52 protein-coding genes (2 of these 52 cut by a window edge) are annotated in these 57,671 nt (G+C 55.6%); 16 read left to right on the top strand and 36 right to left on the bottom strand.

Annotated features, from left to right (window positions below):
- The 14 genes in view from LG198_RS08990 to LG198_RS08925 are tightly spaced (at most 51 nt apart) and all read right to left on the bottom strand, a layout consistent with a single transcriptional unit that may run on beyond the window.
- Positions 1 to 482: the 5' portion of a phosphoglycerate dehydrogenase gene (locus tag LG198_RS08990; protein WP_230342837.1), read on the bottom strand. 457 nt of this gene lie to the left of the window's left edge; the window shows 482 of its 939 coding nt (coding positions 1-482); it begins with the start codon at positions 480 to 482; its stop codon lies off the left edge, out of view.
- Positions 479 to 1,183, bottom strand: coding sequence for an acylneuraminate cytidylyltransferase family protein (locus LG198_RS08985; protein ID WP_230342836.1), 705 nt, complete (start codon positions 1,181 to 1,183; stop codon positions 479 to 481). Before LG198_RS08985 ends, LG198_RS08990 begins: the two co-directional genes overlap by 4 nt.
- A gap of 23 nt (positions 1,184 to 1,206) precedes the next feature.
- Complete coding sequence (locus LG198_RS08980) at positions 1,207 to 2,874, bottom strand: MBL fold metallo-hydrolase (protein ID WP_230342835.1); 1,668 nt, start codon at positions 2,872 to 2,874, stop codon at positions 1,207 to 1,209.
- 51 nt (positions 2,875 to 2,925) lie between these two features.
- Positions 2,926 to 5,157 carry a glycosyltransferase family protein gene (locus LG198_RS08975; RefSeq protein ID WP_230342834.1) on the bottom strand — a complete coding sequence of 744 codons (2,232 nt, stop codon included), beginning with the start codon at positions 5,155 to 5,157 and terminating at the stop codon, positions 2,926 to 2,928.
- A gap of 7 nt (positions 5,158 to 5,164) precedes the next feature.
- On the bottom strand, positions 5,165 to 6,346 hold the full coding sequence (locus LG198_RS08970; RefSeq protein WP_230342833.1) for an FkbM family methyltransferase: 1,182 nt from the start codon (positions 6,344 to 6,346) through the stop codon (positions 5,165 to 5,167).
- Between the two features lie 48 nt (positions 6,347 to 6,394).
- Positions 6,395 to 7,018 carry a DapH/DapD/GlmU-related protein gene (locus LG198_RS08965; protein ID WP_230342832.1) on the bottom strand — a complete coding sequence of 208 codons (624 nt, stop codon included), beginning with the start codon at positions 7,016 to 7,018 and terminating at the stop codon, positions 6,395 to 6,397.
- Positions 7,008 to 8,150, bottom strand: a complete 1,143-nt coding sequence (locus LG198_RS08960) for an aromatic ring-hydroxylating oxygenase subunit alpha (RefSeq protein ID WP_230342831.1) — start codon at positions 8,148 to 8,150, stop codon at positions 7,008 to 7,010. The genes LG198_RS08965 and LG198_RS08960 overlap by 11 nt, the downstream gene beginning before the upstream one ends.
- Before the next feature lie 26 nt (positions 8,151 to 8,176).
- Complete coding sequence (locus LG198_RS08955) at positions 8,177 to 8,818, bottom strand: acetyltransferase (protein WP_230342830.1); 642 nt, start codon at positions 8,816 to 8,818, stop codon at positions 8,177 to 8,179.
- A complete protein-coding gene (locus LG198_RS08950) occupies positions 8,818 to 9,558 on the bottom strand; it encodes an SDR family NAD(P)-dependent oxidoreductase (RefSeq protein ID WP_230342829.1) in 741 nt (246 codons plus the stop codon). The genes LG198_RS08955 and LG198_RS08950 overlap by 1 nt, the downstream gene beginning before the upstream one ends.
- Positions 9,555 to 10,319 (bottom strand): SDR family NAD(P)-dependent oxidoreductase, encoded by a 765-nt coding sequence (locus LG198_RS08945; protein ID WP_230342828.1) that lies wholly within the window; start codon positions 10,317 to 10,319, stop codon positions 9,555 to 9,557. Before LG198_RS08945 ends, LG198_RS08950 begins: the two co-directional genes overlap by 4 nt.
- Entirely contained in the window at positions 10,316 to 11,368 is a 1,053-nt protein-coding gene (locus tag LG198_RS08940) for a ketoacyl-ACP synthase III (RefSeq protein ID WP_230342827.1), read from the bottom strand. The genes LG198_RS08945 and LG198_RS08940 overlap by 4 nt, the downstream gene beginning before the upstream one ends.
- A gap of 8 nt (positions 11,369 to 11,376) precedes the next feature.
- Entirely contained in the window at positions 11,377 to 11,601 is a 225-nt protein-coding gene (locus tag LG198_RS08935; RefSeq protein WP_230342826.1) for an acyl carrier protein, read from the bottom strand.
- Positions 11,602 to 11,612: 11 nt separating this feature from the next.
- On the bottom strand, positions 11,613 to 12,773 hold the full coding sequence (locus LG198_RS08930; protein ID WP_230342825.1) for a DegT/DnrJ/EryC1/StrS family aminotransferase: 1,161 nt from the start codon (positions 12,771 to 12,773) through the stop codon (positions 11,613 to 11,615).
- Positions 12,770 to 14,428: an O-linked N-acetylglucosamine transferase, SPINDLY family protein gene (locus tag LG198_RS08925; RefSeq protein WP_230342824.1), complete on the bottom strand. Its 1,659-nt coding sequence runs from the start codon at positions 14,426 to 14,428 to the stop codon at positions 12,770 to 12,772. Before LG198_RS08925 ends, LG198_RS08930 begins: the two co-directional genes overlap by 4 nt.
- Positions 14,429 to 14,777: 349 nt before the next feature.
- On the opposite strand from LG198_RS08925, the gene thiS reads away from it, so the two are divergent.
- Genes thiS through mltA form a run of 4 tightly spaced genes read left to right on the top strand, consistent with a single transcriptional unit; the run spans position 14,778 to position 17,423 of the window.
- Positions 14,778 to 14,984, top strand: coding sequence for a sulfur carrier protein ThiS (gene thiS / locus LG198_RS08920; protein WP_230342823.1), 207 nt, complete (start codon positions 14,778 to 14,780; stop codon positions 14,982 to 14,984).
- Positions 14,985 to 15,764, top strand: a complete 780-nt coding sequence (locus LG198_RS08915; protein WP_230342822.1) for a thiazole synthase — start codon at positions 14,985 to 14,987, stop codon at positions 15,762 to 15,764.
- A gap of 9 nt (positions 15,765 to 15,773) precedes the next feature.
- Entirely contained in the window at positions 15,774 to 16,157 is a 384-nt protein-coding gene (apaG, locus tag LG198_RS08910; protein WP_230342821.1) for a Co2+/Mg2+ efflux protein ApaG, read from the top strand.
- Between the two features lie 3 nt (positions 16,158 to 16,160).
- Positions 16,161 to 17,423, top strand: coding sequence for a murein transglycosylase A (gene mltA, locus LG198_RS08905; protein ID WP_230342820.1), 1,263 nt, complete (start codon positions 16,161 to 16,163; stop codon positions 17,421 to 17,423).
- Positions 17,424 to 17,452: 29 nt separating this feature from the next.
- On the opposite strand, the gene LG198_RS08900 is transcribed toward mltA, so the two are convergent.
- Entirely contained in the window at positions 17,453 to 18,220 is a 768-nt protein-coding gene (locus LG198_RS08900) for a DODA-type extradiol aromatic ring-opening family dioxygenase (RefSeq protein WP_230342819.1), read from the bottom strand.
- A gap of 66 nt (positions 18,221 to 18,286) precedes the next feature.
- Positions 18,287 to 18,673, bottom strand: a complete 387-nt coding sequence (locus LG198_RS08895) for a DoxX family protein (RefSeq protein ID WP_230342818.1) — start codon at positions 18,671 to 18,673, stop codon at positions 18,287 to 18,289.
- Between the two features lie 109 nt (positions 18,674 to 18,782).
- Between LG198_RS08895 and LG198_RS08890 the strand changes: the two genes are divergently transcribed.
- Positions 18,783 to 19,658: a LysR family transcriptional regulator gene (locus tag LG198_RS08890; RefSeq protein ID WP_230342817.1), complete on the top strand. Its 876-nt coding sequence runs from the start codon at positions 18,783 to 18,785 to the stop codon at positions 19,656 to 19,658.
- Between the two features lie 67 nt (positions 19,659 to 19,725).
- On the opposite strand, the gene pqqA is transcribed toward LG198_RS08890, so the two are convergent.
- From pqqA to LG198_RS08865, 5 genes are all read right to left on the bottom strand, one after another.
- Positions 19,726 to 19,797, bottom strand: coding sequence for a pyrroloquinoline quinone precursor peptide PqqA (pqqA, locus tag LG198_RS08885; protein WP_081774944.1), 72 nt, complete (start codon positions 19,795 to 19,797; stop codon positions 19,726 to 19,728).
- A 150-nt stretch (positions 19,798 to 19,947) separates the two neighbouring features.
- The gene (locus LG198_RS08880) at positions 19,948 to 20,082 is read right to left on the bottom strand and encodes an entericidin A/B family lipoprotein (RefSeq protein WP_230342816.1); all 135 of its coding nucleotides are present in this window, start codon (positions 20,080 to 20,082) and stop codon (positions 19,948 to 19,950) included.
- 72 nt (positions 20,083 to 20,154) lie between these two features.
- Positions 20,155 to 21,372 carry a lysophospholipid transporter LplT gene (gene lplT, locus LG198_RS08875; RefSeq protein WP_230342815.1) on the bottom strand — a complete coding sequence of 406 codons (1,218 nt, stop codon included), beginning with the start codon at positions 21,370 to 21,372 and terminating at the stop codon, positions 20,155 to 20,157.
- Between the two features lie 2 nt (positions 21,373 to 21,374).
- Positions 21,375 to 23,498 (bottom strand): bifunctional acyl-ACP--phospholipid O-acyltransferase/long-chain-fatty-acid--ACP ligase, encoded by a 2,124-nt coding sequence (gene aas / locus LG198_RS08870; RefSeq protein ID WP_230342814.1) that lies wholly within the window; start codon positions 23,496 to 23,498, stop codon positions 21,375 to 21,377.
- 16 nt (positions 23,499 to 23,514) lie between these two features.
- The gene (locus LG198_RS08865) at positions 23,515 to 23,820 is read right to left on the bottom strand and encodes an ArsR/SmtB family transcription factor (RefSeq protein WP_230342813.1); all 306 of its coding nucleotides are present in this window, start codon (positions 23,818 to 23,820) and stop codon (positions 23,515 to 23,517) included.
- 143 nt (positions 23,821 to 23,963) lie between these two features.
- On the opposite strand from LG198_RS08865, the gene LG198_RS08860 reads away from it, so the two are divergent.
- From LG198_RS08860 to LG198_RS08825, 8 genes are all read left to right on the top strand, one after another.
- The gene (locus tag LG198_RS08860) at positions 23,964 to 24,725 is read left to right on the top strand and encodes a 2OG-Fe dioxygenase family protein (protein ID WP_328485218.1); all 762 of its coding nucleotides are present in this window, start codon (positions 23,964 to 23,966) and stop codon (positions 24,723 to 24,725) included.
- An 87-nt stretch (positions 24,726 to 24,812) separates the two neighbouring features.
- Complete coding sequence (locus LG198_RS08855; protein ID WP_230342812.1) at positions 24,813 to 28,520, top strand: EAL domain-containing protein; 3,708 nt, start codon at positions 24,813 to 24,815, stop codon at positions 28,518 to 28,520.
- Between the two features lie 86 nt (positions 28,521 to 28,606).
- Positions 28,607 to 28,888 (top strand): DUF5666 domain-containing protein, encoded by a 282-nt coding sequence (locus LG198_RS08850; RefSeq protein ID WP_230342811.1) that lies wholly within the window; start codon positions 28,607 to 28,609, stop codon positions 28,886 to 28,888.
- 82 nt (positions 28,889 to 28,970) lie between these two features.
- On the top strand, positions 28,971 to 29,324 hold the full coding sequence (locus tag LG198_RS08845; RefSeq protein WP_230342810.1) for a DUF411 domain-containing protein: 354 nt from the start codon (positions 28,971 to 28,973) through the stop codon (positions 29,322 to 29,324).
- 115 nt (positions 29,325 to 29,439) lie between these two features.
- The gene (locus LG198_RS08840; protein WP_230342809.1) at positions 29,440 to 31,236 is read left to right on the top strand and encodes a GGDEF domain-containing protein; all 1,797 of its coding nucleotides are present in this window, start codon (positions 29,440 to 29,442) and stop codon (positions 31,234 to 31,236) included.
- Between the two features lie 2 nt (positions 31,237 to 31,238).
- Entirely contained in the window at positions 31,239 to 31,697 is a 459-nt protein-coding gene (locus tag LG198_RS08835) for a GNAT family N-acetyltransferase (protein WP_230342808.1), read from the top strand.
- A 54-nt stretch (positions 31,698 to 31,751) separates the two neighbouring features.
- Complete coding sequence (locus tag LG198_RS08830) at positions 31,752 to 32,153, top strand: VanZ family protein (RefSeq protein ID WP_230342807.1); 402 nt, start codon at positions 31,752 to 31,754, stop codon at positions 32,151 to 32,153.
- Between the two features lie 69 nt (positions 32,154 to 32,222).
- The gene (locus LG198_RS08825; protein ID WP_230342806.1) at positions 32,223 to 33,458 is read left to right on the top strand and encodes an MFS transporter; all 1,236 of its coding nucleotides are present in this window, start codon (positions 32,223 to 32,225) and stop codon (positions 33,456 to 33,458) included.
- 16 nt (positions 33,459 to 33,474) lie between these two features.
- Here the strand turns inward: LG198_RS08825 and LG198_RS08820 are convergent, their stop codons facing one another.
- Positions 33,475 to 34,389 carry a LysR family transcriptional regulator gene (locus tag LG198_RS08820; RefSeq protein ID WP_230342805.1) on the bottom strand — a complete coding sequence of 305 codons (915 nt, stop codon included), beginning with the start codon at positions 34,387 to 34,389 and terminating at the stop codon, positions 33,475 to 33,477.
- 176 nt (positions 34,390 to 34,565) lie between these two features.
- On the opposite strand from LG198_RS08820, the gene LG198_RS08815 reads away from it, so the two are divergent.
- Genes LG198_RS08815 through LG198_RS08805 form a run of 3 tightly spaced genes read left to right on the top strand, consistent with a single transcriptional unit; the run spans position 34,566 to position 38,334 of the window.
- A complete protein-coding gene (locus LG198_RS08815; protein ID WP_230342804.1) occupies positions 34,566 to 35,027 on the top strand; it encodes a (2Fe-2S)-binding protein in 462 nt (153 codons plus the stop codon).
- Positions 35,024 to 37,324, top strand: a complete 2,301-nt coding sequence (locus tag LG198_RS08810; RefSeq protein ID WP_230342803.1) for a xanthine dehydrogenase family protein molybdopterin-binding subunit — start codon at positions 35,024 to 35,026, stop codon at positions 37,322 to 37,324. Before LG198_RS08815 ends, LG198_RS08810 begins: the two co-directional genes overlap by 4 nt.
- Positions 37,325 to 37,329: 5 nt before the next feature.
- Positions 37,330 to 38,334, top strand: a complete 1,005-nt coding sequence (locus tag LG198_RS08805) for an XdhC family protein (RefSeq protein ID WP_230342802.1) — start codon at positions 37,330 to 37,332, stop codon at positions 38,332 to 38,334.
- A gap of 95 nt (positions 38,335 to 38,429) precedes the next feature.
- Here the strand turns inward: LG198_RS08805 and LG198_RS08800 are convergent, their stop codons facing one another.
- From LG198_RS08800 to LG198_RS08735, 14 genes are all read right to left on the bottom strand, one after another.
- Entirely contained in the window at positions 38,430 to 39,026 is a 597-nt protein-coding gene (locus LG198_RS08800) for a nucleotidyltransferase family protein (protein ID WP_230342801.1), read from the bottom strand.
- 34 nt (positions 39,027 to 39,060) lie between these two features.
- Complete coding sequence (locus tag LG198_RS08795) at positions 39,061 to 39,492, bottom strand: NUDIX hydrolase (protein WP_230342800.1); 432 nt, start codon at positions 39,490 to 39,492, stop codon at positions 39,061 to 39,063.
- A gap of 69 nt (positions 39,493 to 39,561) precedes the next feature.
- Positions 39,562 to 40,065 (bottom strand): ProQ/FinO family protein, encoded by a 504-nt coding sequence (locus LG198_RS08790; RefSeq protein ID WP_230342799.1) that lies wholly within the window; start codon positions 40,063 to 40,065, stop codon positions 39,562 to 39,564.
- Positions 40,066 to 40,146: 81 nt separating this feature from the next.
- On the bottom strand, positions 40,147 to 40,968 hold the full coding sequence (locus LG198_RS08785; protein ID WP_230342798.1) for a mechanosensitive ion channel family protein: 822 nt from the start codon (positions 40,966 to 40,968) through the stop codon (positions 40,147 to 40,149).
- Positions 40,969 to 40,992: 24 nt separating this feature from the next.
- The gene (locus tag LG198_RS08780) at positions 40,993 to 42,945 is read right to left on the bottom strand and encodes an amylosucrase (protein WP_230342797.1); all 1,953 of its coding nucleotides are present in this window, start codon (positions 42,943 to 42,945) and stop codon (positions 40,993 to 40,995) included.
- A 48-nt stretch (positions 42,946 to 42,993) separates the two neighbouring features.
- On the bottom strand, positions 42,994 to 45,171 hold the full coding sequence (locus tag LG198_RS08775) for an HAD-IIB family hydrolase (protein WP_230342796.1): 2,178 nt from the start codon (positions 45,169 to 45,171) through the stop codon (positions 42,994 to 42,996).
- Positions 45,168 to 46,103 (bottom strand): carbohydrate kinase family protein, encoded by a 936-nt coding sequence (locus LG198_RS08770; RefSeq protein WP_230342795.1) that lies wholly within the window; start codon positions 46,101 to 46,103, stop codon positions 45,168 to 45,170. Before LG198_RS08770 ends, LG198_RS08775 begins: the two co-directional genes overlap by 4 nt.
- 123 nt (positions 46,104 to 46,226) lie before the next feature.
- Positions 46,227 to 47,240, bottom strand: a complete 1,014-nt coding sequence (locus tag LG198_RS08765; protein ID WP_230342794.1) for a DUF2235 domain-containing protein — start codon at positions 47,238 to 47,240, stop codon at positions 46,227 to 46,229.
- Positions 47,241 to 47,330: 90 nt separating this feature from the next.
- Positions 47,331 to 50,483 carry a type I restriction endonuclease subunit R gene (locus LG198_RS08760; RefSeq protein ID WP_230342793.1) on the bottom strand — a complete coding sequence of 1,051 codons (3,153 nt, stop codon included), beginning with the start codon at positions 50,481 to 50,483 and terminating at the stop codon, positions 47,331 to 47,333.
- Between the two features lie 199 nt (positions 50,484 to 50,682).
- Positions 50,683 to 52,092 (bottom strand): ATP-binding protein, encoded by a 1,410-nt coding sequence (locus tag LG198_RS08755; RefSeq protein ID WP_230342792.1) that lies wholly within the window; start codon positions 52,090 to 52,092, stop codon positions 50,683 to 50,685.
- Entirely contained in the window at positions 52,089 to 52,361 is a 273-nt protein-coding gene (locus tag LG198_RS08750; RefSeq protein WP_230342791.1) for a type I restriction endonuclease, read from the bottom strand. The genes LG198_RS08755 and LG198_RS08750 overlap by 4 nt, the downstream gene beginning before the upstream one ends.
- A 145-nt stretch (positions 52,362 to 52,506) precedes the next feature.
- Positions 52,507 to 56,166: a YobI family P-loop NTPase gene (locus LG198_RS08745; protein ID WP_230342790.1), complete on the bottom strand. Its 3,660-nt coding sequence runs from the start codon at positions 56,164 to 56,166 to the stop codon at positions 52,507 to 52,509.
- Positions 56,163 to 57,518 carry a restriction endonuclease subunit S gene (locus tag LG198_RS08740; protein ID WP_230342789.1) on the bottom strand — a complete coding sequence of 452 codons (1,356 nt, stop codon included), beginning with the start codon at positions 57,516 to 57,518 and terminating at the stop codon, positions 56,163 to 56,165. Before LG198_RS08740 ends, LG198_RS08745 begins: the two co-directional genes overlap by 4 nt.
- Positions 57,508 to 57,671, bottom strand: partial view of a class I SAM-dependent DNA methyltransferase gene (locus tag LG198_RS08735; protein ID WP_230342788.1) — the 3' portion only. Its footprint extends 1,564 nt past the window's final position; only the last 164 of its 1,728 coding nucleotides appear in the window; its start codon lies off the right edge, out of view; the stop codon is at positions 57,508 to 57,510. Before LG198_RS08735 ends, LG198_RS08740 begins: the two co-directional genes overlap by 11 nt.

The following is a 57,671-nucleotide window of genomic DNA, read 5'->3' as shown; positions in this document are numbered from 1 at the left end:
GCCGTGTTCCTGCCGATATCGCCGAAACCGACCAAGGCCACGGTTTTTCCCGCCAACGATATGCCGCGCGGCTTGGGCCAGTCGCCCTGCCGGACGGCGGCATCGATCTGGAATGTTTCACGCGCAAGGGAAATTACATAGCCTACGGCGATGTCGGCCACTTCACCGCCGAACATATTGGGCGTGTTGGTAATGGGAATGTCCAGGTCTTTGCAGGCAGCAAAGTCTACGTTATCTACGCCTATGCCCCACTTGACCGCGGCCTTGAGCTTGCCAGCCTTGCCTGCCATGAATACTTCGCGCGTGGCCGGGTCGTCGCCTATAATCCAGCCGTCGTGCTGCGGCACGATGTCCTTCAACTCATCCACGGACAAGGTCTGCACTACCTTGGCCGCGGTCAGTTCCACGCCGTATTGCGCAAAACGCGGGCGGAAGGCGTCTATCATCCCCAGCATAGGCGGGCAGGTCACCAGAATCTTCATTGTTTACCTTTCTGGTTTTGCAGGTAGCTGGCCGTAATCACCGCGAAGTCCCAGTCGTCCTGATCGTCGATATCGATGGATTCGATGCGCGGCCCTTCGTACATCATCGGTTTTTTACCGATGCGTGCGTTGGTTTTGGCGAAGCTTTCGCGCGTGAACAGATAAAGATTGGAGTTTTCCTCAAACCAAGGTTCCAGGTCCTGGGTGCGCATCAGGTTGTCCGGGTCATGGTTGATGGCGCTGCCATCCGCACGATAAAAGCGCGTCTGGATCTTGTCCACGGTAAAGAGCGAGTCCGCCTCGCCTGTTGCCAGGCTTGCCTGATAGGCTGCAAGGGCCTTGCGTATCGTATCAGCTGACATCAAGGGGTTCGTGGTGTGCGTCATCAAGTAGATGTCTGCGGGTATATTGTCGATGTCGTCTGCCAGTATCAGGTTCATGCTGACCAAATCGCCGCAGATTTCCGGCTTGCGGTCGCGAATCCTGACTTTCCCGCCGTCCGTCAGGCCATTTTCGGCCAGGATATTGCGCGCGTCGGTGTTGATGATGATTTCGTCGATTTCATCGACCGATAGCAGGGTGTCCAGAATCCAGCGGAACAGCGGCTTGTCGCAAAAGGTGCGGAAGTTCTTGCCGGTGACGCGTACGCTGTTGGTCTTCATCGGCAGCAACGCGACGATGCGCGGCTTGGGGTTGCTCATTTTATTTTGCTTACCTGTCGGGTTCATTGGGGATAAAAATATTTTTCTTTTTCGGCACGGGACATACGTCTATGCTCATGGTTACCTTTGTACGCGCCCCAGTACTGGTTAAGCCTGTAGCGAAACACGTCCAGCATACTGACCTTGGTGCCGTCACGCCAGGCCTGCCGCATGTCCTTGAGAAAGCTGCTGAAAATATAGCGCAGGGTATCCACTAGGCTGACATGAAATTGCGGCATGATTCTTTGCAAGGCGATGGCTTCACGCTCGAACCGCCGTCGCACTTGCGACCAGTTTTCCTCATGATGGTGATATACCGCCGCCTCGGCGATATACCCCACTTTCCTGCCGTCCCGTACCAGCTTTTGTGCCAGGTCCATATCTTCCAATCCGGTCAAGTCTTCGTCGAAGCGGTATTGTTGCCAAGCCTTGCGCGATAGTGCCGCATTGGCGTTGTTGCAGAAGAATCCATCCTGCGGCACTGCGGAGGATGCGGGGAAATACTTGGCAAAAATACGTTTCTCGCTGAAATGGCTGTCCCTCCCTCCCAGCTGTCTTCCGTATACATAGTCGGCCTGCTGTTCAATGATGGGGAGGCACAGGTTCCGCAGCCAGTGCGGGTCGCTGGGTATGCAATGTCCACTGACCATGACCAGGATGTCGCCCATGGCGGCCTCGCAACCCTTGTTCAACGAACGCCCGAAAGAAAACTCTTCCCGCGAAATATGCAGAATGCGGCAGCTATGGCGTTCGGCTATTTGCAGGGTCTCATCCGTAGAGCCGGAGTCAACCAGCACCACCTCATGAGCCCAGCCACCGGTTTCCTGGCTGGCAATGCCCTGCAACACGGATTCCAGGTGGCGGCCCTCGTTAAGGGTGCGGATGATGATGCTGGCGCGAACCTTGCCAAGGTTGATGCTGGAGGGCTGAAGCAATAGATCGAATCCGAGTTTCAGTTTCTGGTGCACCAGGCGGATTTCATCCGGGTCGACCGAGTTGATCGCAAACATGTCCCAGTGCACAGCCACCACCTGCCGGACGCCGATTTCCTGGGCAAACTGGAAAGCCTCGCGGATGGACATATTGCCTATGATGCCGCGTCGGCCCCGGAAAAAATTGTGCTCGTTGACCGGTAGGAAAGCGGTATGCAGTGGCGCAAAATCAGCCAGGGCATTGATGATCTCCTGATTGGCCATGGTGTCGCCAGCGAGATATAGCCTTTGCCCGCCATATTCCAGCACATACCCTACAAAAGCTAGGTTGTCTTCGGCATCGCGCAACAGTTCCGGGTGTGCTGCCGGGATTGCATGTATGCGTAGCCCTTCCTGCTTCAAATGCTGCCAGGATTCCTTGGCAACCAGTAAACGATTGGCGGCAATACCCCACTCGGCAAGTAGTTTCAATACAGGAAGGGGGCCGATAAAACGGGCTTGCGGCGAGGCAACTGCCAGCTTGGGCAAAGTGTGCGGATCGCAGTGGTCGATGTGCTCATGCGTGATCAGCACCCAGTCGGCATCCTGGACATCTTCAGGCTGCATGGGGATGGGCAGCAAGCGATCCAGGTCAGGTCCATCCAGTTCCTGGACCGAATTCGACAGGTAAGGGTCGACATAGACTGTGCAGCCAGGAAACTCCAACCGGCAGCCAGACTGGCCCAGCATTTGCACCGGAATACGTAGTGAAGTGTTCATGGCAGCTTATGGAAAACGGCAATCATAGTTGTTCGATAAAAATAAAACCCGTTATACGTGCAAGATTTCAGCAATCATCCTACTCAGGTCATCCAGTATCCGTTGTGCGGTATCACTGGCCAGATCCCGATGTACCATGGCCTGCCACTGATAACGGAACAGCGGGTAGCCGATGGCTTCGAAACGATCGTGGTTGACCAACAAGTCGGCGATGTGGCCTCCTCCATGAGGGAAGCCATACAGTTCCCAAATGATAAAAAGATTGCGCTCGATGACTTCTGGTATCCGGGCCAGTTCTGCTGCCACATTGTCGAGATTACCATGCGTGATAGTGATTGTAATTGCGGAAAAAGGCGGGTATTTCCCCAGTTTCATCCAGGGGCTTGCCCCCAGGTTCATGAAAATGGTATGCATCACGTCGGCATTGCCGGGGCCACCCAGCCACGCAGTTTGCTTGTTCAATACCTGCAGATTCTGCAAACTGCCTGAATATGATGCGTGCTGGGTGTACTTGCGCAGCAATACGGCTGCGAAGGCCTGGATATTGTTCGCTAGGTCTTGCTGTCCGCGCTCGCCGGCATAGTCACGCAGCTTCTCGTCCATGTGCAGGGTGCGCACGGACAGGCATGGATTCCGGACTACATGGCCTTCCGTGCGCAGGATGGCCGCGATCGCCGTATCGCATCCGTAAGTGGCGATTGATACCGATGCCAATTCCTGTGGAACGGATATAGGGGTATCGAATATGTAGCAGTCGTAAGACAGGCAATGTTTCTCAAAATGGCTGCGCCCGGCAGGCGACCATTGCGGCCAGGGGGGATGCGGCTGCAGGCCTTGCAAGTATTCGCCTGTCGCTGTGCGGTTCCAGCGTGTCAGCGCATATATGGCATGACCATCGGCAGCGTGGCCAAGCACCATGTCATGAGCCGCCTGCGGAGGCAACACCATGTCGGCATTGACCACGGCAGCCGTCACGTTGCCCAGGGAGTTGGCGTAGCCGAACAGGTATTGGTAGTGAGGACGCGATGAAATTGGCGAAAACACTAATTTGCCAGAGGCTGCAAACCCGCGTAGCGCCGTGAGTTGCGAGTCTTGCAAGCCAGCTTCCAGGTTTGCGGCAGGCCCTTCCAGCAATGCATGTACTTGGTATATCCAGGGGTTGCTGCAATTTTCCAACAGGATTGCTGCGCAGTTTCTGACCTCTGCCGCATCCGCATCGGTACGAAAAGTCGTTATCAGCACAAAAGGGCGAGGGTCATTTTTGACCGCAACATCTGCTACAGGTACAAGTTCCCTATCTTCTTTTACCTTTTCTTGCGGATACGGCATACCCAAGCATTCGCAAACCGCCAGTAATATGGAAGGGGCCTTGTCCCGCAATTCCAGGGCAATGGCATCACGCAGCATCCTTGTCTTGACGTCTTGCTCCAATTGCTCTGGATGCGCTTGCAGGTTGGTTTGATACTGGCGGGCGACCTGCCTGTGGATTTCTTCCTTGATGGATACCACCAGCCAGGTATTCAGGAAGGCGACAAGACCGGCGTTTTCCAGCATGGATCGGCATATATTGGCGTGACCACTGACCAGGCACCAGATGAAAAAGGAGAAGTCGCGCAAGCGCCTGGCTGCCGTGAATGGCGGACTGGCCAAGCCTTGCATGTACTGCGGTGCGGTGCAGGCGTCTTGCGATGGTGCGTATATCCAGCCGAGCACATCCCGCAGCGCAGCGTCATGGCACTGTTGTTCCGACGCTAGCGAGGGTGTCTGCCGGACTCGGTGCCTGGCCCCGCCATTGGCGACAAATTGCGACACTGCCCCTGTGCGCAATGCCTGGGCAAAGGTCAGCCAGCCTGCATACCAGCCAGGCACTTCAACTTCCGTGAAAGCAAACTCGCGGAGCAAGGCTGTCTCAGCCATGACCCCACTCAGGTGAATGGGATTGACCGATGCGTCAAACGCCATTGCCTTGGGACGGGAGATCACTGCGCCAAGATCGTTACCATTTACGTCGATCAGTTTGACAGGGCTATGGACCAGCCGCGTTTCCGGATGACTTTCCAGGTAGTCCAGGCGTGCCCGCAAGGCACTTGCTTCAAATACACCGTCCGCTTCCAAAAAGACGATATATTTGCCTTTGGCCTGTTTTACGTCGCCATCGATGAGCAGTTCCAAACCTTCTATCCCTTGCGCGCGCACCGAGTCCATCGCTTGCGCAAGGAAATTTGCTTCCTTGGAGCTCGGAATGACAACGGAAACGAGAGGGCCAGGTGTCAGGAGGTGCATGTGAGTCTCAGTAAAAATACAAGCATGTATCCCACCGCAACGGTGTGTGATGCCGCAAACTCACTCGATAATCCGGATTCAACGACAATACGTAGTCAGTCAGATCCAGCAAATCCATGGATCGGTGGTAAGCCGATATCGCCAGCTTGGGTTTGTGTGCGGAAATAGTCCGGCGAGCACCCTTCAGGGCCGACAACTCCGATCCTTCGATGTCCATTTTGATGAAAGTAGGAACATCATCGACAATATCGTCTATTGGTTGTACTTCAACCATGTCGGTATTGCCTGCCATGCCGTTTGCGATCACCGCGCCACCATGACCGCCCTCGTGCTTGAAGTGGACGTGCATGGCCGTTTCGCCTGCGCCGCAGGGATGTAAACTGATCCGGTCCGCCAGCGCAGTGCCCTGATAGTGATTGATCAATGATTGCAGCACCCTCACATTGTTGCGATCAGGCTCTATCATCCAGCTACGCGCGAATTCGCCGTTGGTCACGTTGAGCAACCCCCGCAGCGATTCGCCTGTCGAGGCGCCGCAGTCCACCATTTTCTCCTGCTTGCCGAAATGCAGCAGTCCGGAGCGGAAGTAGAGGGCGGAATAAGGCAGTTGTACATCTCGAACATACGAGAGTTTACAACTCAGGTAATGGCTCAGCAATGCGTAAAGCGTTGCAACTGACGTGTCGTCTCCCAGGCGTTTTTCCAGGGTTTGATATCGCGCCGCGTTGCGTACAATGTCCGGCCCCCAGTCTTCGACGCGATAATCCAGTTTGCCATTCAGGCCAAGAGCGCGGATGGCCTGCTCGAAGTTGATGCAGGCAATATCATTGTCTCGGCAAACCTGGTTGAAAAATTGCTGGGGCGCTTGTTTGCTGCATGTGTTGATGGCGAGCAGGTTGCTGTGCTGTTTCGACATCGCGATAAACTGCGCAGTTGTTACCAGCGGCAGGTTTCTGTAAGTAGATTCCGACTTGCTGCGAGAGTCATCCACCACGGCGACAACATCGCAGTAACGTTCCGGAGCAGGCAAGTCGAGCAAATATGAGCCCAGGCCCCGGGTACCGAGGATAACGATCTTGGCTGCCTTGCCGGACTTGGCAATAATGGCACGCGCAGCCTCTGGCACCGTATGCAAGGGGTCTTGCGCTAATGCCTGCACCGCAGCAAGAAAAGTATCCTTGTGATGCATGTTATGCGTCCGCTAACCTACCATGCAGGTGTTTGTTTGATTGCATGATCAACTGCCGTAGACGTATATCGGCTCGTCATAGCGAATATCGTATACGGTCTTGTCCGTCACGTCGGTGCTGTAGAGCTGGGGCCAGCCCAGCTCTGCCCCTTTGCCCACTTTTATATTGCTGTGCACGATGGCGCCGGTACGGATAATGGCATGGGCGCCCACTTCGACCCTGGCGCCGATCTGTACTCCGGGTTCTACCCACACGGATGCGCGGAGGTGGCTGTTGGCACCCACATGCGCGCCAGCGTGGATGACGCTGTTGTATTCGATCTTGCAGCCGTGGCCAATGACCGCTTGCGGACCGATGAATACGTTTTTCCCCACTACAACATCTTGTGCTACATCGGCGCTGGCGCTGATTAAGGGCCCCAGAGAAAAGCCACGGGCCAGCGCGGCGCGAAACAGCTCCATGCGCTTGAAGTTGCCGAAGCGTTCGTCAAAGGCAATAAAAATATCGCCGGTCTCCGGGTTCAATTGATCGAAAACCGATAAATCAAATTCATAGTCCGCCCCTTGCGGCACTTCGATTTTCTGCACATCTTCGTCCTGACGCGCTTGTTTCCAGGCGTAATAGGCTAGGCCCAGCTGGTCTCCGCCGCCGACTATCCATCTAGATTTCATGCTCGATCTCCATCAAGGTGGTGTACCAGCGTTCGATCTGCCGGTTGGTGCTTTCGTATGCGCCCTGGTTGGGTATGGGGGCGTCGTCGTGTAATACGCTCTGTATCTGTTCCAGCATGCCTATGTCCTCATCGAGGATTTTCTTGCTGTAGTGCAAGTTGGAGAGCAGCACCTGGGACGATGCGGCATAAGGCTTTTTCTTTTTAGCCGTGACGAAATAGATTTCGATATCGGTTCGGTCCGGCGCGACGGGGATATGGTGTTCGATGGTGAAGGAATAGCCGCCGTTGCCGCAGGCGATATGCAGGTTCGGATAGGCGAGCCAGTTGAAATAGGCATCCTGCGTTCCCCAGCGCTCCACCATATCCAGCCAGGGGACATGCCGTATCGGGTCGACTTCGCCTTCGGGTCCGCCGAAACTGAACGGGCGCATGGCTTTGCGCAGCCCGGCCACGGAAGTGTCGGATAATGGTGTAAGTGCCAAGTCGACTTGGTTTGCTGCATGGAATGGAAAATCGGCTACAGCCGCCAGGCTTTTGGCATGCAGGAATTTGACATGGTTGAAGTCGCGCAGGTTTTCATAGACCAGTTTCCAGTTGAACTTGCCATGCCAGGTGGTCACCATCACTTCGGTGTCGAATGCATTTGCGGCGTTTTTCATCAATGCGACAAAGCCGGGATTGAACTGCTCCTCGAACGGCATGGGCTCACTGCTCAGGTTGATGAATAGCAGGGAACCTAACTGTTTCAAGGCAAACTCACGCAGTTTCAGGGATTGCTTTTCCTCGTTGCTGAAGCGGTAGATAGTATCGCAGTCGGGAATGCTCTTGACCATGCCTGTGGCATCGTAGCTCCAGGCATGGTAAGGACAAACCAGGGCGCGGCGGCCATAAAACCCTTGCTGTAAAGGCGCGCTGCGGTGTAGGCAGACGTTTTCAAAAGCCTTGATTTCGCCTTTGAAGTTCTGGATCACGACCGGGATGCCCGCGATCTTGCGTGTAATGAAGGAGTTGTTCTCGGGCAAGAGCGAAGCCAGCCCTGCGAACAACCAGACCTTGCGGAAAATCTTTACCTGCTCACGGTCGAAAATATCCTGCGACAAATAGTATTTGGGATGCATGCGTGATTGCATGGATGCTTCCTGAATGATCTGCGCCGTTAAAAGATGACTTTGGCCGGGTTGCCGAATACGGTGACACCGGGTGGCACATCCTTAATAACCACAGCTCCTGCGCCTACCGTGGCGCCATCGCCTATTTTGATGCCAGGGGTGATGGTGGCATGAGGGTAGACGATGGCGTGGTTGCCAATCTGCGCGCCGCCGCCGATGAACACCATGGCGCCAATCTGCGCATAGTCGCCGATGCGCACGTCATGGCTGATGATGGTGCCGCTGTGGATATTGGCAAAATCCCCTATCCAGACGTCTGGGCTGATCTGCACCCGTGCGGCCCAGAAACAGCCTGTGCCGGTGTGGACGCGCACGCTGACATAACCATGGGTGTTGTAGGGTGTGCGGATATGGATAAACTGCGCGCCTTTGTCGAGCAGGGGCTTGGCGTATTGTTCGCGCCCCCGTGGCAGCCCTATGGCGCAGACAAAGACCTCGTCGTCATTAGGTATGTGTGTCAAGGGGTCGCCCACGATATGGGCGCCGCAGTCTATGCCATCAAGCATGTGCGGACGGGTGTCCAGGAAGCCGGCAATCTCCCATGCCTTGCCGCAGGACAAGTCATCGTGCATTTGCACCAGGACTTCGCGCCCCCAGCCACCGGCACCGATGATATAGGCTTTTTTCATCAAATGACTGCTCCGCCATCCATGACCAAGCTGGTGCCCGTGACCCAGCGGCTGGCGTCCGAGAGCAGGTAAATCGCGCCATTGGCGACATCGTCAGGCGTCCCCAGCCCTAATGGATGCCTGGCTTTTTGCTCTTCCAGCAGCTGTTGGTGCACATCCCACATCGGGGTAGCAATCGCCGACGGCGAAATACCATTGACGCGAATCTTGCGTTTGGCCTGCTCCAGCGCCAGGCACTTGATGATGCCGATCAGCCCCGACTTCATGGCTGAATACGGTCCCAGGCCACGGGTGCCGATGTGCGCCGCGGTAGACAGCATGAAAAGAATGGAACCTTGCTGCGCGATGGCATTGGCCTGTAACAGGCTTTGCGTCAGCATGACAGGCGCCAGGAAATTGACACGATAAATGTCGTTCATGAGCTGTTCAGACAGTTGGCGCACCGGGCAATGCTTTTGCATGCCAGCGCAGTGCACCAACCCATCCAGCGCATTGACCGACTGGACCAGGAGGTCGCGATCCTCGGCCATGGTGAGGTCTGCCTGAACCTGTACATGGCTCTCACCCTGCAACTGGTCGTAGGTTGCCTGCAAACGGGCCTTATCGCGTCCGGTAATCACTAGGCGTGCGCCGCGCTGGGCGCAGCGAATGGCAATATGCTGGCCCAATCCAGACGAGGCGCCCGTTACCAGGATCGTTTTTCCCTGGAGCGAAAAGGGATTGATCACGGGCGCGTTCATGCGTAGATGTCCATGGGGGTACTCAGGCCCCCATCTAGGATGAAGTAATTGCGCGTGACCCAGCGGCTGGCATCCGACAGATAAAATACGGATGCATAAGCCACATCTTCCGGATCGCCCATGCCTAGCGGCGTGAGGTCAAACAGGGCATCCATATTGCCGCCCCCCTGTCCCAGGCCATCCAGCATGGGGGTGCGTACATAACCGGGCGCAATGCAGTTGGCGCGCATGCCCTGTTTGGCGACCTCCAGGGCCAGTGAGCGCATGGCGCCCAGCAGCGCGGACTTGCTGGCTGCATAAGCCGATGTGGCCATTGCACCGCTATGGGATGATAGGGCAGAGATAAAAAGTATGGAGCCATTGGACGCAATGCGTTTTCTGGCAAGCAGCCCTTTGGTCAATAGCAGGGGTGCATAGGTATTACTGTCGAAAATTTCGTCCAGGTGGCTTTTACTGATCAGCCGGAACGGGACCAGCTTGGAAATACCTGCGGCATGCACTACGCCATTCAGCGCTCCGGCCTGGTCGGCGAGCAGGTCCAATCCTTGCTGCTGTGACAGGTCTGCGGGTATGGCGGTGTGGCCCTCTCCGTGAAGTGCCGTGGCAGTTGCCTCTAGGCGTTCGGTATTGCGGCCGGTAATGACCAGTTGCGCTCCCATTTGTGAGCAGGTAATGGCAATCTGTCTGCCGATGCCCGATGATGCGCCTGTGACCAGCACACGCTTGCCGCTGAGCGAAAACGGATCCTGCGCTACGCTCATGAAATAATCAGTTCGGGGAAGACGGCACCTTCCACATCCACAATGGCACCACCCCATGACAAGCCCACACCAAAGCCGCACAGCAGCAGGCGCTTTTTACCCTGTGCCAGCGCCTCGCGCAGGCGCGCGGTGACAGTCACGGGCAGGGACGCGCCGCTGGTGTTGCCGAAGTCGCGCAATGTCGAAGGTACTTTATCCTCCGGAAGTCCCAGTTTTTTACGGATGGTTTCATTGATCATCCGGTTGGCCTGGTGAAAGATGAAGTAGTCGACTTCATCCTTGGCAATGTCTGCATATCGGAGCAGGTTTTCCACGGTGGGCGGTACGCGCTGCGTGGAGAAACTGATCACGGCGGGGCCGTCGAGTATCAGGTCCAGGTCGGAACGCCAGAAGCCGTCCTCCCCCTTGCGGGCAATGCCGTGTTCAAGCTGGAACGGATTGCGATGCCCGCCCACGGGCACGATGATTGCCTTATAACCGCTGCCGTCACTGTTCAGGTCAAAGTACATGGGCGCTGCGCCTTCCTGGTACTCCAAGGCTGTGGCCGTACCCGCGTCGGAAAACAAAGGGTCTTTCAATGGATCCTTGTGCTTGTAGCTGGAACGGTCCCCCAGCAGCACCAATCCTTTTTTGATTGCCCCCGAAGCAATCATGCTGCCCAGTATCTGCAAGGCAAACGGGTAGGCGGAGCAGCCCAGGTTGACGTCAAAGGCGATGGTGGTGTGAGCCAGGCCCAGGCGGTCTTGCATAATGATGGCCGTGGCCGGCACCAGGTAGTCAGGCGACTGGGTCACCACGATCAATGCACCGATCTCCTCGCGCGACCATTGCAGGTCATTCAGCAGTTTGTCGGCGGCATCGTATGCCAGATCGGAAAAACATTGCCAATCGGGGCAGACACGCCGGGTCTCGATACCGATGTTACGCACCAGCCGTTCGCGCTCGGAGCGCAGGTGCGGCGGCACGTCATGCACGTTATGGACGACATGTTTGGGCACGCAAGTCGCCATGCCGGCAAAGTGTACATTATTGAGCGTAGAGGTGGCCATGTTGCAACTCAGGCAAGTAGTTGATAAAGGTCTTGGACAGTGGCGGCCTTTTTCAAATGTTCACCGGTAATCGTCTTGCCATACTCCATGTCGAACATGACGATGACGCCCAGCGCCGCCAGAGAGTCCCATTCCGGTAAGTCTTCGAGCTTGGTTTCTGGCGTGATGGCTACTTGTTCCTGAAAGTCCACTGCGGCAATGAATTTTTCAATAAAGGCTTCGATGTTATCCATGGTCATTCTCACTAAGGTTGATGCGCTAAAATTGGGCTGGCAGTTGCCAGCCTGGTGGCCTCTACTACACGATTGATATCTTCATTGGTCATGAAGGGAGAAAACGGCAGGCCAATAAGTCCTGTGGCAATCGCTTCTGCAATAGGCGTTGGTTGTTTGATGATGGGGGCCACCTTAGCTGCGTGCTGGTGCAATAGCGGTTGGTACCAGCGGCGGGTGGAGATTTGCCGTTGCTGGCAGATTGTTTCCAGCCGGTCGCGCGCTTTTGCGGCCATACGCAGGCAGAAAATCGTCGGCGCGGCCAACGTGATGCCGGCCTGCCATTGCAGCAGATCCCCGCAGGCGTCTTCCAATGCCTGGCGATAAGCGCGGTAAATGTCCTGCCGGAGCCTGGCTTGTGCATCCCATTGGTCCAGGCTCGCATGGGCGACGGCAGCATGGTATTCGGACAGTTTGGCATTGCTGCCGACAAAGGAAAGGTGCCCGACCGGAAAGCCGGCATTTGCATCCAGGTTAATGCCGAAGTTGCTGAGCTGGCGCACAGTGGAGTTAACGGAGGGATTGCCGCTCACTACCAGCCCTCCCTCTCCTGCCGCAAGCGATTTTGTGGCATGCATGCTGTAGACCACTGGAATATCAGGAGCCTTGACCCATTGGCTGCCGAAAGCACCAGCCGCATCAATAACGACATTGATGCCCGATTGGCGCTGGAAAATACTCCAGCCCTGCGTATCCTGGGGCTGGCCGAATGCTGAAACGGCGAGCACGGCCTGGGCGCCGGTTTGTGCGGCAGCTTGCGTGGCAATTGCCGGGGTGAGCAGCCAGCTATGCGGGTCGATATCGGCAATCACCGGGATGTAACCAGCGCGGATGATAGCGGTCAGCGAGGCGACAAAGGTCAGTGCAGGCACAATGACTTTGCTGCCCGGGGGAAGATCAAGGCTGCTGAGTACCAACTCCAGCCCGAGCGTGGCGCTACTGGTGGTGGTGACATGGATGGGATCAGGGCTGTGTGCTTCAAATATTGCAGAAAGACGTTCTTCCAAAGCCCCGTTGAGCGGGCCGAAGTTTGAGTAGTGGCGGTTGTGATCCAGTTTGGCAAGATAAGGCGCGAGCGCATCCCGGTTCGGCAAGAGTGGCGTCAGCAGCGGGATGGCAGTATGGCGGTTCATATGGTGTGTTCCTGCTTTTGCTCATAGGTTGCACGTAGATGCTGCATATCGTCGGTGTAAGGCGTTTGTACAGTGAGAAATTTTGCTGCATCCAGCAGGTAGTTGAGCCAGAGCTGGCGATAACTGGTTTCAAGGTCGCGGCAACGGCCTGCGTAGTCCATCAGCGCCGATTGTTGCAGTAAATGGCGTGCCCGTGCGCGATGTTCGCTCAATATTTCCGGGTGGTCGAGCAAGTGCAGGACTTTTTCAATGTATTCTTCTTCGTTATTGGCCACCCATTGGCCCAGACCCAAGCCTTTCAGTGTGGTGGCAGTAGATGCGGAGACGGCTTCTGTTGCGTCCATCGCAATAATCGGCAGCCCCATCCATAGAGTATGCAGTGTTGTGGTGCCACCGGAAATCGGGAAACTGTCGAGCGCGATATCCACGATATTGCCGCGCGTCATGAACTCGTCCATCGGTACCATGGGTGAGACGATGATGCGGTACAACGGCAACCCAAGACTGACCAGCCGGGGTTCTATGGTATTGACCGCGTCGTCAATATTCATTTCCTGCACATGGATCAGCAACTGCACATCGGGCCTGGCTTCCAAGATGCGTTTCCAGACCAATAGCGCCTGGTCGCTCAGTTTGCGCGAGCTGTTGAGGGAAGCGATCGTGGGCGGATTGCCACGCAGCATGGGCGGTTCGAGTTCGAGCGGCGTGTTGGCGGGAGGTATGTAACTCGCCATGCAATGCAGCCGGAACAGTTTCTCCACATAGAATTGCTCATTCCCGGCAGGATCCATGCCCCAGTCGGTGAGGCGGTAGTCCATGGCCTTCATGCCGAGCGTACTGCCGACATAGCCCAGCCAGGTGACCTGAATCGGGGCGGCACGGCGCGCAAACACCAGCAGGCGATGGCCAAAGGTATGGCCGGATAGGTCAACCAAGATGTCGATCTTGTTTTGCTGGATCAGCTTATGTAGCGCATTGTCACTAAGCTTTGACACATCATGCCAATGTGGCGCCAATGCCTTGAGTTTCGCTGTCGTGGCGTCCTGCTCGCTGTTATTGGCAAACACGAATACTTCGACTTGTGCGGGATCATGGTGGGCAAATACCGGTTCCATGAAATAGGCCACTGCATGGTCACGCATGTCGCCGGAAACATAGCCGATGCGTAGAACGCGATCAGGAGAGCGGTCATGGTCAAAGGGGGCTGGATTCTTGCCCAGCGGGTCTGCAAAGCGTTCGCCCCATGCGCGATACAAGGCCAGTTTGCGTGCAGGGTCGGGACGGCTGATGGAATGAATGTTGGCGCGTTCCAGCAGGAATGTGGCATTGTCCGGCTGCATTTCGACCACGTGGTCGATAAAGGCACAGGATTCTTCCAGTTTGCCCAGGTAGAAATAGGCAATCGCCAGGCCATAAATTGCCTCGACGTTCTGCGGCTCCATGCCCAGTACGAATTCCATGGTTTCCGCGGCCTGTTGGTATTTCATGGTGCGCAGGAAGAGATTGCCGATCTTGAGCCAGGTAGATAGTTGTCCTCCGCCGGTTCCCAACGACGCGGTATATTTGGATAGGGCTTCCAGGTAATTGTGCTTGGCCTCGGCAGCGAGGCCGGCCTTGAACAATGCCTGTGAATGTGCGGATGACTGCTGTGACAATTTCTCTGCCTTGTCTTTATTCTCGTATGTTCGCCCTGTATATCCCGTTGAAGCCTATATGTCGCGGCATGTCCAGTCAAGCCAGGTATTTGCCGGGACAACGTACCGCATGAAATAATCATGAACAGGCTCTAAGCCCAGGATTTAATCTTAATATCGGTCAGATAGGAACAATGTTGAGATAAGCAGGGTAAATGCCTGGTTATTCAAATATTTCACTAGCCAAGCCATGACCTTGGTTTGCTAATTACCCATGAACCTACGTAAAATATCACCTTTGGCGGCAAGGCCCGCTCATCCCTGAATCGATCATTTCACTTTGCACGTAATTTCATTAGGGTAGTATCAATTGATTCATCTGACCATCAACGGAAATCCGCGGCAGTTCGATGTTGAGCGCCTGACGGTGGGCGAGCTGGTGGAAAAGCTCGGCCTGACCGGCAAGCGCCTGGCGATTGAGCGCAATGGCGAAATCGTCCCGCGCGGCAATTTTGCCGAAGCAGTGCTGAACAGTAATGACAAACTCGAAATCGTGGGCGCGGTAGGAGGCGGTTGAATGGATACATTGAATATTGCAGGCAAAAGCTACAATTCACGCTTGCTGGTGGGAACGGGCAAATACAAGGATTTTGAGCAGACCAAGGCCGCCATTGACGCCAGTGGCGCCGAGATTGTCACGGTGGCCATCCGCCGCACCAATATCGGCCAGAATGCAGGCGAGCCGTCATTGCTGGATTTCCTGCCGCCGGAAGAGTACACCTACCTACCGAATACGGCGGGCTGTTACAGCGCTGATGATGCCGTGCGCACCTTGCGCCTGGCGCGTGAGCTGCTGGATGGCCACAAGCTGGTCAAGCTGGAGGTCTTGGGCGACCCCAGGACGCTCTATCCCAATATGCTGGAGACGTTGAAGGCTGCGGAAACCCTGGTCAAGGATGGTTTTGATGTCATGGTCTACTGTTCCGATGACCCGATCATTGCCAAGCAGCTTGAAGAGTTGGGCTGTGCGGCCGTGATGCCCCTTGCCTCGCTGATCGGTTCCGGCATGGGGATTCTGAATCCCTGGAACCTGCAGATCATTATCGAGAACGCCAAGATTCCCGTGCTGGTGGATGCTGGCGTGGGAACCGCGTCCGATGCTGCCATTGCCATGGAACTGGGCTGTCAGGGCGTCCTGATGAATACGGCGATTGCTGCGGCTCAGGACCCTATCCTCATGGCGGGTGCGATGAAAAAAGCAATTGAAGCTGGTCGGGAGGCCTTCCTGGCCGGCCGTATGCCGAGAAAGCTTTACTCCGCTTCACCAAGTTCACCAACCAGCGGCCTGATCAGTTAAGGAAACCACATGTCCAAGGACAAGCGCTATGTATTTTCTGTGCAGGTGGAAACAGCGTTTGTGCCTGAGCAATCTGATGTAGAGCAAAACCGCTATGTGTTTTCCTATACGATCCATATCGAGAATACCGGCAACGTGGCGGCGCAATTGATCAGCCGCCACTGGATTATCACCGATGCCACCGGCAAGACGCAGGAAGTGCGAGGCCTGGGCGTCGTAGGCCAGCAGCCTTTGCTGCAGCCAGGCGAGCGCTTTCAATATACCAGCGGCACCATGTTGGCTACCCCTGTGGGGGAAATGCGCGGGTTCTATCACATCACGGCGGAAGACGGCACGCAGTTTGATAGCGAGATTGCGACTTTCACACTCAATATGCCGCGCGTGCTTCACTAGCTCATGACGATATTGGGATTCTCCGGCCTGCGCAGGCGGACATGGATATTGGCATTGCTGTTGACAGCGTGCGGCGGCCAACAGCACGTCAAGCTGGAGCAGCCTTGCCAGTGTCTGGAACTTCCAACACCTTCGCTACCGGTTCCGGAGCAACCCAGGCAGCCATCCACTAGCCAACCTGTAGCAGAAAAACCTCATATCCCGGACTATGGTTTGCTCAAGCCTGCGCGCTGGCAGGATCTTGCCGGGTTGGAGCAGGCGCAATTGGGCGAGGCCTGGCCGGCTTGGCTGCTTGGCTGTAATACCCTGAAAAACCGCCAGCCATGGCAGGTGGCATGCGAAGCGGCCAGCCGCTTGCCCCAGCGCCCGGCACACTCCGAAGTGCTTGCTTACTTCCAGCATTATTTCAATGTTTACCAGGCGACCAATCAGGATGGCGGCGATACCGGCCTGGTTACCGGCTACTACGAGCCCCTGCTCAAAGGCAGCCGCGTCAGGACGGCACAGTACCGCTATCCTTTGTATGCCCGCCCTGACGACCTGATTACCGTGGAGCTGGCCAGCCTGTTTCCCGAACTTGCCAATAAGCGCGTGCGTGGCCGTGTGGTCGGTAACAAGCTGGTGCCCTACTTCACCAGGGCCGAAATCGAAGACGGCCAGTCATCGGTCGCCGGCCGTGAATTGCTCTGGGTGAACGACCCGGTCGAGTTGTTTTTCCTGCAGGTGCAAGGCTCCGGCCTGGTGCAGTTGGAAAACGGCGAAGCCGTGCATGTGGGCTATGCTGACCAGAACGGCATGAGCTACCAGTCGATTGGGCGCACATTGGTCGAGCGCGGTGAACTGACGCTGGACAAGGCCTCCATGCAGGGTATCAAGCAATGGGGCCGCCAGAATCCTGCCAAGCTGCAAGAGCTATTGAATACCAATCCCAGCTATGTCTTCTTCCGCGAGCTGCCGCCCAACCTGCCCGGGCCATTGGGTGCCCTGGGGGTGCCTATCCTGGCAGAGCGTGTCGTGGCCGTGGACCCAAAATACATTCCCCTGGGCGCGCCGGTATTCCTGGCAACGACCTATCCCAACAGCAGCACTCCGCTTAACCGCATGATGATGGCGCAGGACACCGGCGGTGCAATCAAGGGCGGAGTGCGTGCCGATTTCTTCTGGGGCGCGGGTGACGCGGCCGGCCAGCAGGCCGGTGCGATGAAGCAGGAAGGCCGGCTCTGGGTTTTCCTACCCAAAGGCTTTCCGCTGCCCGGCACGAAGTAACTCGCACGTTGCTGCTGGCGAGTGTTGCGCTAGTGCCAGACATAGGTATCCATTGCGAGAATGCCATAGGTATTCTCGGGCTGATAGCGGATTGCCTGCCCTTGTGCGGCACCTAGGGCCACAAACAGGGGCATGAGATGGTCCTCATGCGGGTGGGCGCGCGTGCCTCCCGGCGCCTGTTGCCTGTAGTCCAGCAAAGCATCAACATCCCCTGCCGCAATTTTCTCCCCCATCCAGTCGCTGAATGCGGAGACATAGTCGAGTGCCTGGGCATCCCGGTCTGAGGTAAAGAAGTCATGCAGGTTATGCGTGATGGCACCTGAGCATAGCAGCATGACGTTGCCGGTTTTCAATCCTGCGAGCGCCTGCCCGAGCTGATAGTGGGCACGTGGCCCGGCCTGGCTTTGTATCGATAGCTGGGCCACGGGAATATCGGCATGCGGATACATCAGCATCAGCGGCACCCAGACACCATGGTCGAGGCCGCGCGATGTATCGATACCTGCGGCGATATCATGCGCAGCCAGTGTTTCTACGACAGTGCGTGCCAGCCCCGGCGCGCCGGGCGCCGGATATTGCATTGCATACATGGCCGGCGGGAATCCGCCAAAATCATGGATAGTGTCAGGCCGTGGGGTGGCACTGACACGCGGCTGCTGGGTATCCCAGTGCGCCGAGACTGCCAGGATCGCATCCGGACGCGGCAATGATGCAGCCAGTTCCGCCAACATTGTGCCTGTTTTACCAGGCTTGAGCACCAGGCTGGGTGCGCCATGCGAAATGAATAATGTGCTCATGATATTTGCCCTCGATCACTCATCAGCCAGGTGTTGCATGGCTGATAGGCTTCGCTTGTGTAACGGTTAGCGGCGATTGCCATCAAGGCTCAAGTTGCCGGCGCCATGCACGACGATTTGCAGCAGACCGCCTGTGATGGCGAGGTTCTTCAGGAACAGGATGGTCTGAAGCTGGTCATTCAGGTCGAAATGGAACATGAACGCTGTGACTAGCGTGAACAGTGCAATCGCCAACGCCACAATGCGGGCGCGATAACCGATCAACAAGGCGGTTGCCAAGCCCAGTTCGACAAACAATGCAATGGCATAGCCCAGCTCAGGCAAAGGCGCGCCAGTGCTGGTAATGAAGGCGATGGTGCCGGTCGGGTCTGCGAGTTTGCCAAAGCCGCTGATGATGAAAATCAATGCCAGCAGTGCGCGGCCAATCAGGGCGGTGAGGTTTGCGGCGTTCATGATGATGTCCTTTTATGAAGTGATGAAAGATGAATGCATTGTATTTTGTATTATATGGATTGATAATTAGCTATTAATTGGTAAAACTGTCCATAAATGGTTGACAATAATGAACCAGCTCGAACAAATGCGGATTTACGCCGAGGTGGTGAAAAGCGGCAATTTCACAACGGCCGCGGCTCGCCTGGGGATCAGCAAGCAACTGGTCAGCCGCCGGGTGATGGAGTTGGAGGAACGCCTTGGCGCGAGATTGCTGCATCGCACTACGCGTAAATTGTCGCCGACGGAGCTGGGCCGCGTATTTTTTGCACGGTGCCTGAATATCCTGCAGGAGGTTGACGAAGCCGAGCAGGAAATTTCCAGCAGCAGTGGCGAGTTGCGGGGCCTGCTCAGGATATCTGCCCCGGTCTCTTTTGCCAGCATGGTGTTGTCGCCTGCACTGAATCGCTTCATGCAATTGCATCCCAGGCTTGAAGTGGCGCTGGATGTGGATAATCGCATCGTGGATCTGATAGGTGAAGGCTATGACATGGCGATCCGCATCACCAAGCAACCCGACGAAGGCTTGGTGGCGCGCAAATTAACCGACTCGCCGTTGATCTATTGCTGCAGTCCGGATTACCTGGCCCGGTATGGTGCTCCACAATCGCCGACACAGCTGGGACAACACCGGTGCATAGCGACGCGGGCCGGCGAGTGGCTGTTTACGGATAACGGTGAGTTGCTGAAGTTGCAGGTGCATCCAGTGCTGCGTTCAAATCATGGAGAGGTGATGTGCGAAGCTGCGGCTGCCGGGCTGGGTATTGTCGGCCTGCCGGAGTTTTACGTCAGGAGCGCCATCCAGAAGGGGCAGGTAGTGCAGGTATTGCAGGAGTATACCGGCGACATTGGCGCCGTGTATGCGCTCTATCCGCAACATCGCCAAGCCTCGCTTATGGTGCGCAGTTTTGCCGATTTCCTGCAGCAATGGTTCCAGCCGGGATGATTTGCAAAGCCTGAAAAGACAAATGGGAGCATTAAGCTCCCATTTCGATTATTGACGCGAAGGTCAATTAGCGATTGCAAACATACATTGTTACTTCAAAGCCGAAACGCATCTCGGTAACTTCTGGCTTGGTCCACATAATATAGCTCCTTAGCAGGTGTTCAGAATGGGCGTGCTGCAAAGCTGCAGTACGTGAACCAAACTTTACTCGCACGCATCAAGCTTGACACGGGTGCTAGCCATTAAAACAGGCTCATGATTTTCATGAGCCTGGGCGGCTTACTGGAAGTTATTTGTTCTTGTCAGCAGCATTTTCAAGCTTTTCGCCACCGCGCTGGATATCTTGGCCAGCGCCCTTCATGGTGTTACAGCCGGTCAATGCGATAAATCCACACAACATCAAGAATGCGGTCAATTTTTTCATGGCGCTGCTCCTTCGCAGAATGATCATGTGCACTCAATATAGAGGCTTCAGCTCAGCAGCAAATTCAGGCATTCACTGAATCCTGTGTAGGATGTTTCCTACCCAATTACCTTTCCTGATGCGTGACCAGGCAAGACTCCCTGTCGCAATGAAAACCAGGCCTCCTATCGTCATCATAATGGGAATGATAGGAAGCTGTTGCTTGCTGAGCAGGATGTAGACGCCCATCAGCAACAGCATGCTGAGATTCTCGAACAGGTTCTGGATCGCGATGGCATGGCCTGAGCCTACGGATTGATGTCCGCGTTCCTGCAGCAATGCGTTGAGCGGCACCGCATAGAAGCCACCCAGCAGGCCAATCAGCAGCAAGCAGGCAATCGCCATATAAATGTTGCTGGTGTAGGCAAACGCCATGATGGCGAGGCCAATCAGTACCCCTGCCGGCAATGCGCGGTTGACGGTATGCAGCTCGACCCAGCGGGCAGCGGCAATCGCCCCGATGGCGATACCGATGGCGACTGCGCCACTAAGGTTGGCGGGCGTGCTCAAGTCCTGGATATGCAGTGCGACAGGCACCCATGCCACCAGCAGGAAACGCAGCGTGCTGCCTGCGCCCCAGAAAATACTGGTGCCGATAATGGAGAACCTTGCATCCGGGTCCCGCATCAGTTTGCGAGTTGCCTGGATGAAGTCCCGGCACATGGACAGTGGTGCAAATGTGGTCAATGGGTGTGCAGGCGGCAGGCGCGGGATCAGCAGGTTGATGGCTGCGGCGAGCAGATATGCGATTGCAACGGCATAAAGCGCGCCAGCCAGCCAATAGTCCGCCAGCCAGCCGCCGATTACCGCGCCCAGCAGGATGGCCACAATCGTGGAGCCTTCCATCAGGCTGTTGGCCTTGACCAGCTTATCGGTGGCGACCAGTTCGCTGAGGATGCCGTATTTTGCCGGGGAATAGGCGGCCGCACCCAACCCTACCATGCCATAGGCCAGCAGCGGGTTGAGGCCGCTCAGCATCGCGGCAGCGCCGAGGAATTTCATGCTATTGGCAATCAGCATGACGCGCCCTTTGGGCAGGGTGTCGGCAAACGGGCCTGCGAACGGCGCCAGCGCAATATAGGCAATCACGAAGAATTCCTGCAACAGGGGAATTTGCCATGCAGGGGCGCTTCCGGCTTGCAATAACGCGATGGCGGCAAACAGCAGCGCGTTATCCGCAAGCGCCGAGATGAACTGGGCCAGCATGACAGCCAGCATGCCGCGGCTGAGAAAAATTGATTGAACATTCATGCTTATCTTTCGGCTTCAGCCATTTGTTTGAGGGTGACGTAGTCAGTCTTGCCGGTACCTAGTTGCGGCAATGCCTTGACGACGATAATCTTGCGTGCAACCGCAAGCTCGCTACTGCCGGTTTTAAGTGCGGCCTGGGCCAGAGCTTCACGCGCCAGTGCTGCGTCTGTTGTGTAGAGGACGATATTCTCGCCGCGGTGTGTGTCAGTTTGTGTGGTGGCAGCGTGCTGGTGGTCAGGGGATGCCGTGCTCGCGAGCAGTTCCGCTGTTTCCAGCGAGACCATTTCACCTGCGATCTTGGCAAAGCGTTTTACCCGTCCCTGGATGGTGACAAACCCACGCGTGTCAATGCTCACGACATCACCAGTGTCATACCAGTCATTTTCTGGCGGCTGTAATTTGCCTGGTGCTTGAAACAGATAGTAACCCAGCATCACGTTCGGGCCCTTGACCCTGAGCAGGCCGCCATTGTCGATGCCAGGGACAGTGTCAAGCCGGTGCTGCAATCCGGGAAGCAGCATGCCGACACTGCCGGCCTTCTGCGCCATGGGGGTGTTGACCGCCAGCACCGGCGCGCATTCCGTTGCGCCGTAGCCTTCCAGGATACGGATGCCGAACTTGTCCATCCATAAATTGCGCACTTCGCTGCTGAGTTTTTCCGCGCCCGCGACGACGTAGCGCATTGTGTAGAAGTCATAGGGGTGGGCAAACCTGGCATAGTTGCCGAGGAAGGTGCTGGTGCCGAAGAGCGCGGTACAGCCACGCTCATAGATCACTTCGGGAATCACGCGGTAATGCAGCGGCGATGGGTAGATGAAGACTTTGCTGCCGCATACCAGCGGCATGATGCCGCCACAGGTGAAGCCGAACGCATGGAACAACGGTAAGGCCATCATGAATTTATCGCGGTGCGAGAAGTCAATAACGGCGCGAATCTGCGCAATATTGGCAAGAATGCTGCGGTGGCTGTGCACCACGCCTTTGGGCTTGCCCTCGGAGCCGGAGGTGAAGAGCACTACGGCAGGTGCGTCAGGGTTATTCATCTTTGCAATGCACCTGGGGAAGCGCAATGCATAGGCCATGAGCCAGAGCTTGTCCGCCAGGCCGAACTGGCTGCGCATGTCTTCCAGATAAACGATATTGAGGCCGGCCAGTTTGGATACCGTATCCTCCAGCTTGGCGGTTTCAAGGAATTTGCGCGAGGTGATGACGGTCTTGATCTGGGCGGCGGTGCATGCATTCTGCATACCGCTGGTGCCGGCGGTGTAGTTGAGCATCGCGGGGATGCGCCCCAGCGCGCTCATGCCGAACACCAGGCAAACAGTGTTAGTGACATTCGGCATCAATACGCCGATGGTTTCTCCCTCTCGACTTACCTTGCTGGCGATGCGCCCCAGCGCCAGGCTTTTCTTGAGCAATGCGCCATAGTCCTCCTCGACAAGCTGCATATCCTCCGCGATCTTACGCTTGCGGCCATAAGTGCCGATCGCATCGAGGAAAGCGCCATACAAAGTGTTGCTAGGTTCCGAGGCAAACATCATCTCCTGCATGATGTGCTGCATCTGCTCGCCCGCCAGGCGGCGTCTTTCCTTGGCGCGGGGAGCGTCAGGCATGGGAATGGAGGTCGATGGCAGGATAGTGAGGGTGATCTTGGGAAAGACCTGGCGCGGGAAGTCGCGGTCAAGGCGGCTGAACCAGCTTTTTGCCGCACCGCGGATACGCACCGGCAAGATAGTCGCCCCAGTGCGGGCCGCGGCAAAGGCCGGGCCGGTGTAGACCTTCATCAGGCTGCCAGTCAGCGTGATGCGCCCTTCCGGGAAAATCATCACGGATCCGCCTGCTTCCAGCAGGCGGATCACCTTCTTCATTGCCAACGGACTGTTCGTGTCCACGGCAAGATGCGGCACATGGCTCAGAATCCAGCGGAAGAACCGGTTGTCGAGCACGGTGGTGTGGACGACGAAGGTCGTGCGTATGGGGAGAAAAAGCCCGAGCAGAAAACCATCCAGAAAGGATTCGTGGTTGCTGATGACGAGCAGCTTTTCAGGTTGGGGAATATGTTCTCGGCCCCGTACTTCAATGCGGAACAGTAGTTTGGTAATCGCTCTGGTCAATGACAATAACATCGGCTTTTCTCTCTTGTCAGATTTCTTGCTGGATGTAACGCAGGACGTTTTCGAGCGCGGTCTGCATGTAGTCCTTGTCGATGGAGAACAGTACTTCCTTGCCGACTTTCTCACGCCTGAGCGCGCCGCCTTGCTCCAGCACCTTGAGGTGATGCGTAACTGCGGTACGGCTTAGCGTGGATGCTGCCGCAATCTGGCTGATGCTCAAACGCTCGTTTGATTCAAAGGAAAGCAGGATGCGCTGCCGATGCGCATCGCCAAGTGCAACAAATAAATCAGAGATGCTTCGCCAGGCGTCGGGAATGTCACTGTGTGATTTCATCACTAAATAATTAGTTACTTGGTGATGTGGGTCAACAAGTTTTTTTCAAAGATCGCCTGCGATTCGCTAATATGCTGGGTAGTTAGCAGGCCAAACATCTTAATGACTTGAATAATCGTGAGAACCAACCCAGGCAGTTTTAATTGAGTGAAAAGTATTTGATGCAGGTAAATGACACGGTAAGCCTTTGTGAGCAAATCACAGCCAACGGATTCAGTTTTGTGCCGGGGCAACAGGTACGAGAGTGGTTACTGGCCTCCAACCCTGGAGCATTGTCGGATTGGGGTGTGTTTGATGCCAGTTGGGATGGCATGCCACTCGATGAGTATATGGCAGACGGAGGGAGCTATCGCCGCCGCCGTTTTGCTACCCTGAGTGCTGAAAAAACCGGGCCCATCATGTTGGAGCCGCATCAACCGCATTACCAGAGCCGGGAGTACAACTCGCTCAATGGCGGGATCGCACGTATTTACGAGCCGATTCCAGCCAGCCTGGTTCAGGGTCCGACCATGCAGGGTGTCTTGCATTTATGTCGGGATTTATTCAGCCGGTTGCGTCCCGATGCACGCTGGCATATAGAGGCGCACCAGTTCCGCATCGAGGCCAGCCAGCAGGCGCATGGAAAGCCTGCTCCCGAGGGTGTGCACCGGGATGGCGTGGATTATGTCCTCGTGATGATGGTCAAGCGCGTGAATATTTCCAGCGGCACGACGACTTTGCATAACCTGAATAAGGTTGTGCTGGATAGCTTTACCCTGACCAATCCGCTGGATTGGGCGCTGGTGGATGACAAGCGATGTATGCACGGTGTCACCCAGGTTGAGCAGATTGACTCAACCCAGGCTGCATATCGTGATGTATTGGTTGTCACGTTTACTGACAAGACATCAGTCGCTATGGGTTAATGTTCTTGTTGCGCTTGATTGGTTTGGATAGAGGATTTTTCCATTGAACAGCGTGTGTTTGCCATGCCGGAGTGGGGAGTAAAGGATATGGACTGTTCAATCTATCATGTTCTTATGCGTGTGCTGCTATTGTCTCTCCTGCTGCTGAGCGGCCAGGCTGTTGCCGAGCCGCTGGATAAGGTCAGGCTGCAACTCAAGTGGTATCACCAGTTCCAGTTTGCCGGCTACTATGCAGCCCAGGCACAAGGATACTATCGCGACGAAGGGCTGGAGGTCGAGATAGTCGAGGCCGATATGCAACACTCCTCGGTTGAGCAGGTTGTTTCCGGCAAAACCCAATATGGCGTGGGTGACGCCGAAATTGCAATTGCGCGCATTCAAGGGCAGCCCATCGTGGCATTGGCTGCCATCTTCCAGCATCCTCCCCATATTCTCCTCAGTAAGAAATCCAGCAATATCAGGGCGCCAGCCGATCTTGTGGGCAAGCGTGTCATGCTGGCGAATACCGAATGGCGCGATGCGCAACATCGCGCATTGCTGCTCAAGCACGGTATCAATATGCAGGAAATGACCATCCTGCCTCAAAGCGGCAGGTTGGAGGATTTACTGGAAGACAAAGTCGACGTCATTTCTGCCTACGCCACCGTGGAGCCTCTGCGCATGAGAGAGTTGGGGATTGAGCCTGCCATGCTGGTGGCAATGGATTTTGGCGTCGATTTCTATGGCGATACCTTGTTCACCAGCGAAGCTGAGCTAAATGCGCATCCGGACCGGGTTGAGGCGTTCACGCGCGCGAGCCTGAAGGGCTGGAAATATGCCTTGGACAATCCGCATGAAGTCGCGCAATTGATCCTGCATATGCCGTCAGCGAGAAAGCAGCCGCCCGATCTCAAGCAACTGATGTATGAAGCACGGGAAATGCAGCGCTTCATTTTGCCGGATTTGGTCGAAATCGGACGTATGACGCGGGCGCGCTGGGAATTGATTGCCCGGATGTTTGCCGAGCTTGGCCTGGTCAAGGCAGATTATTCTCTGGATGGGTTTGTCTGGAGAGAAACTGAGGGAGGCGCCCACCTAGTGAAATGGTTTGCTGGTGGAGCGCTGCTGGTTGGCTTGGTGGCAGGCCTGGTATTGCTCTGGAACCTGCAAATCCGTAAAAAGGTACGGGAGCAAACGCGCGAGCTACATGCTGAAATCCATCAGCGGCAGCTGGTCGAAAGAGAGCTGAAATCGGCCCAGGAGCAGGTCAGGCTGACTTTCCATGCTGCTTCGGCAGGGATTGCCATGACGTCGATTGATGGTCGGTTTCTGTTGGTCAATCCGGCTTATTCCGAAATTGTCGGGTATTCAGAGGAGGAGTTGAAGAAGCTCTACTGCCACGATCTCAATCATGAAGAAGATAGCCTGGAGGCGCGAAATAACAGGCAGCGCCTGCTCAATGGCGAGATTGATTACTCGGTGGTGGAAAAACGGTACAGGGCAAAGTCCGGCCGGCCGGTTTGGGTGCGTATCAGCGCAACCTTGGTAAAAAATGCGGATGGCAGCCCGCGGAACCTGATCAAGGTGGTTGAAAACATCGAACAGCAAAAGCGCCAGGAAAGTTTACGAGTCGAGCAGCAGCATTTGCTGGAGCGCATAGCGGCTGGTGCGGAGCTGGATGATATTTTGCATGCCAGCGTGGAGCTGATAGAGGCGCAATATCCGGAAGTGCTTGGCTCTATCATGCTGCTTGAGAAGGCCGAAGTATTCGGCAGGAGTATTGCGCCGCGCCTGCCTCAAAGCTACCTGAAGAAGCTCCAGGGTCTGCATATCGGGCCAGGGATAGGGTCGTGCGGCACGGCTGCGTATGAGCGTCGCACTGTCGTTGTCGCTGATATCCAGCAGGATCCACTTTGGGCAGAGTACCGGGATATTGCAAAACGCTATGGCTTGAGAGCTTGCTGGTCCATGCCTATTTTATCCAGCACCCAGCAGGTGCTGGGTACTTTTGGCGTCTATGGCCGTGTACCGCGCATGCCCGAGCAACGCGAAATGGAATTGGTGAGCGCGTGTTGCCATATTGTCGGGATCGCGATTGAGCGAAACCGCTCCGAAGAGCAGCTCAGGCTGCTGGAAACCAGTATCGCCCGGCTCAATGATATTGTCCTGATTGCAGAAGCGGACCCGCAAGGGGTGCAAAGCCCGCATATCATCTTCGTCAACAAGGCATTCGAGCGGCTCACGGGCTACAGTGCTGAGGAGGTCATCGGCAAGGATCCAGACATGCTGGACGGCCCCAATACCCAAATGGATGAATTGAGGCGTGTAAAGAATCTGCTCAAGCAGGGCAAATCTGTGCGTACCGAGTTGATCAACTACAAGAAAAACGGCGAAGAAATCTGGCTGGAGATGGATATCCTGCCGATTGCGAACAATGCCGGGGTGTTTACACACTGGGTGGCGGTCGAGCGGGATATTACGGAGCGCAAGGCGGCAGAAAGCAAAATCCAGCATCTGGCGTTTTACGACATGCTGACAAACTTGCCTAATCGCCTGTTGCTGCTTGACCGTCTTGAGCAGGCATTGCTCAACAGCATGCGGCTCAACCGTTCGGGTGCGTTGCTGTTTCTGGACCTGGATAATTTCAAGACCCTCAATGATACCCATGGCCACGATTTTGGCGACATGCTGCTTGAGCAAGTGGCGCAACGTTTGCTCGGCAGTGTACGCATCACGGATACGGTGGCGCGTCTGGGCGGGGATGAGTTTGTGGTCGTGGTGGAGAATCTCAGCGAACGGAGCAATGACGCCGCCCAGGAAGCCAGCAATATTGCCGAGAAAATTCTGCTGGCCTTGAGCCAGTCGTTCAGGTTGTCGGCCTACGAGCATTATTCATCCTGCAGTGTGGGCATCGCCTTGTTCAGCAACGAGCAACAGGTGACGGTTGATGAGTTGCTGAAGCGTGCTGATCTTGCCATGTACCAGGCAAAAGCTGCGGGGCGCAATACTTTCCGTTTCTTTGACCCGGCCATGCAGGCATTGATCACCAAGCGCGCTGCCATGGAGGAGGATTTGCGCCAGGCGTTGCGGCGTGATGAGATGCGGCTGTATTACCAACCCCAGGTGGACAGTCGGGGCAATTTGCTCGGGGCTGAAGCATTGATACGCTGGGAGCATCCGCAACAAGGCTTGCTTTCTCCCGCAGGCTTTATCGGCCTTGCCGAAGAAACAGGCTTGATCCTGCCGATTGGCGAATGGGTCCTGATCAGCGCCTGCAAGCAGTTAGTAATATGGGGAGAGCGTCCGGAAACTGCAAACTTGTGCCTGTCCGTCAATGTGAGTGCGCGCCAATTGCATCAGCACGATTTTATCGAGCGTGTATTCGCCATTCTCAAGGAAACGGGCGCGCATCCGCAGAATCTCAAGCTGGAACTGACAGAGAGCACCTTGGTGGAAAATATCGAGGAGATGATCATCAAGATGAATACGCTCAAGGCAATGGGGGTGGGCTTTGCCATGGATGATTTTGGCACTGGTTATTCATCGTTGGCATACCTGAAGCGCTTGCCCTTGTCCCAACTCAAGATCGACCGTTCTTTTGTGCGGGACGTCCTGATTGACAGTAATGATGCCTCCATTGTGCAAACCATTATTGCACTGGGCCATGGGCTGGGCTTGAAAGTGGTGGCGGAAGGTGTGGAAAGCAGGGAGCAGCAACGGTTCCTTGCCGATCATGGTTGCCTGGCTTATCAGGGATATTTGTTCGGCAAGCCGCAGCCGGTTGAGCAGTTTGAACAGGTGTTTGGATTGGCATAACAATTGACATCATGTTAATTGTTGGGAATTATTCCTTAATGAATGTGAAATTTTTCACATTCATAGTTGATAGGAGGAGTGGTGCCATGAATAAAACACGATGTATCAGTCTTGCCATGCTTGCGTTGTCAGGCATGGCGTTCAACGCCCAGGCTGCGGAGGAAGAATTCTACGGCGTGATTGAAAGCCGCCCGCAAACGGATGTGGGAACCTGGGTAGTGTCGGGTCGTCAACTGAATGTCACCAAAGATACCGAGCTTGAGCAAAAGCATGGCCCGCTGGTAGTGGGCGCATGTGTCGAGGTCGAAATTGAAGATGGCCTGGTGGAAGAAATAGAAACCAAGAAAAAAGAAAAGTGCGCCAAATAATGCAACTTCTCGCTGCGGCGGTTTGAGCAGCCGGCCATCAAGCTGTTAGACTCAGGCTCCCGATCCATTCTTCCGGAACAACATGTCTGTTCTCATGCGCTTGATGGCTGCCCTGCTGTTGCTCAGTTCAACTTCCGCCTGGGCATTGCCGCTGGTGACGCTGTACAAGGACGCCAATTGTGGCTGCTGCCAGAAATACGTGGCCTATTTGCGTGAGCATGGCTTCAAGGTGGAAGCGTTTGACCGCCAGGACATGGCGCGTATCAAGCAGCAATATGGCGTCACCCGGGTGTCGAGTTGCCATACGGCCTTGATTGGCGGTTATGTGGTGGAAGGCCATGTGCCGGTGGCTGCCATTCAGAAACTGCTCAAGCAAAAACCCGCAATTGCCGGGATCAGTGTACCCGATATGCCCAAAGTGTTTTCCGTGGAGTGAACGGCGTGGCATCTCCGGAATTTCCGGGGTGAAAAGCTGCTTGATTGATATATTGAAATTTGCCCATTAGCGATATGCTAATGCCCTACTTCACTATCAACTTGAAGATGCAGCCATGATGCAAGAATCCGCTTCTGCCATTGAGATTGCGCGCCAGACCCTGATGCAGCTTGCTTCGCGCAAAATCCCCCCTACTCCCGATAATTTCCGTGCCGTCTATGACGAAATCGCCGGGGTGAAATCTGCAGACAGTTCTACCGGGCTTGCCAATGCGCTGGATGAAGTCTTGCTGGTCGCAGGCTTGCAGAGCCCGAAATACCTGGTTGCGGCGCAGGCCATCAAGCAGTCGGTGGAAAGCAGCAACTGGCAGCGATTCAAGGAACAGTTGACCGGTCTGCTGCCGCAGTCCGGGGTTTCCGAGGAGGTGAGCTGGCCAACGGCGCTGCGCCATTTGCTCAAACAGCTGGAGGCCAGCCATAGGGGCGTGACACTTTCGCGCAAGCGTGAAGGCTTGCAACGCTTGCTGGGCAATTTCGAGCACGATCCCGCATTGCCGCAAAAAATCCATGCCCTGGCCGATTCGTGGGGGACAGGCAGCGGCGATGATCTGGCGTTGAGTGCTGATCCGGGAGAAAGCATTGCGGCAGTGTCACCGGTGGAAAAGACCGAGACTGGGCACGAGCCTGCGCGGGCATATTACGCGCGGATTGCCGACCACTGGCGCGAGATGCTGATGCGCACCATCAGCTTGATCGTCATTCCGCAGCTTGCCGCATGGCCTGAAATGGCAAAAAAGGCAGAGGCGCTGCTTGAGGATATCCGGCTGGCCTATGCCGAAGAGGATGTGCTGAAGCAGGCAGAGGGGCTCAAGTCTGTGCTGTTCACGTTGGAAATGCATGGAGATACCCAGCAGCGGACCCATGATGCGCTATTGCAGTTGCTGCGGCTATTGATGACCAGCATGAATGAGCTTGTGATGGAGGACCGATGGCTGCATGGGCAAACCATGATTGTGCAGGATATCCTGTCGCGCCCGTTGTCGCTGGATATGCTGTATGACGCGGAAAGCAGCCTGAAGGAACTGATCTTCAAGCAAGGGCAGCTAAAGCCCAGGTTGCTGGATGCACGCGATTCCATGAAGAAAATGGCGGAAATGTTTGTGGTGCGCCTGGCCGACCTGACTGACAGTGCCAGCGACTACCAGGACAAGATAGATGGCTACAAGCAGAAAATCACCGAGACTGAAGACATCGTGGAGTTGCATGCGCTGATAGACAGAATGCTGGAAGATACCCGGAGTATCAGCTTCAATATCCGCCAGTCGCGCGAGATACTGCTGGAAACACAGCAAAAGGTAGTGGAGTCCGAGCGACTGATCCAGGAATTGACCTCGAAACTGGATTACGTGAATGAAGTTGCACACGAGGATTTCCTGACGGGCACGCTGAACCGGCGTGGCATGGAGGAGGCATTGGAGCGTGAGTTTGACCGGGCCAACCGCCATGGTACCCGCTTGAGCCTTGCCATGATGGATATTGACCATTTCAAGCGCTTGAACGACCAGCTCGGTCATGCGACCGGTGACAAGGCGCTGGTGCATCTGTCCAAGGTCATCAGGGAGTCGTTGCGCAGCACCGATGTGCTGGCGCGGTATGGCGGAGAAGAGTTCATCATTATCCTGCCGGGGACAGGAGAGGCGGAGGCAGTTGACATCATGAAGCGTGCACAGCGTGACCTTACGCGTAATTTTTTCATGCTCAATAATGAGCGCGTGCTTATCACTTTTAGTGCAGGTGTTGCAGAACGCGAACAGGATGAAAGTGCGGCAACATTGCTGCCACGTGCAGACAAGGCCTTGTATCGTGCAAAACAGGGGGGGCGCAACCTGGTGATTGGTACAACAGGGCTCTAAGGATGATTTTCAGCGAGATCAGGCATGCTTCCGATCTTTACGATAAAAGCCTGCGCTTGCGTGAGCAAGTGCTGCGTATGCCGCTCGGGTTGACACTGAGTGCGGCCGATCTTGCGGATGAAGCGCAGCAATGGCATTTCGGACTGGTTGAGCAAGGTGATTTGTTAGCCTTCCTGGTCGTCAAGCCAGCCCAAAAGCCACTGGCCAAGCTGCGCCAGATGGCGGTTGCTCCCGCAATGCAGGGACGCGGCCTGGGGCGAGTACTTGTCAATGCTACCGAGCAATTCTTGCGGCAACGCGGATTTGATGAAGTGATGCTAGATGCGCGCGAAACCGCGATTGGTTTTTACCAGGCATTGGGATATTGCGTCGATGGCGATGTGTTCCAGCAAGTAGGGATTCCCCACCGCTGCATGCGCAAGTCCCTGGCATGGCCTGTGCATGCACAAGATGGCAGCTAATGCCGTACCGTGCTAGGATTGGGCTCCTGCGCATTTGGCTTCGGCTATTGTCTATTGACTGCCACGCATCTGCTTAACTACCTGAATACAAATATATTGATTACACCTGAACGTCTGAAATTCCTGGCACTAGGCATGCTGATTCTTGTGATCGCCGGTATTTTCATTGGAGGCGAGGCGCCTGGGGCAGGTTCGTTATTTCCGCCGCCATGGGATAAAGTCGTGCACTTTTTTGCCTTTGGCACTATCGGGGTGCTGGCCGGCCTGGCGTTTCCACGTCTTCCCTTGGGGGTGGCATGGGTGCTCGTGGTCCTGATTGGCGCTGCAGATGAACTGCACCAATTGTTCATCCAGGGCCGGCAGGCCGGCCTCGATGACCTGCTTGCCGATGCCTTGGGCGGGCTGGCCGCCTTGCCGGTGATCGCCCTGCTGCGGCGCTGGCTGCTAAAGGGCTGATGATGCTAGGCGGATAGCCCTGATAATGCCATGGTGTAATGAACCTGGCGCTTTCTTTACAATAACACCATGTTACCTGACGTTTCGTCTTACCCTTTACGCAACCCTGCGTTCCTGAGATTGCTGGCTTTTCGCGTCAGCATTACCTTTTCCTACCAGATCATGGCGGTGGTAGTCGGTTGGCATATCTACCAGATCACGCGCGATCCCCTGTCCTTGGGTTTGATCGGTCTGGCGGAAGTGATTCCTTATTTCTGCATGGCCTTGTTTGCTGGTTATGCGGTGGACCATTACTCGCGCCGCATGTTCGGTGTACTGGCAAGCATTGTGCTGGTGATTAACGCGCTGGTATTAGCAGCAATCGCTGCAGGGTGGCTGTGGCATGAAAGTGAGTCTTCGCTTTATATCTACATTTCCATTGCCTGTGTTGGTTTTGCGCGCGCTTTCATTGGGCCTTCCTATAGCGCGCTGTTTGCCCTGGTGCTGCCGCGCCAGCAGTTTGCGCGTGCAGCCAGCATAGGCAGTTCGGTATTGCAGACAGGCTTGGTGCTGGGGCCTGCCATCGGCGGCGGCATGATCGCCTGGGCCGGGATCAGTGCAGCGTATTGCAGCTCTGCCGTATTTGCGCTGGTAGCGGTGGCCGCGATGTTGAGCCTTAAGGTCAGGCAGCCGCCTGCAACCGACAGCACGCCGGTATTTGCCAGCATTTCCCAGGGGTTGCGTTTTGTCTTCAATAACCAGGTGATGCTGGGAGCGCAGGCACTGGATATGTTTGCCGTGTTGTTTGGCGGGGCGGTGGCCATGCTGCCCATGTTTATTCATGATGTCTTCAACCATGGCCCGGAAGGCCTGGGCATCCTGCGTGCTGCGCCCGCGGTGGGTGCCATTGCCACCGGGATATGGCTCACGCACCACCCGGTCAACCGCCATGCCGGCCGTATTTTGCTGATGGCGGTTGCGGGTTTTGGCCTCAGCATCATTGCGTTTGCCTTGAGCGGCAGTTTCTGGCTGGCGGCTTTCCTGTTGTTGATTTCGGGGATTTGTGACGGCGTATCGGTGATTGTGCGGACGACCATCATGCAATTGGTGACGCCGGATGAAATGCGTGGCCGCGTGTCTGCCATCAACGGCATTTTCATTGGCTCATCCAATGAGTTGGGCGCATTTGAGTCGGGCATGGCAGCCAGGTTGTTGGGGCTGGTGCCTTCAGTGATCTTTGGCGGTGCCATGACCATTGCCGTGGTCGGCGCCGTGGCAAAGTTTGCGCCCAGGTTGCGCAGGCTCAATATGCGCGACCTGCATTGAGCGCTTTACTTACATATTAGCGCCGGGTGGGGTAAAACGCCGGGTCGCTGAGCGCTTGCGCAATCTCGTCATAGACGATGCGGATGCGTTCCGGCACTGGGCCGCGCCTGGGGCGATAAACATATACATTCCACGATGGCGCGACAAATTCATCCAGTACGGTGACCAGCCGTCCGCTCCTCAGGTGTGGAATGACGAGCGGAGAGCCAAGCTGGGCAAAACCCACGCCATTGAGTGCCAGCGACAATTCCGTATCAGAGTCATCGGTGATGAAACTGGTCGTCCTTGGATTGAATTGCTGGCCATCGGCAAAAAACCAAGGCCAGCTTTTGCCGCTGCTCTTGTCGACCAGTGCAATGGTGGGTACTTCATGCAAGTCGTTCAGGTTCTGTGGCGTACCCGCGCGCGCGATTAGTTCCGGTGTGGCGACAACGATAAATGATAGTTTTGCCAGGGAGCGGGCGACAAAGCTGCTGTCGCGCAAAAACCCCACGCGGACGCCAATATCAATCTGCTGTTCCACCACGTCGCTGTGCATGTCCGAGAGCCGGAGGTCAATGGTGATATGCGGATGCTCATGTGCAATCCGGCTCAGGACCGGCAACAGAAAATGCTTGCCGATCACGACAGGTGCGGTGATGCGCACTACCCCACCGATATCCTGCTTCTGCTGATTTCCGCTGGTGAGGAATAAATCATCCACACTGCGGATTGTGTCGCGCGCCCGCAATGCAAGCTGTTCACCAAATTCCGTAATGCGCATCTGCCGTGTATTGCGGTAGAACAATGGCTCGCCAAGCAGGGATTCCAGTTCCTTGATGGCGCGCGTGACCGCCTGTGGCGATACGCTCAGCCGTGTGGCGGCTTCCTTGAAGCTGGGTGCTTCAGCAGCGGCGCAAAAGATGCGCATCATTTCCAGGCGATTGAGCATGGACGAGTCCGTGTTGATATTGACGCATCATTATTCCATAAAATGGAATTCTAAAATGATGATATTTCCATTTAAAGAGTAGGGGAATATGCTCATACTCTGCATATCATATTGATAATAAACGATATATTTTAAAATATATAACGTTTTCCCGTTTTTGGATGGAAAGGAAAACCATGGTCACGCTGGAAATTAACGGCAAAAGCAGTCAGCTGGATGTGCCGAATGAGATGCCCTTGCTATGGGCAATACGCGATATCGCGCAACTGACCGGCACCAAGTTCGGCTGCGGCATGGCTTTATGTGGCGCATGCACCGTGCACCTGGACAATGAACCGGTGCGTGCCTGCGTGACGCCGGTATCAGCTGCGGTAGGCAAAAAGATCACGACTGTGGAAGCGATCGGCGAAGACAAAGTGGGCAAGGCAGTACAGCAGGCCTGGCTGGAACTCGGCGTGGCCCAGTGCGGCTACTGCCAGGCAGGCCAGGTGATGTCCGCAACTGCCCTGCTCAAGAGCACATCCAACCCCACCGATGACGAAATCGACGAAGCTATGAGCGGCAATATCTGCCGCTGCGGTACTTATCCGCGCATCCGTGCCGCGATCAAGCTGGCTGCCAAGGAGGGGACAAAATGAGCCAGGAATCAATATTGGATTTGCCTGACCTAAATCGCCGCCGCCTGCTCAAGGGTGTAGGCATCGCGACCGGGCTTGCCCTCACCATAGGCGTGAATGGCCTGGTGCGCGCTGCTGTGGAAGAACCAAAGAAGTATGGCGGCGATGCCATGCCTGGCGGCCTGAAGGCAGACGTGCTGGTATTCGTCTCGATAAGCACGGACGGCATCGTCAATATCGTTGCGCACCGTTCCGAAATGGGCCAGGGAGTGCGTACCAGCCTGCCCATGGTGGTGGCGGATGAGCTGGAGGCAGATTGGGAACGCGTGAAGGTTGTACAGGCAGAAGGCAATGAGGCCAGGTACGGTAACCAGAATACCGATGGCTCGCGCAGCATGCGTCACCATTTCGAGCCGATGCGCCGCATTGGCGCGACTGCGCGCATGATGCTTGAAACTGCTGCCGCATTGGCATGGGGTGTGCCAATCAGCGAAGTTGAAGCCAAACAGCACCAGGTGGTGCATAAACCCAGTGGCAAGAAGCTGGGCTACGGCGAGTTGTCGGCAGCGGCTGCCAAGGTTCCCGTGCCGGCGCGGGATAAATTGAAGCTCAAGTCCTCGGCCGAATTTCGGTACATTGGCAAGCAGAACACGCGCAATATCGATGGCCAGAAGATCGTCACCGGCACCACGCATTACGGCATTGATACTCAGTTGAAGGGCATGCTGCATGCCGTGGTCGCCAGGCCGCCAGTGTTCGGCGGCAAGGTAAAATCCTTCGATGCCAGCGCTGCGTTAAAGGTGCCGGGCGTGATGAAAGTCATCGAGCTGCAAGGCAGCAACCTGCCGCCCTTGTTCCACCCTTTGGGCGGTATTGCGGTGCTGGCAAGCAATACCTGGGCTGCCATCAAGGGCCGTGAGGCACTCAAGATCACCTGGGATCACGGTTCAAATGCGAGCTATGATTCCCAAGCTTTCCGCAAAACCCTGGAAAACGCCGCACGCAAGCCCGCTAAGGCCGTGCGCAACAATGGCGATGCGGTTGGCGTGCTGGCCAAATCCAAGCAGCTTTTTTCTGCGGAATATTACCAGCCACATATTGCCCACGGCACCATGGAGCCGCCCGCTGCCACCGTGCAAATCGTCGATGGAAAATGCGAGGCATGGGCATGCGTGCAGGATCCGCAGGCAGCGCTCAATACTGTCGCGGGCCATCTCGGCTTCAAGCCTGAAAACGTCAAGGTCAATGTCACCCTGCTGGGTGGCGGCTTTGGGCGTAAATCCAAGCCGGATTTCGTGGCGGAAGCCGCCCTGCTTTCGCAAGCTATGGGCGGCAAGCCGGTGAAAGTGACCTGGACCCGCGAGGATGACCTGCATCACGACTATTTCCACACGGTGTCGCTGGAGCGCATTGAGTGCGCGCTGGATGCCAAAGGCATGCCTACCGCATGGCTGCATCGCACTACAGCGCCCACCATTGCCTCGACCTTTGTCGAGAATGCCAAGGGTGGTGCGCCTTTTGAGCTGGGCATGGGGGCGGTGAACATGCCGTTCAATATCCCTAATATGCGCGTTGAAAGCCCGGAGATACCTGCGCATACGCGGATTGGCTGGTTCCGTTCGGTTTCTAATATTCCGCACGCGTTTGCTGTGCAGTCATTTGTTGCCGAGCTGGCGCACCAGGCAAAGCGCGATCCCCGCGATTACCTGCTGGATTTGCTGGGGCCTGCCCGCAAGGTTAACCCGGAAAGCATCTCGGATAGCTGGAACTATGGCGAATCGCCGGAGCGTTACCCGATTGATATTGGCCGCATGCGCCATGTGGTGGAGCTTGCCTGCCAAAAGGCGGGCTGGGGCCGCAAGTTGCCCAAGAGTCATGGCCTGGGCTTGGCATTGTGCTACAACTTCGTGACCTATATCGCTACCGTGGTTGAGGTCGTGGTGGGCGATGATGGCGAGGTCAGCATTCCGCGTGTGGATATTGCCGTGGATTGCGGTCCGCAAGTGAACCCGGACCGCATCCGCTCGCAGGCGGAAGGCGCTTGTATCATGGGTGCAAGCCTTACCCTGACGGGCGAGATTACTTTTAAGAACGGCGTGGCACAGCAAAGCAACTTCCATGAATACCAAGTGCTTCGCATTGACGAAGCGCCGCGCGAAATTCGCGTGCACATGGTGGACCATGGCCTGGATGTGCCGCTGGGCGGGGTGGGCGAGCCCGTTACCCCGACGATTGCCCCAGCCATTTGCAATGCGATCTTTGCGGCGACTGGTCAGCGTATCCGCACCCTGCCAATCCGCGACCAGTTGAAGGCATAAGCATCATGCATGCCCCTGAGCAGGAAGTGCTGGAACACGCCATCACCTGGTTGCAGGCAGGCCATCGCGTGCATTTGTGCACCGTGGTGCGCACCTGGGGTTCGTCGCCACGCTTGCCGGGCGCCATGCTGGCATTGCGTGATGATGGCCAATTGCTGGGCTCGGTTTCCGGCGGATGTATCGAGGACGAGCTGATAGACCGTGCGCGCAATGGCAGGTTGCCTGAAATCAATGGCTTGCTTGAATACGGCGTGACGCGGGACGAGGCGCAGCGCTATGGCATCCCTTGCGGTGGACGCTTGCAGATATTTGTCGAGCGGGTGACGGAAGCCGGCCGCTTGCAGCCAATTCTCGACAGTTTGCGCCAACGTAAACTGCTGCGCCGCTCCGTGCGCCTGGACACCAACGAGGTGGTGCTGGGAGACGCCATGCCGGGTACCGTTGCATGCCTGGAAGACGACTGGTTTCATCACTACTTCGGCCCGCAATGGCGTTTGTTGGTCATAGGCGCAAACCAGTTGGGCGCCATGCTCGCCAGCATGGCGCAGGCACTGGAATTCAACGTGCTGCTATGCGATCCGCGCGAGGAAATCCGCGCGCAATGGCAAGTGGAGGGTGTGCAATGGTGTGCAGGCATGCCGGATGACGTCGTGCTGGATATTGTGCCTGATGCCTATACGGCAATCGTCGCCGTGACCCATGACCCCAAGCTGGACGACATGGCCTTGCTTGAAGCCTTGCGCTCGGAAGCTTTCTATGTGGGTGCCCTGGGCTCAACATTGAATCAGGCAAAACGCCGTGAACGCCTGCGCATGTTCGACTTGAACGACGAGGAAATCGGCCGCCTGCATGGCCCGGTCGGCTTGGCGATTGGTAGCCGCACCCCAGCGGAAATTGCTGTTGCCATCCTGGCTGAAATCATCCAGATTCGCTCGCAGCAACGCGCGGCGGCACTCACCAGCCAATCGATTGCCCATGCCCTGTCGGCAGGCAGTGTCTGTGCAAGTTGAGAGCGGCTAAAAAATCTCCCTGGTGTTGTTGCACTGCCTTGCCCCGCACAAAAACCGGCTCCGGCGTGGTTACGAATAAAACGGGAACAGAGACCCTAGGATTTGGGCAATAAGCGCTGCAACTCTTCCCAGGTGTCAAAGTCCTGCAAAATACCTGGGTCGTCACATTCCATAAGCTGAATATCCTCCACATGGCGGCGCAGTACGGAGCGTGCCCCTTCATCACCAGTCAGGGTGGCAAGCTCCGCATAAAAGCGCTTGCTGAAACCCACAGGGTGTCCGCGCAGTCCTTGATATGTCGGGGCCACAATGTTGGCTCCTTCTGCCAGTTTTTGAGCTACTGCGGCAATGGTTTCCGGAAGAATGAAGGGCATGTCTGCCAGCGCGATCACGATGGCATCGGGCGGTGAGTGCTGAAAAACGACATGGCGCACAGCCGCCGCCAGGCTATCTGCCATTTCTTGTTCATGGGGCTGGCAGGCCAATACCTCCAGGCCGGCCTTTTCCATCAATGTTGCAAGCTCGGATGCTCCCGGGCGTACTACTGCCAGGCAGTGAGGCAATGCTGCAATCAGGTTTCGTGCGGAAACCAGTGCCGTCGGCTGGCCTGCCTGCAATGGGTAAAGCAACTTGTTGCCATGTGTAAAACGGCGGGAGTGACCGGCTGCGAGGAGAATACCTGTGATATTCATGCGCTGAAGGCAAGCCAGTTCATCATCTGCAACTTCAGAGCGCTGCCTCTGATGCGAGTGTGATACCCATCCTGGCAACCTTGGCTACATCCTGGCTCAAGGACAGGCTGGTTTCATTAATGTCTTCAAGTGCAAACCACCCTGCCTCAAGCGCATCATCCGCAGCCACTGCGTTCCCTGAAATCCATCTGCAAAGCACTGCTATCAGGACAAAATGCTCCTTTAGGATATTGTTATCGTCACGATCAAACGCATCAACGGCAGTGATAATGTGCAATGCCTCACCCTGAATGCCGGTTTCCTCAAACAGTTCGCGAACCGCGGCACCCTCGATGGTTTCACCATTGTTGATCTTGCCGCCGGGAAATCCCCAGTAACCGGCATCGGGCGGATTGGCACGCCGCACCAGCAATATGCGGTTATTGTGGAGAACAACGGCAATGGTGGCTGGGATTGGATAAGGCATCAGCTTAACTAGCGATATGCGATGCGCGGCATCTTACAAAGCCCATATCACATTAATTGCTTACGATACTCAGGTTGCTGGCTCATCGGAAATTGTCTCGCTGGATGTCTCAGCCACCGATACTTTTTCTGCCTTAGGTTTGCGCGGTTGCTTGCGGCGGGCTTCCAACGCGCGTGCCTGGGCGGCATCCCTTGAAGTCACCTGCCCTGCCGGATTGCCTTCCAGGTCAACCCGCGGCGCATCTTCGACAATACTAGCCCAATAGCGCGTGCCGCGGCACCAGGTCTTGATGGCTTCTGTGATGGCGGCTTCTTCCAGCCCGACGTCCTTGGCCTTGGCGAGCAGTTCCTGGTGGATGCCGATCTTGAGCGGCAGCTTGGGCGCAGGGTTCTTGGGAAACGCCTTGGGGAAATGCTTTTGCAGCCTGCCAATGGTGAGCACCACGGGGTCGACCGGGTTCTCCGGCTTGCGTGATGCAGTTGCCTTTGGCTTTGCTTGTGGCTTGGCGGGACGTTCTGCCTGCGCTTTGGCAGCCAGTTGCTTTTTCAGTTCTGCGAGTTGTTCAAAGCCCATGGTGGTATCTGGAAAGAGAAAAATGGGATTCTACTACTTAAAGCTGTAGAAGGTGATGGTATGGTTAAGTGACATTCTAAATCAATCAGCTTCCTGCACCGGCGTATCCAGCGCCTCTTTCAACCGATAGGTGAATTCCCTGCGCACGCTGCTTTTATCCTGCGGCTTCACCCGGAAGCGGCCGCGCAGCACGGCGGTTTCATGGTCCATTTGCTCGACACCGGCAATTTCCAGGTCGCCTTCTATCTTGTCCTTGTAATCCTGGTCGGCACGTAATTCAGCACCGATCTCACGCATGACTTGCAGGATGTGGCTGAAGTCGCTTGCCACAGGCACTTTGATGTCGATGACGGCATAGGCAAAGCCGCGGCTCATATTGCTGACGGTGGTGATGACGCTGTTGGGGATGAAGTGGACGCTGCCTTCGTAGTCGCGCAGGCGAATGTGGCGCAGGGTGACTTCTTCCACAGTGCCCTTTTTGCCAGCAGCTTCAATCGAGTCGCCCTGGCGGATCTGGTTTTCCAGCAGCATGACCAGGCCATTGAAATAGTCCTTGACCAGGCTCTGGGAGCCAAAACCGACGGCAACGCCGACAATACCAGCGGCAGCGAGGATGGGGGCAAGGGAGATGCCGAATTCGTGCAGCACTTCGACGACGGCGATACCGCCGATGACGGTGGTGGCAATGTAGCTGATGACGCGCCCCAGGGTTTCGATACGCTTGAGTTCTTCAAGGTTCTGCTGGGCATGGGCGCGCAACCTGCCCTTGAGCAGGCGGATGGCGTTGTTGCTGAGGCGGATGAGGATGACCGCTGCAAAGATGACAAACAGGATGCGCAGGCCGGATTGGATCAATGGAATGACCGTTTCGGGAACGCCGAGCGAGACGAGGAGTGATTGCATGGATTTCCTTTCCTGGTGTTGGGATCAGAGCTGCAGCCAATAAAAGCCCAGCGGCGGGATTTCCAGGTTGCCGCTCCTGGTGGAGAGCGATTTGCCGCTGTAGAGGTCTTTGGCTTCGCGATGCTCAAACAGGTTGACTGCATCGAGCTCCTTGAGGTTCAGGGTTTGTGGCGAGATGTCGAAGTTGGCAATGACCAGCACGCGGGAGTGCAGGCCGCGCGAGGTAAAGCGCAAGAAGGTAAACAGGTGGGGGTTGCTGACATCGAAAATCTCACGGTTGTTGAGGTCGGCAAATGCAGGAATCTGTTTGCGTACGGCTAGCAGTTTCTGGATGGCAGTGAAAATGCGGTTTTCCACTGTGCCTGGTTCCTTGCGTCGCGCGGCCTTGTCCCAGTCCAGCGTGGGGCGGTGCACCCAGCGGCTGTCGTGGTGCTTGTTCTCGTCGGCGATGTAGGTGTTGTCATTAAGCGTGCCGATGGAGTCGCCGTAATATAGCAGGGGAATGCCGCCAAACGAGGCGATCATGCTATGCAGCAGGATGATGGTGCGTATGCTGATATCAATTGCGTATTCGTCGTTGTTGAGCAGCGCGGTTTCCAGGCCGGCCAGCGAGGCCAGGGAGCCCGAGATGCGGGCGTCGCCGGTTTTCTCGTTGCGGCCAAAGGCTACGCCGGTGGCGGTTGATTCCGGGAATGCGCCGGTGTAGTAATCCACCAGGAAACGGCGGTGCGCCTGCGGGTCATAACCGGCTGCACGGATATCGTCGTCGTCGAACCCCAGGCCAATATCGTCGTGGCAGCGCACATAATTGAGCCAAGTCGCCCGGTCCAGCTTGGTGGGTAGGCTGCGCAGGCCACGGTTGAGCAGGATGGTTCTCTTGGTGGCAACCGCATCCCAGAGCAAGGCCATGAAGGTGGCGTTGTAGGCAATCTCGCATTCCTTGGCATTGACCGCGTCTTCGCCGAAATACTTGATGATCTCAAGCGGAGCGACAATCGCCTCGGCGATGAATAATGTGCCGGGTGCGGTGACCTGGCAGCAATCCTTCATGAGTTGCAGGATTAGGTGCGCCTCGCGCTCATTCTGGCAGGTGCTGCCGATTTTCTTCCAGAGGAAGGCAACGGCATCCAGGCGCACCACGTCTGCACCGTGGTTGGCCCAGAACAGGATGATGTCGAGCATCTCGATGAATACGGCCGGGTTCTTGTAGTTAAGGTCCCACTGGAAGTTGTTGAACACCGTCATTACCCAGCGTTCCATATCCTCGTTCCAGGTGAAGTTGCCCGGTGCGGTTTCGGGGAATACTTCGGGCATGGTTTGCTCGAACAGGTTAGGGATTTTCCGGTCCGAGTAGGTGTAGTAATAGTCCTGGTATTTCTTATTACCTTTTTTGGCCTTCTTGGCCCATTCGTGCTCATCCGAGGTGTGGTTGACCACCACGTCCAGCACCAGCAACATGTCACGTTTGCGCATGTCGGCACTCAGCGCATCCAGGTCCTGCAGCGTGCCGTATTTGTCATCGATCTTGCGGAAATCGCGCACGGCATAGCCGCCATCGTTGCGGCCTTTGGGGCCGTCGAGAATCGGCATGATATGCACCAGGTTGATGCCGAGCTCCTGCAGGTAGTCCAGTTTGCTATGCATGCCGTTGAGGCTTTGGGCATATTCCTGGCAATACAGGGCATATCCCACCAGCTTCTGGCTCAGGAACCAGTCGTGATCCTGCTCGCGCGCGAGGTCGCTTTTGCGCAATTCGGCGCTGCGGCTGACGTACTGCTTGGCCATGACCTCCACCAGCTTGTGCATTTGCAGGCGGAAGTCGCGGCGGTCGCCATAGAGCTGATGAAACAAGGAGTGGATGGCATAGAAGTTGGCCCCAAGGCGGATATAGAAGTGCTTGAGGTCTTCACAGCCGACCTTGGGGTCGAGGCCGATGAGAATATCGTTCAGTAACGAGTGGGATACTTGTTCATACATGCCGAATGCTTTCTTGATTCTTGGTGGCTTTATTAGAGTCTGAGACCCCTAGTCTTCGCTGACGGGTATGGGTTCTATCTCTTCAAAATGATAATGGGCAATGCCTTCCAGGATACCTTCTGCGTAATGGCCTTGGGCAAAATAAACCTGCTCCATGCCGCGTAATTTTTCCAGTTCCTCGCTGTGGTTGCCCACTACCACGCCAAGGGTATCACCCACCAGCATTTCATGGTCATTGCCTGAGTCGCCAGCTACCAGGAAGTTCCTTAGCGGCACCTTCCACTTGTAGGCAAGGTAGCGAATGGCATGACCCTTGGACGCACGGATGGGCAACAGGTCAAGGAACTCGCCATGGGAGTAGATCAATTGCGCAAACAGTTGCTGGTCGCGCAACCGGCGGCTGATTTCCTCGATCGGCATCATTTTGTCCGGGTCGACAATGTAGCTCAGCTTGAATTCGCGCTGGTTTTCCGGCGCTTGCAATGTCAGGCCCGGCAATTCTTTCATGGCTTCTTCCAGCGCATCGCGGCGCCATTTGTGGCGGATGTGGTTGGACCAGCCAGTGTCCGGGATCAGGCGCGCACCGTAATGGATTTCACTGCCGACCGAGGTGATCAATACCTCGGGGATGGGCACCTGCCACTGCCTGAGGATATCGACTGCGCTTTCTATGGTGCGGCCGGTAGCAATGCCGAATGCGAACTTGCCTTTGTTATCCTTGAGCCAGCTCACCAGTTGGCGCAGTGAGCGTTTGTTGCCCAGCAGGGTGTTGTCGATATCGCTGATCAGGGCGGAATTCACCAGTGGCATATAGGATTTTCCCGAGTCCAGTGTGATGACGAGCTGGCGGCGCCAGCGCTTGCGGTCGCGTCGCAACACGTACAACACCTGTTTCATGTAGGTGTGCACATGCGCTTGCCAGTTGTAATGACGCTTGATGCCGGTGAGGCCATTCTTGGCCCAGGTGCGCCAGCGTTTCTTGTCCGAGAGGATTTCCTTCAAGGCCTGGGCGATGGCAACGCTCTCCAGCGTGTTGGCGAGCAGGCCGCTGCGACAGTTGTGGACAATATCGCGCGGCCCGCCATCATCCGGCGCAACAAAAGGCAGGCCGCTGGCGGCGGCCTCAATCAGGGTCAGGCCAAATGGTTCGGTCAGTGCGGCGTTGACAAACACGCCGCGCCTGCGTGCTGCCAGTCGGTAAAGCTCGGGAATATCGTCCTGTGTGACGTGCTTGGGGATGGACACCTTGCCCCAGAGGTCGTAACGGTCGATATCCAACAACAGGTCGCGCATCACCTGCTGCTGAGATTCTTCCAGGGTGCGTATATCTTCACGTGTCCCGGCCACAATAAGCAGGTTGGCCTGTTGCTGCAATTCGGGATCTTCGCCAAACGCGTTGATCAGCCCTTTCAGGTTTTTGCGGACTTCCGGGCGGCAGATGGTGAGAATGAGCGGTTTGTCCGGCTCGGAAAAAAATCGGTCTATATTCTGCTGCAGGCCGGAGGAAATCTTTTTGCGTCCTGGCGGGGAAAAGCGGGAGGTGTTGGTGCCGGGTGGAATCACGCGGAAACGCTGGTGGTCGAAATGACGGTACATGCTGTATTGCTCGTCAATCTCCTGCTGTGTGCTGGTGATGATCATGGAGGCATGCTCCAGGATGGATTCTTCCACGGCAATGCGACGCTCGAAATTGAACTGGCGCTCTATGGTCTGGGGTTTCTTGCCGGACGCGAGCAGGCGCTCGCGCTTGGGATGGCCCAGCGAATGGCCGGTATGCACCTGCGGAATCCCCAGCAGCAGCGACAGCTGTTGTCCGACATAGCCGGCATCTGCGTAATGCGTGTGCAACAGGTCGGGCAGGCGTCCGCCTTTTTGGCGCACGAAGTGCAGGCATTGATCCACCATCTGGTCCAGGTGCGGCCACAGGGATTCCTTGCGCAAATAGCGCTTGGGGCCGCATGGCAGACGGATAATGCGTGCGTTGTGTTCCAGCTGTTCTTCCGGGATGTTGTAGTCTTCCGGCAGGTCATCGTCTTCAATCCGGCGTGTGAGCAGGTCGACTTTTTCCACTAGCGGATGTTTGGTCAATGCGCGGGCGAGTTCGACGACATAGGTGATCTGGCCGCCAGTGTCGGCATCGCGGCCCAGCTCCAGGTTTTCCGAGCGGATCAGCCCATGCATGCTGATCATGAGGATATAAATCGGACGTTCGCCTGGGGCGCTCATAATTGCCACTCTTTCTTGTAAGGCGTGTAAAAGTCCGCAGAGCCCGGGGCTGCGCCCCGGATTCCACAGAGGGCGGCGGCAAACTGGTTGGCGCGGGCAAGTGTCACGTCCGCGGGCCAACCCTTGAGTATTCCCAGAATAAAGGCAGAGGCAAATGCATCCCCTGCCCCCACGGTGTCGACAAAGGTTTTTGGCGGCTCGGTTCCCTCCACAGTGCTGGCATGTCCGGTGTCATCCATCAGCCACCCACCCCGTTCGCCTTCTGTTACCAGCAGCAAATCAAGGTTGAAGCGCTTGATGAGCGCTGCGGCATGTTCATGCGGCGTGCGGCCGGGGAGGCGCAGGATCTTGACCAGGGTTTCCAGTTCCTCGTTATTGAGCTTGACGATGTCGGCGCGCAACAGCGAGCGGCGGACGGTATGTTTGTCGAACCATGGATCGCGCAAGTTGATATCGAGGAAGCGCGGGCTGGTGCCATAGTTGAGGAAGTTGTCCACCGCCAGCCGGGATTCCATGTTGCGCTGAGCCAAGGTGCCGAAGTAGACGAGGTCGGGCTTGGTGGCCATGGTCACCATATGCGTCACGCCGGCGTGGATGTAGTCATAGGCCTGTCCGGGCAGAATCTCGAAATGGTGCCCCTTGTCGGACATGTGTACTTTGACCTGCCCGGTCGGATTGACCGGGTCAACCTGGACACCTGTCGTGTCCATTCCCAGATGCTGCATTTCTTCCAGCAGTTCGCGGCCAAGGTCGTCTTGGCCAATGCGGGTGATCATGACCGGATGCAGGCCGAAGGCATGCAAATGGCGGGCGACATTGAAGGGTGCGCCACCGAGCACGCTGCCGTCTGGAAAGATATCGGCGAGTACCTCACCGAAAATGGCAACCGCATGGCCGTTGTTATTCCTGAAGTCACGCTGATGTAATGCCACTGTTGCTCCTTTATATTTATTCGATGGAACGCAAGGCACCTGGGTCTGTTAGCGTTCTGTTCGTGCCCGCGCACAAACAGAACGCTAACAGACCCTAGTCGGCAAGTGTCAGCCGGGCAGTGATCAGATCACGGTTATTTTGCTCCAGTCGTTGCCGACGGTGTCGAGGAGGCGCGCAAGGGCTTTGCTCTTGCTGCGGTAATTGTCTGCATTGGCCTCCCAACGTTGCTTGACCGACTTGTGAAGTGGCCCAGAGATGGTACGGACATGCTCTTCGCGGGCCAGGTAGATGCCTTTGCGTTCATTGTGTTGCTGGTCATGTGCATCAGGTTGGATGGCATTCTTGAGATGAGGTTCAAAAATCAATCCAGTTTCTTCTGCCTCTTCAATCATCCACTGGGCGGCGCAGTAGCTCAAACCGGGTTTTTCGTAGCCGCCGCCGATGTCGGAGTGCACGCCTGCAAACCACACCTGTTTCAAGTCCAGCTCAGGTTTCTCGCTCCATAGCGTTGGCTCGAAATCCTGGCGGTTCTCATCAATCGAGACGGCATGTCGGGCATGAAGGATGATTTTGCTAGGCTCGGTATCGTGAAACAGGAATTCGCGCTCGCCCAATGTGCCCCAGAACGGGATGGGTATGCCAAGCGCACCTACCGTGTCCCAGACACCGACAAACTGGATATAGGAAATATCCGCGACGGCATAGGCCTGGCGAAAAGCCGTTGCTTCCGGAGCGTTGGGGCCACTCTTGCTCGAGCGCTTGCGATAGAGCTTGTAGGCTGTGCTGATTTTGCCGGCATGTTCGCGTTTCAGCAGTCCGCTATTGCGGATGAACCCGGCCAGCGAGCGTACGGTATAGGCACCCCGGCTAAAGCCGAAGAAGTACAGTTCGTCGCCGATGTCGTAGTTATGCACGATGAAGCGGTAGCAATCCATGATGTTCTTGTCGATGCCGGCGCCGGTGATGCCCGCCGTGATCTTCCTGCCTTCCGAGCCTATGCCCCAGTCATAGAATGCCACTTGCTCTATCCCACCGGCATTGGGGCTGACGGCCTGTGCCATTTGCAGGACATTGGTGGGTTGGGATTGCTCGGGTGAATTCCAGGTGCCGTCGGCAAAGATTGCGATTCTCTTCATGGTTGCTCCCTTTATATGTCAAATAATTAATGTGCCGCGTGATTTCCTTTTTAATTCACAGGATTACTTTAATGATGAGATTGTACGAATTTAGCGTGACCAGGTATTAGCCAGTGACTCCGCCTGCTTCAGCACCAGTTCGATAGCTGCATCTTCCCCTACCGGCGGGTACTTCCACTTCTTCAGTGTGCGCCGCACCAAAATCCGCAGCTTCGCCCGCACGCTCTCCCGCACCTGCCAATCCACCGTGGTGCTGTTGCGCAGCTTCTCGGTGATCTCGACGGCGATCTTCTTGAGAGTGTCGTCACCCAGTTCCCGTACGGCGCTTTCGTTGTTGGCCAGTGCATCGTAGAAGGCGATCTCATCCGGGTTCAGCCCCAGTGCGGCTTCGCGCTCCAGGGCCGCCTGGAAGTCCTTGGCCATCTGGATCAGCTCCTCGATGACCTGTGCCGTCTCCACCGCCCGGTTGTGGTATTTGCGCAGGGTTTCCAGCAGGCGGTCGCCGTACTTCTTCTCCTGCACCACGTTGTTGCGCGCGCGGGCCTTGATCTCGTCACGCAATAGCTTTTCCAGCAGTTCCACCGCCAGGTTGCGGCTCTTCATCTGCCGCACGTCCTCCAGGAACTCATCCGACAGCAGCCCGATATTGGGCTTGTCCAGGCCCGCCAGGGCGAAGATGTCCGCCACCCCATTCGCCACGATGGCGTTGTCCAGGATCTGCTTGAGCGCGCTGTTCTTGTCGGCGTCGGAACGCTTGCGGTCCACCGTGGTGAACTTGACGATGGCGGCCTTGACGGCGGCGAAGAAGGCAATCTCCGTACGCAGGGCGGCAGCTTCGTCCAACGTGCTGCACAGGGAAAACGCCTTGCTCACGGCCAGCATGGCATCGAGGAAACGCTGCTTGCCGTCCTTCAGCCCGAGGATATGGTTCGCTACCGGCACCAGCAGCTTCACCGCATTGGTTTCAAAACCGCTGTAGTCGAAGCCATGCATCAGCCCGCGCACGATATCCAGCTTCTCCAGCAGTACCGCCAGGGCTTCGGCCGCGTTGTGGGCCGGGTTGCCCTTGCCCTTGGATTCGGTGTAGGTCTTGAGCGCCGCTTTCAGTTCGTTGGCAATGCCGATGTAATCCACCACCAATCCACCGGGCTTGTTGCGGAACACCCGGTTGACGCGGGCAATGGCCTGCATCAGGTTGTGGCCCTTCATGGGCTTGTCTACATACATGGTGTGGCAGCAGGGCGCGTCGAAGCCAGTCAGCCACATGTCGCGCACGATCACCAGCTTCAACGGGTCGGCCGGGTCCTTGAAGCGCTTTTCCAGGCGCTTCTTGACCTGCTGGCTGTACAGGTGCGGCTGCAGCAAGGGCTTGTCCGCCGCCGAGCCAGTCATGACCACCTTGATCGCGCCCTTCTCCGGGGCGCCATCGTGCCAGTCCGGGCGCAGGGCGACGATGGCGTTGTATAGCTCGGCGCAGATGTCACGGCTCATGCACACGATCATCGCCTTGCCTTCCAGCGTGGCGGTGCGAGTCTCGAAGTGCTGCACCAAGTCGGCAGCCACCTGTTCCAGACGCGGCTGCGCGCCCACCAGCTTGGTCAGTGCCGCCCAGTCGCTCTTGGTCTTTTCGCGGGCGGTGAGGTCTTCCTCGTCCTCGATGACCTCATCCACCTGTGCATTGAGTGCGTCGATCTCGGCCTGGTTCACGTCCAGCTTGGCCAGGCGGCTTTCATAGAAGATCGGCACCGTGGCGCCATCGTCCACCGCATCCTGGATGTCGTAGATGCTGACGTAGTCGCCGAACACCGCCCTCGTGTCCTTGTCTTCCAGGGCGATGGGCGTGCCGGTGAAACCGATGAAGGTGGCGTTGGCCAGGGCGTCGCGCATGTGCTTGGCGTAGCCGAACACGTACTTGCCGGTCTTGGTGTCCAGCCGCCCCTGCATGCCGTACTGGCTGCGGTGCGCCTCGTCGGAGATCACCACGATATTGCTGCGACCCGACAGCAGCGGGTGCTGTTCCTCTTCATGAAGCAGGGCGAACTTCTGCACCGTGGTGAAGATGATGCCGCCCGCCTCGCGCGCAGCCAGCATCTGGCGCAGTTCCTCGCGGCTGCCCGCCTGCACCGGCGTCTGCCGGAGCAGGTCTTCGGCGGCGCAGAAGGTGCCGTACAACTGCCCGTCCAGATCGTTGCGGTCGGTCACCACCACCAGCGTGGGGTTCTTCATCTCCGGCTGCTGCAGCAATTTGCCCGCGTAGCAGGCCATGGTGATGCTCTTGCCCGAGCCTTGCGTATGCCACACCACGCCCGCTTTGCGGCTGCCCGGCTGCACTTCCTTGCCATAGGTGGCACGCGGCTCCTGGACTTCCAGCAAACCTTTATTCGGACTGCTGGCGGCGATCACCGTGGCCTTCACCGCCTCGCGTACCGCATGGAACTGGTGGTAGCCCGCGATCTTCTTGATGATGTGGTCGGCATCCTGCTCGAACAGCACGAAGTGGCGCACATAGTCAAGAAACAGCGCAGGCTCGAAGAAGCCGCGCACCAGCGTTTCCAGCTCGAACTCCAGCAGCGGCCGGTCATCCTCATTGGTGATCGCCCGCCAGGGCTGCATGCGCTCCTGATTGGCCGTGAGCGACCCCAACCGCGCCGTGAAACCGTCGCTGACCACCACGGCTACATTGGTGTTGAACAGGTCGCCGATCTCCTCCTTGTAGGTCTGGATCTGGTTGAAGGCATCCCAGATGTCGGTCTGCTCGTTGGCTGGGTTCTTCAGCTCGATCACCGCCAGCGACAGACCGTTGACGAAAGCCACCAGATCCGGACGGCGCGGCTGCTTGGTGCCGGTCACGGTGAACTGGCTGACCAACAGGAAGTCGTTGTTGCGTGGGTTGGCAAAGTCGATCAGGTTGACCAGGTCGGTGCGCTTTTCGTCACCCATGGAGAACTCGACCGGTATACCAGCCAGCAGCAGCCGATGCACACGACGGTTGCGGGCGATCAACAACGGCTCGCTCACCGTCAGTAGTTCATGTGCGGCCTGTTCCAGCGCGGCGGCGGGGATGTGCGGGTTGATGCGTGACAGCGCCGCCAGCAGACGTTCGCGCAGCACCACCTGGCGGTAGTCGGTGCGGGCTGGCCAATCGCCATCGGGTGCGATGGCCGGACCGTCGATGTAACGCCAACCCAGTTCAATGAACCAGCCGATCGCGGCATTTTCGAGTTTTTGTTCGGTAATACTCACAAATATTGTTCCCCTGTACCTACTCGATACAATCAGCACTGCTTATTAACTATACTTAAGCCCTTGCAATGCGATGTGCCGGTGCTTCTGTCTTTCCTGGCGTGGCAGGAGCTGCGGTTTGCGATGAAATAAAAAAAAATATAAAAATCAATGATCTGGGAAATATTTGGCCTTCCTGTCAGGCTTGCCATGAAATAACTCATGCCCATGCCGGGATGTATCTGGCATAGCGTCGCGAGTCCGGCGCATTGGGATCGTTCTTGACCAATCGCTGCTCGATCGTCGCGGTGATGATCTGCGACACCGTGTTGCTGCTACCCTCTGACAAGCCGAACCGCTCGCGCAGAGATTGGTTGGTCATCTGCCTGCGCAGCACGTACTGCAACACGCAATGCTGGTAGCAGGCCCGCACGCGGTCACTACCGTTCATGTCGCGGAACGAGCGTGGCCCATGGATCACCACGATGGTACGTTGGTGACCCGTCAAGAACTCCGGCGCAGGCAACTGCATCAGTTCGGCGGCCTCGATCACCCGGTCGATGCCACTGCTTTTTTCCTCACAAATCCCGAACCGGCGCATCAGGTCAGCCAGCCGCTCATTGCGCGACTGATAGCCGTCGATGAACCGCTCTACCGGCACGATGGGCTCACCCGGATTGGAAATTTCCACGCGATTGGCAAATACCTCGACCGTCGGCGATGCGCCGCTCATCTCGAAGTCCTGATGGATCAGGGCGTTGGCTAGTAACTCGCGAATTACGACTTCCGGCAGCAGCTTGACCTCCTTGCGAATGGCGCCTTCGATCACCTCGTTCTGCGGTAGCTTGCCCATCACGTACTGCACTAGGCCGGTGAAGCCTACCGCATAGCCTTTCTCGCCTGTCTGATCGGACACGGTCTGCATCTTGGATTCGCCTGCATACACGATCACTCGTGCCGCTTTGCGGCTGATGTCGGGGAAGCTGCGCAGGCTCTTGGCCAGCAAAATTGCGCCGATGTTCAGAATGTGAAAGCCTGCCGCGCGGCGCTCGATCAAACGTTCATCCAGCAAACGTGCCAGGACACCGGCCTGATCAGTGGGGTAAGGCAGATGCAGCAAATCAAAGAAGGTCTGCGTATCCAGCAACTGCACCACGTCCTGCGCTGAAGCATCTTTGAGCGCAGGAAACTCCAGCCAGTCGGGTTGCCCTTCGGCAAAAATGCGGCGTAATTGATCCTCGCTCATCGGTACCAGTTCTTCACCGGAACGCATCAGGTAGGCACCGTCATAGTGATAAGCCGTTCCCTTCGGGCGTCCTGGGATGATGAACACCACCACACGTCCGTCTGGATGCGCCACTGCCTCCACATCTACACGAAAACCCAGCCACTGAAATAGCTTTTCGGCGATATCTTGTGTGTCGGTAAACGCCTCGCTCCCCACCACAGGGCGCGGCAGTTTGTCAGCCACGCCCAGCACCAGATGACCGCCGCCTTCGTTGGCAATTGCTACGCAATAACGGCATAGCTTCTTGGTGTCGTATTGGTTCTTGGCTTCCTTGAATTCCAGATTCTGGGTTTCCGACGCACTGCTGCGCCACAGATCGATCTGGTCAGCGGTGATAGTCATGATAGCTCCGAGTTACTCACCGCCGCTGTAAAATACAGCTCACCGGAGAGGAATGCGTGAGTAGCCTGTTCCATCGCTGTGGCGGGGATATGTGGGTTGATGCGTGGCAGCGCGGCTAGCAGACGCTTTTGCAGCACAAACTGACGGTAATCGGTGCGGGCAGGCTGGCTGCTATCGGGTGCAATGTCCAGGCCATTTGCGTAGTGCCAGCCCAGTTTGCCGAACCAGCCGATGGTGGAGATTTCGAGTTGTTGTTCAGTGATGTTCACTTGTACCTTTTGTTTAACCTTAATGTCTCATTATTTAAGAATAGTCTCGTTAGTTCAAATAAGGAAAAGCTTAATCTAAGGTGAAAGAATGCTATTTCTAAGCTGCGAGCAGCTAAAAATAATATCCATTGCTGGCCTCTCAGCCTTACTTATGTTTTTTGTAAATACGGAGCATATTTTCATCAATAGTGAACTTACTGACAATTCCTTGGGATTGGAGTGTCTCAGCAAGAGCACGGTCTCCCTGCGTATCAGGGATTTTGGGCTGGTCTTGCCCCACTGATGTCAGTTGGGAGTAAGGGGCTCCCAGTAGTTGCAAGATTGCGAAAAGTTGTTCGGACAAGATAGTTTCCAGATGCGGTTTTAGAAAAACAATGACATCTACAGCAGAAATTCCGTGCGTGGCCAATTTCGTCACCATCTGAAGCGAGACTTGGCACTCGTGCTGAACAGCGAAGTGGGCTAGTTGGATCAGTTCTTCTTTCCTGGCGTTGGCAAAGTATTCGTCAGCACGTTTTACCATTTCAGTCTTGATATCAAGACTGACTTTGTCACTGCGCAAGAGTGTTGCCAAATCGCCTTGTAAAAGCTCTGGTGTAACGTAGTTCTTAAATTTTGTGGAACTTTCAATGATACGTTCACGCGTAGGCCAATCAGTCTCTAGTAGGCGGGTGTAAGTATCCGAATCATCTGCGATAACCTCAGCTTTTATGAGCAATAGGTATAAGTCACCCTTTTCGGCAGGTATCTCATCGACATTTAAATATTCTTCGAGCGCAAGGCTTTTAGCCAGTTCTGCGCGAACTGATGCTGCCATGTAATTGGATGCTGCTAGGATCGTTTTTGCAAGCTGCACTTTATCCTCTTCTTCGACATCTTTATATTCGGCAATCCGTCCTTCGGAAACAAGAACGCCTGCAAGATAAGTGTCAATAGTCCCTACCGAACCGATATAAAGGCTGACATTGTGGAGAGTGGCAGGAAACCGCTTGTGGAACGCAAGAAGAGGCCATGCACTTTCTGATACATCATCAAGGTCGATCACCGCGCAGTGCCCAGAGGCCTGTGCAATGACTTCACTAAGCAGATCGGCATTCGCTACAAGAACATCTTCAATTACACTGATAAATTCAGATTCTGAATCCACGGTGGTAGAGTTGCCATTGATTGCAATCAGATAGGCACTCAGATTGTTCATCACATGTTGGTAAATATCTTCGTTTGCTGAGCGAATGCCATTCAGCGACAGATTTGCGTCACTACCAACTGCAATCATGAGATTTTGTCGATTGACCTCATAAAGATCGCGTGAAACGAAGGTTTGTTGGACCTGCGGTAGTAAGGTGTCCAATGCAGGCACCTGAATAGATGATTGTGAGAATAGCTTTGCAATACGTTGCGCTTGCGAAGCAGATAATGGTATTGACGTTAGCGCAGGAAGCTCTGCGTAGTTTTCTGCCAGATATTTTTCTACGGTCGCGTCTGTTTGATACTTCACTGTATCGGCAAGATTTTCCAACGCGTTGCTCACCAAAGACAAGCGTAGCGGCTCTTCGAGTGCCACGTCATTGATCAGATATAAAAATGCTTTTGGCGTTGCCTTGACGAAGTGTCTTATAAATTTAAACTCTTCGTTTGTATTGCTTAGATATGCCTGCAAAAAGCGTTTTTCGTTTTCACCGAATTGAATGAGCGAACGAATCATTGTGTCCGCAGCAGGCTCATCGTTACGCAAGAGATGGTCAAGGATGGCAATGTTGTAGAGAGCGGATTCTTTGAGGGAATTTTTTCCACACTCCCGAATGATCGCATCGACGTCATTACCTTCAAGCTCGAAATACTCATCCATGACGTTTCGCTCAACATGATGGATGATGAAGTTTGTCGCTGCCGTGCTTACGCGATCGCCTTGGAAGGTTGACGTATACAATGTGAAATTGCGATTGATATAGCCCGCGCGAATCAATTGATATGCCAGACCATTATCTAACAATTGTCGCGTGATGGAATCAAGAGTTTGTTTCTTGTTATCACTGCCATATTCGATCAGAAGATCAGGGCATTTGATCAGATCACCCATATCGGCAGTTCGCAAAAAATTCAGTGTTGCACGTTGCTCTTGCAGATTTTCTTCCAGCTCCTTGCGATATGCATTGTCCCAATATTGGAAGTCAAGATTACTATTCAATGCTGCGGCAAGGTCTGTGCGCATGAATGTTAGCTTATAGTGCGGATGTTGCCATTGAGGGCTTTGCCATAGCAATACGGCGTCGTCTGATTTTTTTGTAAATTCAATCCAGAAATCTTGGGTTTTAAAATCATTTTCCGTTCTGGTCGTGCCATTAAACGAGAAATTACCATTTTGGGATTGATAGCCAACGGCACGCATAGTGCGTTGTATATGTGCAATCAGCTTATCGCCCAGAGATGCACTGTTTGCTGCAATGCCGTCAATATGAGCAAGTTTCTTTTGGATCTGCCGTACTTCGTTTTCGATGTGTTGAGTGTTTGTGACAACCAGGCGACGTGACATCTCATAAAGCTGGTCAAGTTTGCTTCTACCGAGGCGGATTGCTTCGAAATCGGTCATATGCGTACTTTTGTACAGCATCATTGCAAATAGCTCTGTCTCACTGAGTTTGAGTTCCTTGCCTGAGCCGGAGAATATCCGCTCACGAAATACAATAAATTCATTGCGTACATTCTTCAGCAGTCGCATGTCAGGAACATGGCGACTCGCAAGGTCGATCAGACCTGTATCAATAGTATGTTTGATTTCTTGCAAAAGCCGAGCGGTAATGTCTTTTGCGCTGCGATGTGTAATAAATGGAACCACCGGAATCACGATGTCGAAAAACTTCGTTCGGTTTGCTCGTACGACTTCGGCCTGCGCAGAGTCTGTGATATTCAAGTGACTCTGTCTGAAATTGCGCCGCCCATCTTGCTCCAGATTGGCTCGATCAAAGATACTGTCTTTGATCGCATAGATAAAACAGATATTTTTCTTGATCTGCGGAGAGCTGTTCAGCAATGTATTCAGCGAGCGAAGTGTTTCGAAAATGAGCGCATCATCGAAACGGTCAATATCCTCAAAGATCAAAATGTCGCGTCCGGAAATTTCGAAAAAATAGACAATCTCATCAAGATATTGGTCAAAGTAGGAAGCAGATTTTTTGTCCAGCGTGATCGCGGCTGACCCTGCTGATAATTGACCGATGTAGAGATGTCCGTGGAAGAGATAACGTATGGCACCAACCGTGGTAGCCGCTATCGCAAGAATAAACAGATGCGCCCATAAACCGATGCAATTTAGAAGCGGCAATGCAGAGGCGATTTTCTCTGACCAGCCTGTGAGCAGAAAAACCACCGCCACTACTAGGCCAGCAAGACCGGCTATAGGCAGTTCTCGTGACCAGCGAAAGCGCTCAATTCTTTGAAAGCGGGAGCCCGGAGTTTTATGTGGCTCTTCACGATAGAGAAGTTGCTTGACGATCTCCTGTTGAATACGGTTTGTTTGTGTGGTGGCTTGTTGCGGAACAGAGCTGTTAAGAGCAGTTGTTTCTATCGGTGCAAGTGTGGACAAGGATAATTCAACGACGCGATCCTTATGTTGCTGTGCCACCTTCTGCAAAATGCTACTTTTGCCAACCCCATAATTTCCCGATAGCGCAATGTTGCGGACATTTTTATCTTTGATGGCCGTATTGATTGCCTCAACGTAAACACCGTGTTCATTCTCAAGGTATTCCGGCGTAAGCGGGACGAGCTTCAAGGATGGAGCATTTTCGTGTGAGGCATCACTCATAGCTCTTGACCTTCTTTCGGGGATGTTAACTCGCCGGAGAGGAGTTTGGGGAGGAGGGTGTCGCGGAGTTGGGACAACGACTGATTTGCAGTTTCGTTTGCTCGCATTGCCTTCCTCATCCGACTGATTAGCCCATCGAAGGCATTTAAAACTGATGCAGATGGTTTAACCAACTCAAGTCGGTATACGTTTTCACGATTCAGGCCGGGAACCGCTGCGTCGGTATTCATTTTTTCCAACCCGAGCATTTGCATGGCATAGAAGCAGTAAGTCATCGGCACCGCTTTGGGTTTGACGTAAAAAGTCGTATCGATTGGGAAAAACGGCTTGTCTTCCCAGTACAGGCTACCCACGGTTCCTTTGCGACCAACAATGATTGCACCGTGAGGTACCAGTGCTTCGTTGTGGTAGCCGGTGACGCCGCCAGACCCGTAAACAGGAACAGAGCCCTGTTTACGGTCGGTTGATTTGAGAGCTTTGCCGTATGCCAATTCAATCAGATCACCAACGCGCTTTACTTCCCACCCCTTCGGAATATCCCCCAACTCCGACTCTTCCATAGCGTCTGAAAACAGTTCGGTGGTGGCGGCGAGTTCGTCGTGGTGCTCGCGGGGCATCTGGTCGAGTTCGGTATCGGTTTTACCGCTGATGGCGCGCATGGCGGCGCGCAGCGGGTCTTGTCCTTGTTCGATGGCGGCGATCTTGGCCTTGACCGGGTCGAAATCGACAAACCAGGATTTGAAGATGGCTTGCGCCATGGCTTCGAGGGTTTGGTTGATGCGGCGGTTGAGGTCGATCTTTTGGTCGTACAACTCAATGGCATCGCCGATGGAAACTTGAACCGTCCATGGAGGAAGCACAAAAGGGAGTTCAGACAGAATCGTCGTATTCAAGTTTGGCATGGTTGCACCATGCGCGTGTCGAACGATCCACTCCCGAACTGCCGGATGGCCAAGGTAGTGCGCAGCGTACCTGGGGTAGACAACCCCCTCCCCGAAACGGATGCGCAAGCATCCTGTGCCGCATAACCAACCCTCTTCGGATTTCCGCACCAATGCACGGCGTTCTACATCGCCACGGCGACTGTAAATAATGTCGCCTTCTCGGATTCTGTATTTCGACAGACGCTGAGCATCAGCTTCAGTAATTCGCGCAATACCAGCATCTAGAATTTTATTGTCGCCAATGTTCTGTGGCATCACCGAGGGGATACCTTCTGCAACATAGTCAGATGCGTGCAATTGACTGCCAAACGGGCCAGTTTGTACGTTTCCGCCGCCGCGCTGACATACCTCACCCAATGAGAGGGTTTCCCAGTCTTGGTACAGCGAAAAGACGGAGTCAAACACCATAGCCCAACCCCGCCAAATTCTTCTTAATCTCGCCCTCCAGCTTCGCACTCTCCGCAAACTGTTCCGCCAATTGCGTCGTCAGCCGCTGCATCTTTTCGGCAAAGGGCTCGCCGTCGTCTTCCTGCTCTGCCGCGCCCACATAGCGCCCCGGCG

Source organism: Methylobacillus arboreus, from assembly GCF_020532725.1.
GTDB lineage: Bacteria > Pseudomonadota > Gammaproteobacteria > Burkholderiales > Methylophilaceae > Methylobacillus > Methylobacillus arboreus.
Note: the sequence above shows the minus strand (reverse complement) of the source record. Positions and strands in the feature narration are given on the sequence as shown.

What these genes read in the sequence shown, in the direction of transcription:
- LG198_RS08985 (WP_230342836.1), bottom strand. Translation starts at nt 1,183, where the DNA reads ATGAGCAACCCCAAGCCGCGCATCGTCGCGTTGCTGCCGATGAAGACC.
- LG198_RS08980 (WP_230342835.1), bottom strand. Translation starts at nt 2,874, where the DNA reads ATGAACACTTCACTACGTATTCCGGTGCAAATGCTGGGCCAGTCTGGC.
- LG198_RS08975 (WP_230342834.1), bottom strand. Translation starts at nt 5,157, where the DNA reads ATGCACCTCCTGACACCTGGCCCTCTCGTTTCCGTTGTCATTCCGAGC.
- LG198_RS08970 (WP_230342833.1), bottom strand. Translation starts at nt 6,346, where the DNA reads ATGCATCACAAGGATACTTTTCTTGCTGCGGTGCAGGCATTAGCGCAA.
- LG198_RS08965 (WP_230342832.1), bottom strand. Translation starts at nt 7,018, where the DNA reads ATGAAATCTAGATGGATAGTCGGCGGCGGAGACCAGCTGGGCCTAGCC.
- LG198_RS08960 (WP_230342831.1), bottom strand. Translation starts at nt 8,150, where the DNA reads ATGCAATCACGCATGCATCCCAAATACTATTTGTCGCAGGATATTTTC.
- LG198_RS08955 (WP_230342830.1), bottom strand. Translation starts at nt 8,818, where the DNA reads ATGAAAAAAGCCTATATCATCGGTGCCGGTGGCTGGGGGCGCGAAGTC.
- LG198_RS08950 (WP_230342829.1), bottom strand. Translation starts at nt 9,558, where the DNA reads ATGAACGCGCCCGTGATCAATCCCTTTTCGCTCCAGGGAAAAACGATC.
- LG198_RS08945 (WP_230342828.1), bottom strand. Translation starts at nt 10,319, where the DNA reads ATGAGCGTAGCGCAGGATCCGTTTTCGCTCAGCGGCAAGCGTGTGCTG.
- LG198_RS08940 (WP_230342827.1), bottom strand. Translation starts at nt 11,368, where the DNA reads ATGGCCACCTCTACGCTCAATAATGTACACTTTGCCGGCATGGCGACT.
- LG198_RS08935 (WP_230342826.1), bottom strand. Translation starts at nt 11,601, where the DNA reads ATGGATAACATCGAAGCCTTTATTGAAAAATTCATTGCCGCAGTGGAC.
- LG198_RS08930 (WP_230342825.1), bottom strand. Translation starts at nt 12,773, where the DNA reads ATGAACCGCCATACTGCCATCCCGCTGCTGACGCCACTCTTGCCGAAC.
- LG198_RS08915 (WP_230342822.1), top strand. Translation starts at nt 14,985, where the DNA reads ATGGATACATTGAATATTGCAGGCAAAAGCTACAATTCACGCTTGCTG.
- apaG (WP_230342821.1), top strand. Translation starts at nt 15,774, where the DNA reads ATGTCCAAGGACAAGCGCTATGTATTTTCTGTGCAGGTGGAAACAGCG.
- mltA (WP_230342820.1), top strand. Translation starts at nt 16,161, where the DNA reads ATGACGATATTGGGATTCTCCGGCCTGCGCAGGCGGACATGGATATTG.
- LG198_RS08900 (WP_230342819.1), bottom strand. Translation starts at nt 18,220, where the DNA reads ATGAGCACATTATTCATTTCGCATGGCGCACCCAGCCTGGTGCTCAAG.
- LG198_RS08895 (WP_230342818.1), bottom strand. Translation starts at nt 18,673, where the DNA reads ATGAACGCCGCAAACCTCACCGCCCTGATTGGCCGCGCACTGCTGGCA.
- LG198_RS08890 (WP_230342817.1), top strand. Translation starts at nt 18,783, where the DNA reads ATGAACCAGCTCGAACAAATGCGGATTTACGCCGAGGTGGTGAAAAGC.
- LG198_RS08880 (WP_230342816.1), bottom strand. Translation starts at nt 20,082, where the DNA reads ATGAAAAAATTGACCGCATTCTTGATGTTGTGTGGATTTATCGCATTG.
- lplT (WP_230342815.1), bottom strand. Translation starts at nt 21,372, where the DNA reads ATGAATGTTCAATCAATTTTTCTCAGCCGCGGCATGCTGGCTGTCATG.
- aas (WP_230342814.1), bottom strand. Translation starts at nt 23,498, where the DNA reads ATGTTATTGTCATTGACCAGAGCGATTACCAAACTACTGTTCCGCATT.
- LG198_RS08865 (WP_230342813.1), bottom strand. Translation starts at nt 23,820, where the DNA reads ATGAAATCACACAGTGACATTCCCGACGCCTGGCGAAGCATCTCTGAT.
- LG198_RS08855 (WP_230342812.1), top strand. Translation starts at nt 24,813, where the DNA reads ATGGACTGTTCAATCTATCATGTTCTTATGCGTGTGCTGCTATTGTCT.
- LG198_RS08850 (WP_230342811.1), top strand. Translation starts at nt 28,607, where the DNA reads ATGAATAAAACACGATGTATCAGTCTTGCCATGCTTGCGTTGTCAGGC.
- LG198_RS08845 (WP_230342810.1), top strand. Translation starts at nt 28,971, where the DNA reads ATGTCTGTTCTCATGCGCTTGATGGCTGCCCTGCTGTTGCTCAGTTCA.
- LG198_RS08840 (WP_230342809.1), top strand. Translation starts at nt 29,440, where the DNA reads ATGATGCAAGAATCCGCTTCTGCCATTGAGATTGCGCGCCAGACCCTG.
- LG198_RS08835 (WP_230342808.1), top strand. Translation starts at nt 31,239, where the DNA reads ATGATTTTCAGCGAGATCAGGCATGCTTCCGATCTTTACGATAAAAGC.
- LG198_RS08825 (WP_230342806.1), top strand. Translation starts at nt 32,223, where the DNA reads ATGTTACCTGACGTTTCGTCTTACCCTTTACGCAACCCTGCGTTCCTG.
- LG198_RS08820 (WP_230342805.1), bottom strand. Translation starts at nt 34,389, where the DNA reads ATGCTCAATCGCCTGGAAATGATGCGCATCTTTTGCGCCGCTGCTGAA.
- LG198_RS08815 (WP_230342804.1), top strand. Translation starts at nt 34,566, where the DNA reads ATGGTCACGCTGGAAATTAACGGCAAAAGCAGTCAGCTGGATGTGCCG.
- LG198_RS08810 (WP_230342803.1), top strand. Translation starts at nt 35,024, where the DNA reads ATGAGCCAGGAATCAATATTGGATTTGCCTGACCTAAATCGCCGCCGC.
- LG198_RS08805 (WP_230342802.1), top strand. Translation starts at nt 37,330, where the DNA reads ATGCATGCCCCTGAGCAGGAAGTGCTGGAACACGCCATCACCTGGTTG.
- LG198_RS08800 (WP_230342801.1), bottom strand. Translation starts at nt 39,026, where the DNA reads ATGAATATCACAGGTATTCTCCTCGCAGCCGGTCACTCCCGCCGTTTT.
- LG198_RS08795 (WP_230342800.1), bottom strand. Translation starts at nt 39,492, where the DNA reads ATGCCTTATCCAATCCCAGCCACCATTGCCGTTGTTCTCCACAATAAC.
- LG198_RS08790 (WP_230342799.1), bottom strand. Translation starts at nt 40,065, where the DNA reads ATGGGCTTTGAACAACTCGCAGAACTGAAAAAGCAACTGGCTGCCAAA.
- LG198_RS08785 (WP_230342798.1), bottom strand. Translation starts at nt 40,968, where the DNA reads ATGCAATCACTCCTCGTCTCGCTCGGCGTTCCCGAAACGGTCATTCCA.
- LG198_RS08780 (WP_230342797.1), bottom strand. Translation starts at nt 42,945, where the DNA reads ATGTATGAACAAGTATCCCACTCGTTACTGAACGATATTCTCATCGGC.
- LG198_RS08775 (WP_230342796.1), bottom strand. Translation starts at nt 45,171, where the DNA reads ATGAGCGCCCCAGGCGAACGTCCGATTTATATCCTCATGATCAGCATG.
- LG198_RS08765 (WP_230342794.1), bottom strand. Translation starts at nt 47,240, where the DNA reads ATGAAGAGAATCGCAATCTTTGCCGACGGCACCTGGAATTCACCCGAG.
- LG198_RS08755 (WP_230342792.1), bottom strand. Translation starts at nt 52,092, where the DNA reads ATGACTATCACCGCTGACCAGATCGATCTGTGGCGCAGCAGTGCGTCG.
- LG198_RS08745 (WP_230342790.1), bottom strand. Translation starts at nt 56,166, where the DNA reads ATGAGTGATGCCTCACACGAAAATGCTCCATCCTTGAAGCTCGTCCCG.
- LG198_RS08740 (WP_230342789.1), bottom strand. Translation starts at nt 57,518, where the DNA reads ATGGTGTTTGACTCCGTCTTTTCGCTGTACCAAGACTGGGAAACCCTC.